The sequence below is a fragment of the Synechococcus elongatus PCC 11801 genome (assembly GCF_003846445.2).
GTDB lineage: Bacteria > Cyanobacteriota > Cyanobacteriia > Synechococcales > Synechococcaceae > Synechococcus > Synechococcus elongatus_A.
The window spans coordinates 1,477,295-1,532,563 of record NZ_CP030139.2 but is presented as its reverse complement, the minus strand read 5'-3'; the positions used below and the strand labels follow the sequence as shown (position 1 = coordinate 1,532,563).

Here is a 55,269-nt window from a genome sequence, read left to right as displayed (position 1 = left end):
CGCCTTCAAACAGGACAGCAACTTTGCCACGGCTGAGGCGTTGCACATAGCCTTGATAGCCGTAATAGATGTCGCTGGGGTTGGTAACGCGAACGACAGCACCGGGCAAAATCATGGCGCAAAGGGGAATGAGAGGACTCAGTTGCGATCGCAACCAAACTAACCCTGACCTGAGAAGCTCAGCAGTTTGGCGGCAGCTTCTATAGTAGGCTAACGGCGCCGGTTGTCTTTTGGTCACTACCGGCGATGCAGGTCTTGCGAATCGGTCAACTAGTGTTGCTCTTCTGTCGGGTGCTATGTCCCTAGAATCGCTCAGCCGCTACGGGCGGCAGATGTCTCAGCTCACGGGCGTGCGCGCCATCATGAAGGACATCATTGAGACCTTGCGATCGGGGCAAGGCCAAACTTTTATCAATCTCAGTGCTGGTAATCCAGTTGTTCTACCCGAGGTCGAGCAACTATGGCGCGACTGTACCGCCGATCTCCTCAGCAGTTCTGAATATGGTCAAGTAGTCGGTCGCTACGGCACCAGCCAAGGCTATGAGCCGCTGATCGCTGCCATCATTCAGGAGTTCCAGCAACGCTATGGCTGGTCAATCAGCGATCGCAACATCCTAATTACGCCCGGCAGTCAATCGCTCTACTTCTTGGCTGCCAATGCCTTTGGGGGCTGGGCCGAAGATGGAAGTCTCCGCAAAATCCTCTTGCCCCTCAGTCCCGACTACACCGGCTACGGCGGGGTTTGCCTAGAGCCTCAAGCGGTGGTTGCCGTGCGGCCTCAAATTGAGCGGCTTGGCGACCATCGCTTCAAATATCGTCCCGACTTCGAGAATTTGCAGATTGGCGCCGATACGGGCATGCTGCTGTTCTCGCGACCCTGTAATCCCACGGGCAATGTGATTAGCGATGCGGAATTGGAACGTCTGGCAACCCTTGCGGCTGCGCAGAATGTGCCGGTGTTTGTCGATTCAGCCTACGCACCGCCTTTCCCAGGGCTGAATTTTACAGAGATGACGCCCTATTTTGGCGACAATATCGTCCATTGCCTCAGCCTCTCAAAAGCTGGTTTGCCGGGGGAACGCCTGGGTATTGCGATCGGCCCTGAGTCCGTGATTCAGGTGCTCGAAGCCTTCCAGACTAACCTCTGTATTCACTCGTCTCGCTATGGTCAAGCGATCGCGGCACGGGCGATCGCCTCGGGACGGTTGACCGCGATCGCAGAAACTGTGATTCGACCCTACTACGCAGCTAAGTTTGCACGCGTTGAACGTCAGCTCGATGCCCTCTTGCCCGATTCTCTACCCTGGCGCTTGCATCAAGGTGAAGGCGGAATTTTTGCTTGGCTCTGGCTGGAAGAAGCACCGCTGGATGATTGGCAAATCTATCAACAACTCAAACAAGCGGGCGTGATTGTGGTGCCGGGCAGTTCCTTCTTCCCAGGGCTGCGTGAGGATTGGGCCCATACGCGCCAGTGTCTGCGGATCAGCTTAGCCGCCGAAGATCACGAATTGGATACGGGCATGGAGCGTCTTGCCACCACCGTGCAGCAAATTTACCGTCAAGCCCCTATTCCCGCCTAAACCATGCCTGAATCCACCACGTTAGAAACCGCTTGGCTCACAATCGGGCAAATCGTTGCCCCTCAAGGGTTGCGTGGGGAAATGCGCGTCAATCCCAGCAGTGATTTCCCAGAGCGCTTTTTGGTACCTGGTCCGCGCTGGCTGCGTCGACCCCGTCAAGCAGAGCCTGAGGTTGTGGAACTAGAACGCGGTCGGGCGATCGCGGGCAAAAATCTCTACATCGTGCAACTAGCCGGTGTAACCAGTCGTGAACAAGCGGAAGCCCTACGGGGGTGTGAACTGCTTGTCCCCGCTAGCGATCGCCCCCAGCTCGAAGAGGGTGAATTTCACGTCTTAGATCTTGTTGACCTCACGGTGATCGATCAAGTCAGTGGCACCCCTTTAGGAACCGTGCGAGATGTAATCAGCGCCGGCAATGATTTGCTCGTGGTTGAACTGGCTGATGGACGCGAGGTCTATATCCCGTTTGTTGAGGCGATTGTTCCCGTAGTTGATCTGGAGCAGCAGCAAATTGAAGTGACGCCACCCCCCGGACTACTTGACCTGTAGGATGCTCGGGATTGTTGGTCCGACGGCTTGCTCAGGCAGGATCTGCCAGCCTAGTGTGGGTTCTTGCCCAGCGACTCGCAGCTCCAAAGACAGCTTGATTAAACGGATCATCGGCTAGCGATCGCCACTCATGCAGGGGTTCACCGTCAGCGTCTAAATCCTGATAGTCGCCTTCTGCTAAGCGGTACAGACTGCGGTAGGTGACGGGCTCGCCCACTTCTGGGAAGAAAACGCTATCCGCACGCAACAGGCCAGCTTGTTCAACCACCGATTGAGGATCGAGCCACTGTTGAGCGTTCCCTTCTTGCCAAACCCGTAGCCAGCCGCGCTGTTCAACCTCTGCAGGACTCAGCGCCATGACCAACACCACTATCAGGACAGTTGCGATCGCTCGCATGGCAGTCAAGCTCAGCTGCGATGACGTTGCGGCCGAATCGGCAACAACCAAAGCGCAAGGAGGAACAACAGCAGGCCGTAAATCTGGCTTTCGCTGGGATGAGGGACCGCACTCGACAGCGGCATGGTACTGCTGCTGGAGGGGGAAACAGTAGCAAAAGTAACAGGTCTCATTCCTCTCACTGTAACAGAATCGATCGCCCGTTCAGGAGAGGCTAGAGCGGAGCCAATCACCGTAGGCAGCACTGCTCGCGATCGGTGTCAGCACCAGGCATTCCGGCAGATCATAGGGATGCTGCGCTTGGAGCCATTGCTGCAGGCTTTCGAGTCGATCTGCTGTGGTTTTGAAGCTAAGTTGCTGTTCCGTGTCTAGGGCGATCGCCCCTTGCCAGCGATAGCAGGATTGGATCGGTGTGATGCTGACGCAGGCAGCAAGTCCTGCTTCCACGGCAGCTTGCGCTAACTGCTGTGCCTCCGCTTCTGTGGCTACCGTCGTGAGGAGTAAGCGCAGATCAGGAGTCTCAACCAGTGGACTGGGTTCAGCCATGGCAATTCCTCAGGACAGCGTTGGCAGGCGTAGGGGCAATACCGCTTTGCAGCTCTCCTGTTGGCTCAGCAAGTCAAAGGCGATCGCTTCCAGTTGCAACAGGTTGCGGTTCAAGGGCAGGAGCACCTGTGTTATCGCCTGGAGTGCTTGGCGATCGCTCGACTGAAAATCAGTGACGAGACAGAGGGGACTGGCGCGCCGACGCGTTTGGCCATCGTAGAGCCACAATTTCACGGCCAGGCGCAGTGAGGAAGCGGGCAAACGAATCTGAACGTCTAAATGGGTTGCTGTCGCTTGTGGGAGTGCGATCAGTTGCAGCTCGGGCACAGGGATGGCGGTGCTGGGACGCAGTAGCGGCGGCGGGAGTTCAGCTTCTGCCAAGCGAGGATCAAGGCGTTCTTGCTGAGGGCTGGGTAGCGCAGGCGTTGGGGTCGTCACCAAGGACTGAGCTTGGCGCTCCTCCTGCACCGTTTCAATCAGCGATCGCAACCGGTTGATAAACGTGAGATTTAAGCGCGGTGGCAGAGATGTTGCGGGGCCTGGCTGGGCGGATTCTGGTGGGGGCACTGAGGGTTGTTTGCCCGCTGTGGGTTTGACGAATTGAGGGAGATCGGGACTACTGCGCTGTTTGGCCTCCGGCTGAGGGGGGTCCGGCAGCGAGATTGGCTCAGGTTCTGGCTCAGGGGCGGTGATGGCGGCGATTGGTTCTGGACAAAGCACTGTGAACTGGGCGATCGCCTGTTGCTGTTGCCAGGTCAGTTGCACCGTCCCTTGGCAATCGTGATCTGTCCAGTCGTGGGGTAGCTGAAGGGGCAGGCTAAAAGCCAGTGGGAACGTCGCGAGTTCTAAGACCTCGCGGGCCATGGGACGGACTTGATCGGGGCGATCGCCGGTTTGCAAGGTGATCAGTAGTTCCGCTTGGGTGGGCCAATGGCGCTGGGGAAGCGCTGGAATCACCTGCACCTCACCGCTCAGGGTCAGCAGTTCTCCCGGTTGCAGCAACAGGCGTTCTTGACGCAGCAAAATCCGGAGCTGGGGTGTTTCAGATTCGGGCTGTAGCCAGTCAGGGTCCGCTTCCAACGCACCTGATTCCCGCTGCAAGACACGCAAACTGACTGTGCAAGTACCGCAGTGAATCTCCCAGAGGCCCGGCTTGAGGTAGGTGTAGGGAAAAATCCAGACGCAACCTTGGTCGTCGGTGTCGCGTTCCTGACGATAGACCCGCCGTTGCGGCGGATCGGCTTCTAGATCAACATAGACGATGCGAATCGACACAATTTGATCGGATTCCAGTCCTTGCCGATCAAGCCGATAGCGCCCTTCGAGGATTTCTAACTCAGCAGAATCCAGCGTGAGTGGGTAATCATCCCCTTCTTGCTGCAATATCCATTGCTCTTCTGCCATGCCGATCGCTCAAAGCCTGCAGCCTGCTTGCCGTTCATCATAAGGGCGCGACCTCAACCGGCGATACTGCTCGAGCAGCTTGGAGGCACGATCGCCACGTTTCTGGATCGTTCCAGAGTTCTGCTTGGTTCACGACTTGTTGCTCGCCTGACTGCAACCATTTGAGGTTGACTTGACCCTGTTCCGCTTCCGCATCCCCCAAAACCAAGCAAGCGATCGCGCCACTGCGATCCGCCCGTTTGAACTGCTTGCCAAAGGCACTGCCGCTAAGGTCGAGTTCGACGCTAAAGCCTGCCAGCCGCAGTCGCTGTGCCAGAACTAATGCCTGAGCTTCCGCGATCGCTCCCCGCGACACGAGGTAGAAATCCAAGCTCGTCGGCGGTACTTTTTGATTTTGTTGCAGCAGCAGGATCAGGCGTTCCAGCCCCATCGCCCAGCCAACCGCAGGGGTTTCGGGGCCACCGAGTTGTGATACCAAGCCGTCGTAGCGACCACCGCCACAGACTGTCGCCTGTGCTCCCAGATCAGAGGAAATGATTTCAAAAGCTGTGTGGGTGTAGTAGTCCAAGCCCCGCACCAGCTTGGGTTCCAGCCGATAGTCAATCCCTAAATTCGTCAGGAGTTGCTGCACCTGCTCAAACAACTGCCGCGATCGCTCGCTGAGATATTGCTGCAGGCTGGGCGCATCCGCCACGATCGCCTGTGTCCGTTCGTCTTTGCTGTCGAGAATCCGCAGTGGGTTGCGCTCAAGGCGATCGCGGGAGTCCGGATCGAGATCTGCCGCGTAGGGCGTCAAGTAATCAACTAACGCTTGGCGATAAGTCGCGCGATCGCTGGCATCACCCACGGAGTTGAGATCAAGCCGCAGGTTTTTCAGTCCCAAGGCTTGCAGGATTTGTGTCGCCAAGGCTATCGCTTCGGCATCAGCCCGCGCATCAGCTGTACCCAGTAGTTCCAAGCCCAGTTGATGAAACTGGCGTTGACGACCAGCTTGCGGACGTTCGTAGCGGAACATCGGACCGCAATACCACAGCCGCTGCACGCCACCTTGGCTGGCCAGACCATGCTCGATGTAAGCCCGCACCGTGCCCGCCGTACCTTCCGGCCGCAGGGTCAAGGAGCGATCGCCGCGATCGCGGAAACTATACATTTCCTTGCCGACGACATCCGTGGCTTCGCCGATGCCGCGCTCAAACAAGGATGTCTGTTCAAAGATGGGCGTGCGAATTTCTTGCACTGCCGCTTGGCTCAAAATCTGGCGGGCGGTTTGCTCTAGCCACTGCCAAATCTGACTTTCGGAGGGCAAAATGTCGCGGGTGCCGCGCAGCGCTTGCAAGCTAGCCATCGTTCTTGGGAAATCGGGTGGGGGCGCGTTCCAAAGAGGAACCCTTTCCAGCATGGTCTGAAAAGGGAACGTCTCGGAAGTCAAAATCAGGATAAGGATGGAGCGATCGCAGCTTAGGAAGCCGCCGCATCGCGATTGGGCAGGACGCAGCAGTTGACTTGATCGAGGCAGACCTTGCCCCACTGCAAGGCCCAACGGACCAAGGCGACTCGGTTGTCCGTGCCAGTTTTGGTGAGGATGTTGCTGATGTGGTTGTCTACCGTTCGCTTGCTGATATCGAGCTGGGTGGCAATTTCCTGATTCGTCAGCCCAGCCGCCACGAGATCTACGATCTGGAGCTCACGCTCAGAAAGCGCACTGTTGACGGGAAATTCACCACTTGCCGTCATAGCGACTGCCGACCTCAGGTATTTGTACTTAGCCCCCTTATTCTAGGCTGATGATTTGCGATGTCAGCGCTTGTTGACGCGTCTTCTCTATGGAATTGGCGATTGCATCGCACCTTCAGTACTAGGAACTAGCGTCGATCAGGTGCGATCGATACTGGACTTGTCAAAACTCCTCGTCGGTGCGCGACCCATGAAACCGCTATTGTGGCTGGCGATCGCCAGCCTAAGTTTGCTGTCCTTACCTGCCCAAGCCAAGGAGGACTTCTACGGCATTATTCAGCAGCGCCCCAGTGGGACAGTCGGAACTTGGACGATTGGCGATCGCGCCGTGACCGTGACTGACCAGACGGAGTTGGAAGGAAATCTTGTTGTCGGCACTTGTGTGGAAGTCGACTTTGACAACGGTCGCGTCGAAGAAATCGAAGTGGAACCTCTGTCGAAGTGTCGCTAGATCCAGCGTTGGGGATAGCGATCGCGGTTTGAAGTCCGGCGAAGTTTCCAGATAGGCTGGAGCAAGGATCAGGCTGGGGTTAATTCCGATCACCTAAAAGCCCTCCTTCAGTTTTTTGTTGCCCGTCCCTAATTTGCTGTGGCTACTCTGTCTGCCGATCTTGAAGTTCAAGCCCAAGCCACTCGTGCCGCGGCGCGTCAGCTCGCGCAGTGGAGTGGCCCCGCACGGCAAGCTTTGCTGGAGGCGATCGCTTCCAAACTGATGGCGGAAGCAGAAACGATTCTGGCGGCCAATCAGGCGGACTGCGAAGCGGCGATCGCAGAGGGCATTGCACCGGCACTCTATGCCCGTTTGAAATTGGATGCCGACAAACTAGCGGCGGCGATCGCCGGTGTCCGCGATCTCGCTAAACTGCCAGACCCGCTGGGTCAGATCCAGATCGATCGCGAGTTGGATGAAGGTCTGATCCTGCAGCGGCTGACCTGTCCGGTGGGCGTGTTGGGCGTTATCTTCGAAGCCCGTCCCGATGCGGTGATCCAGATTGCTTCACTCGCGATCAAGTCGGGTAATGGCGCGATCCTCAAGGGCGGCCGCGAAGCGATTCGGTCTTGCCAAGCGATCGTGGCGGCGATCGCCCAGGCGCTGGCTGAACAACAAGCCCCGGTTGATGCAATTCGCTTGCTGACTAGCCGCGAAGAAACGCTGGCGCTGCTCAAGCTCGATCGCTATGTCGATTTGATCATTCCGCGTGGCTCCAATAGCTTTGTTCGCTTTGTGCAGGACAACACCCGAATTCCGGTGATTGGTCACGCTGACGGTATCTGCCATCTTTACGTCGATCAGGCGGCTGCGATTGATAAAACCGTGACGATTGCCGTTGATGCCAAGACCCAATATCCGGCGGCCTGCAACGCGATCGAGACGCTGTTGATTCACGAGGCGATCGCACCCAGTTTTCTGCCAGTAGTCGCGGAAGCACTACAAGCAAAAGGTGTCAGTTTGCGCGGGGATGCAGCGGCTCAGGCGATCGTGCCGATGGCAGCCGCGACGGAAGAAGATTGGCGCACTGAATACAGCGACCTGATTCTGGCCGTGCGGATTGTGCCGACCCTTGAAGCCGCGATCGCCCACATCAATGAATACGGCTCCGGTCATACCGATGCGATCGCTACGGAAGATCCCGCTGCTGCCACGCAGTTTCTTAGCCAAGTCGATAGTGCCGGCGTCTATCACAACTGCTCGACCCGCTTTGCCGATGGCTTCCGCTATGGCTTCGGTGCGGAAGTGGGGATCAGTACCCAAAAACTACCGCCCCGTGGTCCCGTTGGTCTGGAAGGACTGGTGACCTACAAGTACGTCCTCAGCGGCGATGGGCAAATTGCCGCCACCTACAGCGGTGCTCAGGCGAAACCATTCCTGCATCGCGATCGCTGATCAGGCTGCTTCAAGCTCGGCGAATCGTTTGCCAAAGTTCGAGATAGCGATCGCGCACTGTTTCCGGTAGGGGCAAGATCAGCTCACTTTTCTCCAAGATGGCCTTTGGCGGGATCTGGAGGGGGGCTGCCTTGGCTGGGGCAATGGCTGCAGCAGTCAACACAGCCGGTGAAGCTGCCAGCCCAAGGGCTGCAAATTGTGGGGCGATCGCGGGCGACCAACCAAAGTCAATCCAGCGATCGCTCAAGGCTTCACTCACCCGTTTCTGTGGTTGTACCCAGAGATCAAGCCAAATGGACGTCCCGGATCGTGGCACCACTGCAGACAGGCGAGAGTCACGGCGCAGTGCTGCCAAAATATCTGCCGACCAGCCCACGGCAGCTAAGGCATCACCCAGCAGCAGTGGCTGTAAATAATTCCGAGAACTGTAGAGCTTGACCTGTTGGTGGAGTGACTTCAACAGCGGCTCAAGGTCGGGAATCTCAGCCAAGTTGGGTTGGTTGTAGCTCCAGCCCAAGCGCTTCAAGGTGAGACCAATCACCTCTCGCGGATCGTCCGGCAGAATCAGTTGCCCTCGCAGCTCTGGACGCCAGAGATCGGTCCAGTCTTGGAGCGGACTGGTCAGGCGATCGCGGCGAAAGGCAATCATCGTTGTGCCCCAGCGGTAGGGCGCTGCCCAAATCTCACCTGCATCACTGAGAAAACCCTGGCGATCGCGGCGAAGTTGTTGTCGCCAGCGTTGGGGGAGAGCCGTCCAATGCCGCCAGTGATTGGGGTTGAAAGGTGCGAGTCGTCCTGAGGCGATCGCTTGTTGCAGCCAGCCATCCCCAATGCCGACCAGATTCGGCAGTTGCGTGGGGTCATCGTTCAGCAAGCGACGGCTACTCTCCGCCAAGCCAGACCAGCGATCGAGCTGCACTGTCAGACGAGTGCGATCTTGAAATCGCCGCAGAATCGGCGCGGGAATTGTGTTGCCTGGCAGTGCCAACTGCAAGTCAGCCGAGCGGCAGCCAGTCAGTGCCAGCGCTGGCAACCCCGCACTCGCTTGCAGAAAACGGCGACGACTCAAAAACATCCGATCGGCTCAGGCAAATCCCTCGGTCATGCTACAGCGCCCCCGAAAGTTAAGTCTTTGGGATCAACGCTGCCTGCCTTGATTCCGATTTTTAAGATGGCCGAAGTGCCATTGCCCCTGCCCATATGACCGACCTGGAATCTCAAATTCGCGAACTCCAAGCTCAACTCGATCGCCAGTGGTTGGTCTTGTGTGAGCTGCATCAATATGTGCTTCAGCAGCAGCCCGCCTTCTCAGTCGCAGTTGCAACGCCAGAGTCCACTGCAGAGGCCGATCTGCAAGTTCAACGGCTGCATGCCCAGCTCACAGCCGCCTATGGCCGGATTGCTGCCTTGGAAGAACAAGTCCTCAATCAGTCGCCGCACTTGCAATACCGCTAGCTGCGATCGCGCGATCGCCCAAATCATCCACCCATGCTCGTAGGGTTTCGACAGTGGCACCGCAGGTCAAACTGGCGGCGATCGCCATGCCTCCCGCAGCAACCCCTTCTTTAACAAAGCCCTGCTCGTAGACGCGCAATTGCGCATGGCGCGATTGGCTGAAATCCAGCTGTGTGGATAGCAGCAATGGTTCTGAGCCCAGTTGTGCAGCGATCGCGGGCCCTAATTGAGCCACCTGGGCACTGCGATCAGCCATTACCCAACGGGTCGTCCCGACGGCAATCCGATCCGGTTGCCATGCCACGCCAGTGCGAGCGATCGCGGCCATCAGTGCGTAGGCTGCCAGCATTTGAGTGCCACCCGCCAACAGAATCGGCATCGTTTGACTAGCCGCCATGGCCAATCCCGCTGCCGCAATCAACATCGGATCGGCGATCGCTGCTGCGAGTGCCAAGGGCGATCGCTGAGTGCGATCGGAAATTACCGCGAGTCCTTGTTGAACAATCGCTAACTTCTGGGTGTGGTTACAGGTGGGATGGCTGCTACTGACGCAGCCGGCTGCTTCCACGCCCAATGCCAATAGCAGGGCTAGGGCTGTGCTGGTGCCGCCAACCACACATTCACCCAGAACCAACCAGCGATCGGGATGTTGAGCCGCGATCGCCGCCCCTTGGGCCTGTCCTTGCTGGAAAAGTTGTTCTGCGACTGCGATCGGTAAGGCCTGGCCAGTACTGAGGCAGCGTGCCGGTTGACTAGCGAGGCGAATGGCTGGAACTGGCAATGGCTGCACCAGTCCTGCATCGATCAAGACGAGTGGCGTGGCCAACTGCTCCACGCAGGCTCGCGTGATCAGAACTGGCGATGCGCCTGCCTGTAATGGAGGCAATGGGTATTGCGGATGCGGAGTCGGACCGTTGTAGAGAAACTCAGCATCAGCGTGGGCAGTGTAGCGGCGATCGCGAGGCGTTTTGCCCGCTGCTGAAATGCCGGGGATCAGTGCCGTTTCAGTAAAGGCCAGCAGAACAGCCAACAAAGGCGATCGCCCCTGAACTTGAGTCAACCAAGGGTTCAGTTGGGCTTCACCCCCCCAGCAAGCGATCGCGTCAGGCAGCATCGAGATCAAGGACGGTCTGTAACCACTCTGGTGGGGCAGGAATCGGGGTTCCCAAGCGGCGGAAGAGCACCCAAGCCACCCCATGCACAACAAGGACGTAGAGCAGACTGCTGAGAGCGATCGTTACCAAGGCCACCGCTTGCACGGTTGAGAGTGGAATCTGGCCCAGCCAGCCCATCAGTCCCATCAACCACTCTAAGAAGCCCGTGACTTGAGCTGTGAGGTAGGTCCAAATGTCCTCGCCCAAGAGTACTGACAAAACTCCGAGGCGGAAGAAAAAGCCAATGGTCTCTAGGCCGCCTCCCAGCAGAATCGACCAGCCCCAGGAAAGGCGTCGCTGCCAGCAGCAGCCTAGTAAAACGCCGAGGCAACCCGGCGGCAGCAAAAAGAGGATGCCGCGAGTGGGACCGAGGAGGACGAACAACAACAGACTGGCGACGATCGCCCCTAGCCAAGCGCTACGCGGGCCCCAGCGTCGGTAGAGCAAGGCGATCGGCAAGGGGAATAGCACCCGTAGCACCGGCCCCAGGGGGAAGAAGAAGTTGACTAACCAAAGCAGCGCCGCAGCACTGGCCATGAAAGCCGTTTCCACCAGTGCCAGCGGTCCCTTAGGTTCTGTGCGGGCAGCGATCGCCATAGGCGTCACGGGTGTTGCCGCATTCGCGTCGGCATCGACCCAACTATCCCAATCCTCGTCGAGCGGCTCCTGGGCCGGTTCTATCGTCATGCACCGCGACCTTGACTCGCTCTCATCCTACTGGCTGAAGATACTGCTGCAGCCAATGACTGCACTGGGCGATCGCAGCAAGGTTCGCGATTTCGTAGCCGTGGGTGTTGTCCGTGGCAAAGCCTAAGCAAGCGGCTCGAGGCACATGACCAAACTTCATGGCGATCGAGCCATCACTGCCAAAGCCCTGCAAAACTGCTTCCTGTATCGGCAAGTCGATCGCGATCGCGGCTTGTCGCAAGTCTTGATTTAGATCCTCGTCATACAGGCCGTAAGCATCTTGGGACAGCAGGACGGGTGCTTCGCTGGCAGCGATCGGATATTCCGGCGCAACGGGAATAATCTCCAAGGCAATCAAGGCCGCTAATCGCTGACGTTGGCTATGGAAGAGCGCTCCGACCGCACCCACTTCTTCTTTGGCTGAGGCGACAAGATGAACGGTGTAGCGAGGCTGCTTCAGCTGCACTGCCAGATCGAGCAAAATTGCCAGCGAGGCTTTGTTGTCGAGGGCATAGCCAGCAATATGTTGCCCTAAGCGCTGCGGTCGCTTGCGATCGCGACTAACCACGACGCGAGTGCCGGGTCGGACACCTGCTGCTTGCAGTGCTTCTAAGGACTGTTTGGTTTCAATCCAAGTGTCTGGCCAAGTTAGAGCCTTTTCGGTCTGCAATGCCTTCTGAGGCGAAGCGTGGGAAACATGGCGTGCACCAAAACTGAGAATGCCAGGCACGATCGCGCGATCGCCCAGCAACTCCACCGGCCCTTCGCCATAAGTCCAGGGATAGGAGCCACCGAGCCGATTGACACGGACACGACCCTCTGGCGCGATTGCTTCGACAATCATGCCGATTTCGTCTTTGTGGGCCGTGATGGCAATCACCTCGGGGCGATCGCCCGCAATTCGCACAATCAGATTGCCTGCTTCATCCTGCTCAGGACTGCAACCCAACGCCTGAAAACGCTGCTGGAGATAAGTATCAATCTCGCCTTCCCAACCGCTCGGCGAATGGCAGGCTTGGAGCGCCGCAATTTCAGCAAACCAATCGTCCAAAATCATTAGCTTCAAAGTCTCTGCCAGCCAAGACTGATGTGTAAAACTATTGCAATTCCACTTCGGATTCTATACTTCTGATTCGCAGCCTGCTTTGAATTGCTCAATCAATTGTTCGATCTTGATATTAGCTTCATTTAGTTTAGCTTCTAGCTGAATTTGGGATGACCTAAGCTCCTTTAATCGGGCCTCTCGTTTTTCAATCCATTTTCTTTTCTTACTTTTTTTAGATACAAAATTATCATAGTAAATTCCAACAACAGGGCTAACAAATGCCAAAATCACGCCCATCAAAATCAAAATCGTTTCCCTTAGATAAGCTGAAATAAATGCCATTAGCACGACTAGTAAAAATGAGATTAAAATGCCAATGATAAGACCTTTGTTAGTTAATAGATGATAATTTTCTTGACTCCCAAGAGCTACAAGACTAGATTTAATTAATCCTTTTTCATGCTTAATTTTTACAAACTGAGGAACGAAATCTTCAAGAAATTTATTCATTAGATCTCTGTCTTTTTCGTGAGCAATATCGAGTTGACAACCTAATAGAATTTCTATTGATTTAAGAACGGCAAAGGCATCACTAGCTCGCCATGTGGTTCCACAGTCTAAGCAATAGTTAAATGCATCTGTTTCATTAGATACTATTTCAATAATGCCAAGAGCTGCATATCCCAATCCAGATATTCCCCAAGTGACTTGGCTATTTTGCTTCAAACTAATGTGGTCTGAACCACAGTTGGGGCAATTCGCCATCTCAGCATCTAAAATTCGATGCCTTGAGTCTAGCCATCCGAGTAGACAGTGCCAAGTGCGATAGGCTTTTTATCTGCCGCATAGATTTATAGCCATTCAGTGCAATCTGCGACCAAAGGAAGTCCCAGATCGATAGATGGCAACTGCTTGCTGATGATGGACTTGCCAGTCTCTTAGCTTTGCTTCAGCTGCTGATAGAGCCAGAAAGCCGTGATTGTTTTCGCGTCTACCGGCTCACCATTACGGATCGCTGCGCTCAACTCTTCAGGCGTCAAAGCCAGCACTTCAATGTCTTCATCTTCATCGCCTGCAGGCGGATGCTCCAGCTTTTCTAAGTCAGTGGCGAGGTAGGCGTAAATCACCTCATCGGAATAGCCTGGTGCGAGGAAAAAGTCCCCGAGGTGTTGCCATGTGCCAGCACGATAACCCGTTTCTTCTTCAATTTCGCGGGCGATCGTGGCTGCTGGATCTTCGTGATCTTCGACGGTGCCTGCCGGAAATTCCAGCAACCAGCCTTCTGCCGCAAACCGATATTGACGCACCAACACTAAACGACCATCCGGCAAAACAGGAACCGCTAGTGCTCCGCCTGGATGCCGAATACAGGCCCATTCGCCCTCGACTGTGTTGGGTAGGCGCAGTTGGTTGACTTCAAAGTCGAATTTGCGGCTGCGATAGGAGAGTGTCTGACGCAGAATTTCCGGCGGGGTGCGATTCATTAGGGGCTCTCGGCCAACGTTTCCATGCTACCGAGTCGCTCGATTCCGGTTGAGTCCACCCGTTGCGCCAAGGTGGCGATCGCCTCTCTAGTGACTGGTTCAATCCAATCGGGGGCGATCGCTGCTAGAGGAATCAAGACAAAGGCTCGCTGGGTCAGATAGGGATGCGGCACCGACAGGGTCGGGCTTTGAATCTGGCGATCGCCGTAGAGCAGCAGATCTAAGTCCAGGGTGCGCGGCCCCCAGTGCTCCAAACGTTCACGACCCGCAGCAGCCTCTAACGCCTGCAGTTGTCGGAGCAAATCGTGGGGCGCAAGGGAGGTTTCTGCGATCGCGCAGGCATTGTAGTAATCCGGCTGGGGTGGCCCTACAGGCGGTGTTTGATAGATGGCCGAAACTTGTAGCTGGCGAATGCTGGTCAGGTCTCTTAGTTGCGCGATCGCCTGCTGGAGGTGCAGAGCTCGGTTCCCTAGGTTACTGCCGAGAGAAATCGCAAAGGCAGTCCAAACATGACTTTCTAAAATAGCCACAGGAACGGCAACCACTGGAGAATCGCATCAGATGAGCCGCTATCCGGCCCTTTCTCAAGGTACGTTGCAGCGTCTGCAGGATTGCCCGCGCTTATTTCAAGTAGAGGCACTGGAGCTGTCAAGCCGTTGGTTTCAGCATGATCTGCGCCAGCGCTTGGACTGGGGTCGCCGCTTCCACCGCTTGATGCAGCAGCAAGCCTTGGGCATCGCGATCGAGCAGATGCAAACGGGCGATCGCAGTTTGGATCAATGCCTCGCAGATTTTGCTGAGGCTCAACCCCAGCTGTTTGTGCCGCCACCAGCGGGCTGGCACCGACAGACGGAATGCCGTTGGCAGTGGCCCTTTCAAGATTTTGTGCTGGTCGCCATTTTTGACCGACTGGAATTGAGCGATCGCGCCGCCCAGATCCACGACTGGAAAACTCACAACCGCCCGCAGACGCTGGAAACTCTTGCGGCGAGTTGGCAAACCCAGCTCTACTGCTGGCTGGTGACGGAGCGCAGTGGACTGCCGCCCGAATCTGTGGCCATGCACTACTGGTTTGTTCTCAGTCAGCCTCAGAAGCCTGTCACGATTCACTGGAACCGACAGCAACACCAGCAAACCCAGCAACGGCTAGAGCGGAGCTTGCAGGAACTAAAAGGCTGGCTGCAGGACTATCCGCAAACGCCGTTGCCGCAGCGACCCGATCGCAATGAACGCTGCCAGACCTGTGAGGAACGCGATCGCTGCTGGCCACCCACTCCTTCTGCGGCTGCGATCGCCAGTTGGGATGAGATTCCGGTAGTAGAGCTGTGAGCTGGCGTCTTATCCTGAAAAGCAGCCCCCCGAACTGATCTCATGATCGCTGCAGCCCCAAGTCCTACTGCATTCCCTTTACCGGCGGTGGTCGGCCAAGGTCCGATCAAGCTGGCGTTGATCTTGGCGGCAGTGGATCCGGGTTTGGGTGGGGTAGCGATCGCTGGCCGTCGGGGTACCGCCAAATCGGTGATGGCGCGGGCCTTGCATGCACTGCTGCCGCCGATTGAAATTCTCGAAAACTCGTTCAACGCCGATCCCAACCGTCCTGGCGACTGGGATGCCCTGACCCAGCAGCGACAGGCCAACGGCGAGGAACTACCGACTCGCGTCATCCCGGCTCCCTTCTGCCAAGTACCGCTGGGCATTACTGAAGACCGGCTCCTCGGTTCGGTGGATGTGGCGCAGTCGATTAAACGGGGCGAAACGGTTTTCCAGCCCGGACTGCTGGCCGAGGCTCATCGCGGCGTTCTCTACGTCGATGAGATCAACCTGCTGGACGACCAAATTGCCAACCTGCTGCTGACAGCAATTAGTGAAGGCCGTAACCGGATTGAGCGAGAAGGCATCAGCATTGAGCATGCCTGCCGGCCGCTGCTAATTGCCACCTACAACCCTGAAGAGGGGCCGCTACGCCTGCACCTGCTCGATCGCATTGCGATCGCGCTCTCTGCCGACGCGATTTTAGAAATCGAAGACCGCGTCCAAGCCGTAGAGCAGGCGTTGCGTTACGCCAATGATCCCGCCAAGGTGCTGGAAGCCTACGCCGAAGAGACCGAAAGCCTGCGCACCCAAATTCTGCTGGCGCGGGAATGGCTGCCGGATGTGACGATCACACCCGAGCAGATCGGCTATCTGGTGCGCGAAGCGATTCGCGGACAAGTTCAAGGCCATCGCGCCGAACTGTTTGCAGTACGAGTCGCCCGGGCTGCGGCTGCCTTGGAAGGCCGTACCGAAGTCAACGCTGATGACTTGCGCCTTGCGGTGCAGCTCGTGATCGTGCCTCGGGCGACCGTGCTGGATTCGCCACCACCGCCGGAAGAGCCCCCTGCTGCTCCGCCACCACCACCGCCATCACAGGAACAACAGGGCGAGGACGAGCAAAATGAGCAGGAGCCGGACGAGCCCGAAAACGAGTCGGATGATCAGCAACCCGATACGCCACCGCCGATTCCCGAAGAGTTTGTCTTCGATGCTGAGGGCGTGGTGCTCGACCCGAGCGTCTTAGTGTTTGCCCAGCAATTCAGTCGCCAAGGTAAGTCCGGCTCGCGATCGCTGATCTTTTCCGAAGATCGCGGCCGCTACATCAAGCCAATGTTGCCACGTGGGCCGGTGCGCCGGATTGCGGTTGATGCAACACTCCGAGCATCTGCGCCCTACCAAAAAGCCCGCCGACAACGGCAGCCCGATCGCAAAGTGATCGTCGAAGATGCGGATATCCGCAGCAAACAACTGGTGCGCAAAGCCGGTGCGCTGGTGATCTTCCTCGTCGATGCTTCGGGATCGATGGCCCTCAACCGGATGCAATCGGCCAAAGGTGCCGTGATTCGTCTACTGACCGAAGCCTATGAAAACCGCGATCAAGTGGCGCTAATTCCCTTCCGCGGCGAACAAGCGGAAGTCTTGCTACCCCCGACGCGATCGATCACGGCAGCGCGTAAGAGGCTCGAAAAAATGCCCTGCGGGGGCGGGTCGCCGCTGGCGCATGGTCTAACCCAAGCGGTGCGAGTGGGCACGAATGCGGCTCAATCGGGGGATATCGGTCAGGTGGTGATTGTGGCGATCACCGATGGTCGCGGCAACATTCCGCTGGCGCGATCGTTGGGGCAACCGATGGAGGAAGGCGAGAAACCGGATCTCAAGGAAGAACTGCTGGATATCGCCAAGCGGATTCGCGGTCTGTCGATGCAACTACTGGTCATCGATACCGAGCGTAAGTTTGTTGGCGCAGGCTTCGGCAAAGAACTCGCCAATGCCGCCGGTGGTCAGTACTATCACCTGCCGAAAGTCAGTGATCAGGCGATCGCAGCGATGGCACAAAGCGCATTGAGAGCGACCCTCAATTAAGAGCTAACAGATGGTCTCAACAAAGGAAATAGACTCACTAGGTAATGAGTCTATTTCCTTTGTTGACCAAGAGAGCAATGAAATTAGTTGCAAAGCCTAGGGATAAGAAGTGTGTTGAGCTAAGTAGGTTGGCATAAATCTTTCACGTACTATCTCTTCATAGATATTACCCAGAGTAACAAGGCGATGCCAAATGCCACTACCATTGCCACATTGATCTAAAATATCTTGATACTCTTCAATCTGAACACCTTTATCTAAGCGATACTTTAAATTATTAAGTTCGTCAAAACTATACTTAATTACCCCCCAAAACTCATGATTGCGCCATATGTCTTGACGTAATAATGTTTCAGTAAATTTGTGTATTGTTTCGATGTCAGCCTCTTTAGCTCCACCATACTGAGCTGAGTCCAGTAGATAATCAATTTCTTTTTTCTGAAAATAAAACTTATTAAAGGCACCGTACATTTTTGCACGTTTACCATATGCTCTCAGAGCCACAAGATTATTTTTTTGATTCAGGATTTCATTTTTTACAGGAATACGCAAAGTCTTATATTTTTTTCTGAAAAAATTGATGTCTTCTGGCACTAGAATCTTGTCAATATAGTCATTCAAACAGATAAAAAATGTTCGTTTTGTTATTAAATCTACAACGATCAATAGAACTGGAACTGCTGACCCCATAGACTGTACAGTAAGGATTTCAGAAGTCTCAATCTTAAACTTAATAATTTCAATGTCAAGATACTCAGATTTATCCTCTATCAATTTTCCTAGCTTGATATTGCTCCTAGGATAAACCCGTTGAGTTTTATACTCAATTGAACTAGATGCCTTAAGCTACACAAAAAAGCTTTCACCTAGGGTTTCAGCTACTGTTTTTTTGTTGTCGATATAGTCAAACAATTCGACTACATAATCAATTCCGTAGTCTGGCTTGTACTCATGCACAACCCATGCCTCAGGGATTTTTTCCCTAAAAATTTGGCAGGAAATATCCTCTTTTATTTGATTGATTGATCTGCGTTTTCTCTTCATTTTTTTGCAAATGCATTTGTGCTATAAAGTACCATTTGAATTTTAGATATAAACATTGTTTGCTCAGAAAAGAGCTGAAAATATAAGGAAAGACAACAGGAATGATACAAGAGAAGGATTCAAAATCTGCTAAAAGGTATTGCACCTATGGCACTTCTTATGATTAGTGCTCTTGAATCAAAGTCAACAACGGGCGAGAATGGACAAGCTGCCTCAGTAGCTCAGTGGATAGAGCACCCGCCTTCTAAGCGGTCGGTCGTTGGTTCGATCCCAACCTGGGGCGTTAGGCGCGATCGCCCAGTCAGGAGTGCAGCAGCTCCAAGCGATCGCCCATCCGATCAGTACTGAGTCACTGAGTCTAAGACACCCACTCCGCAGCATTGCGTGAGGGCTGGTGCTCCTGCCAATCGACGCCCAATAACCAGCCCCCCCAGCTTTGCGGACGATTTTGCCAGTCGAGTACTGCAGCTTGTGGTCGGGCTAAGAGGCGGTGATGGGCGAGTTCCGGTAAGGATTGCCAGTGTTCGTGAGCGCAGCCAGCTTGCTGTTGGTTGGCCTGGACAATTTCTTGCGCCAGACTCGTCGCAAGGAACAAAAATCGGGCTTGGTCAAAGCTGTAGATGAACTGAACATGGCTGCTCGATCGCAATGGGCATACCGCAGACAGGGCAACGTGGTGTGGCGTCGGCAGAATTGACCGTTGACATAGCAGGGTTAGGCGTCGATAGGAATGCTACTATTCCCACCTCTCTTTCAGAACCGGACATGAGACTTTCAGCTGTATCGCGGAGCACAAACTTAACGGTTTCAATAATATTCTTCAGTTGCTTCTCGACATCTGAACTCATTGCAGACTCGCTGCCTTGTAAACAGGTTCTTGCAAAACTTCTAATACCTTAGAAGCTCGATCTTGATCGCCTTTTTTGCCGCTACAGCTCTGGTCTATGCTTCGGTCAAAATTACACTTCTGCCCCAAGATAAGGACTGCCGTGACCTATCGAGGTCAGGCTATCAAAGCATTGTGATGACAACCAACTCCGAGCTTTTCAAGAATTTTTACCTCAGTTGTTTGGGTTTTGACTGGGAATTATTTCACTGCAGTACTTGAGTCAACCCGCGTGAGAAGTTTTCGTGAGTGCTTAGTTGGGTGGTGGCGGAGGTACTGTGGGTGGCGTTGATTCAGGCGGTGTGGCAAGAGCTGGAGGCGCGGCTGTTGTAGGTGCTGCTTTAGGAGCGAGCTGTTGGATCTGATCGCGATACTGAGCTGGGGCGATCGCGATCGCTTCTCGAAAAATTGGCGCTGCTTTTTGGCTGTCACCCTGTTGCTGCAAGAGCAAGGCTTTAGCGAGCAGTGGACGAAAGTCGCGGGAATTGCTCTGAATACTGCGGTCATACAGAGCGATCGCATCAGTGATTTGACCTTGATTGGCGTAGACCTGCGCCAACATTAGATCGATACTCACCTGATCTGCTGGTGAAATCTTGCTGGTCTGGCGCGCTTTTTGCAGGAGATCGACTGCTGCAGTGGGTTGTTTCTGATCGAGCAACAGACGGGTAAAACCGCGCAACGCCTCTAGATGCGTGGGCGCTTTCTCCAAGATCTGGCGGTAGGTTTGGGCAGCTGCTTCGCGATCGCCTAATTGCGCTTGCGTTTGTGCCAGCAAGACTCGATAGGCGGGCTGCTGCGGTTGGAGTTTAGCCAAACGCTGTAAGGGTGCGATCGCTTCCGATAGCTGTTGCTGTTGCAGATAGACCCCAATCAGCGATCGCAGGGCAGAGAGATTATCCGGATCGCGTTGCAACACCGTTTGGTAGGCATTGGCTTGAGCGGCTGCCAACTCGCGATCGCGCGGGGAATTGGCGCCTGTAGGTCGCAGTAGCGATAGTAATAAAGGCAATGCTGCTGCAATCATCAAAGCAATAAGAGATGCTCCCAGCAGGCTATCCACCCAGCGCTGGCGTCGAGACTGACGCGGCAGATTCACATTTGACACCACAGGCTGTCTCCCAGCAGACGGCGATCGTAAATACACAGTCAGGGGCTAGTTGGGCCCGAGCCTCTTAGCTGAGACTTGAGAAGCTATTTTGACATCCTCCTCGCCCGATCGCATGGGCATCTAAATCCGTCACCACCTTGCTTTGGGAGCTCACCTGAGACTCTTTCCTAGCCGGCGGCAGGGAATGCCAGCCCCAAGCGCTATCCTTAGTGCCAGTGCCAATCTTGGCCATTGCTCCTCCTCCTCCGTCACCCATGCGCCCCGCTCCGATCCCTCCGGCTAGTGAACCGCTGCAATACCGAGCTATTGGCTTGGTGCGCGGACGATATCAGCCCGATCCCGAGGTGTTCACCAAAGGTAGTCTGATTGCCAGTGACGGTGCCTGTCTGGATGCGGTGCTGTTGGGCCGGGTGCTCAGTCTGGTCAAAAAGCACATTGATCTCAGCCAAGAGCATCTCTGGGTGGTCTATCCACGCACCCGCGATCGCGAAGGCGGACTGCATGTGCAAATTGTCGGCCTCTGGGAACCGGAGATGCTGACCAAGCGATCGCAACTGACGCCTGGCATCCGGCCTCCCAGCCCGCCCAAGCTCCAAGTCTCGGAAAACTTTTTCTCGATTCGCGGCGAAGTGGTGTTTACCCGACCTGATTTGCAGCGAGTCGTCGTCCGCATTAGCCAACAGACCAAAACAGAACCGGGTGAACGACCGGCAGGCTTTAAGCTCGTGCTCCAAGGCACCCTTGATCTCCGGGCACTCCATCACTTCTGGGATTTCCAAGTCGAACGGCAAGGCGAAGCTTTAGTCGTCCGCCAAGCAGAAGCAGTGGCTGCTTTACCGGGGCGTCGGCCAAAACCCAAACCCCAACCTCGGGGTCAAGGGCAACCAGATCGGCGATCTGTTAGCCATGCTGGTCAGACGGGTGAGGCTCGTCCGCAGCGCAGTACGCTCCCTCGTCGTCACGACCCCAGCGATCGTCCCCGCCCGCAAGCTTCGGGTCAGAAAGCGCCTCGGCCAATCAAGTCAGTGCGTTTGCCGTCTGCGGATGCCGGGTCGCCAGAGGAAGAGTGAACTGAAAGCGGGTGCCACGATCGCGGCCTTCTGATTCTGCCCAGATATGCCCGCCCAGTCGCTCGACAATCTGGCGGCAAATCGCTAGCCCGAGGCCACTGCCGCCCTGACTGCGCCGTAGAGCGCCGTCTTCTTGGTAGAAGCGATCGAACACCGCTTCGAGGCGATCCGGTTCGATTCCTCGGCCATCGTCGGTAATGGCGACTCGCAAGGCGCGATCGCCTTCGACGACCGCCGTAATCGAAACGTGACCTTGGGCGCTGGTGAACTTGCAGGCGTTGTCCAGCAACTTGATCAGCACTTCCACCAGCCAGTCGCCATCGACCCGCACTAGGGGCAAGCTAGCGGGCAGCTTTTGCTCAATGCTGGGCAGGGAGTCGCGCTGATGCCGCGATCGCAAGCCACTCATGGCCATGGCAACGCATTCATCCAGCGCCAGCGACTCTGGATGCCAGTCAATCCGGCCACTTTCCAAGCGCGAGAGTGTCAGGAAGTCCTGAACCAACAGGCGCAACCGCTCCGCATCATCCAAAGCCGTCTGCAACATCACCTGCCGCAGGTCTGCACTCATATCCGGTTCACTGGCCAAACTTTCGAGACAGACCTGCACAGTCGACAGAGGCGTGCGTAGCTCGTGGCCAATAATCGCTGTGAGATTGCTGCGGGTGCGTTCCAGGTTTTCTAACTGCCGGAAAGTCTGGGCTTGAATCAGCGCTACGCCAATTTGAGTCGCGATCGCTTCCGCTAGTTCTTGATCGGCTAGTTCCCAAGGCTCGGCAGTCGCTTCGCGATGGAGTTCAATCATCCCGATCAGCTCTTGGCGATATTGCACGGGAATCAGGAGCCAATGGGCAATGTCCCATTGCTGTCGCATCGCTTTGATGTAAGGCAGGGTCGCCTCAGGATCATCGACGGTCAGACGAATCGCTTTGCGATCGGTGGCGACTTGCTGGAACAGTGGATTCTCTTGAAGGGGCCAGAGGCGATCGCCTAAAGAAGCTGTCTCTGCTTGGCGATATTCATGCTCGACCAAGATTTGTTCTGTCTCGGGCGTGCAGGCATAGATCAAACAGCGGTTGGCCGCTAGCGACAGCCCGAGTTCCCGCGCGGCGATTTCGAGGACCGCTTCAGGGTTGAGTGACTGTCGTACCGCACTACTGATCGTGTTAATCAGTTGTTCCTTACGGGTTTGTCGGGCCTGGGCGCGATAGGCCTTGAGTAGCTTGTATTGTCCGGCTTGCAAGTAGTTGAGCAGACGCTCGGCAAAAGGCGTTTCGACGCTAGGAGCACTCGCTTCGGCAGGAGGTAGCGCTGCGATCGCCGTTTCCGTTTGCGCTTGCAAATCGGGCCGCAATTCAGCGATCCGTTCCAGCAAGAGTTGCGCAGCTACCGTCACCACCCGGCGATCGGTGGTCCAAATGCCCTCGAAGCGGCGCGCTGTATCCATCGCCGGTTCCAAGGGGCCTTGGCGATCGAGCTTCTCCAGACAAATCAAGCAACCTGTGGTGCGCGGGCCAATCACCACCAAGTTCCATTCCAGAGCCAGCGGATCTGAGGGCGGAAAGGCAACTGCAGGGTAGGTATCCGCGTCAGCAAAGCGCGATTCTGCGGCAGCCAGCACAAACTGAGCGCTCGTCACATGGGCGAGTCGTTCGTAGCGATGGGCTTCTTGGCGATAGAAGCGCTCGCGCTGGAAACTGGCGATCAGTAACGGCTTCTCATCCGTGGCAAAAACGAGATCTTCCAAGGCATGGGACAGCGCCGTCAGCGAGGCCTTGAAGTAGATCTGCGGACGCGGCAAATCCACAAAAGATTGCTGCCGCAAAATTTCGAGCAACTGAGCAAGAGTGGAATCAGCCATCGCAGGGATAGAAATCTGTTGCCTTTGGCCGCGTGGTTCCCTCAGTCTACGATTGCATCCGCGTTAGGCTGCCTGCGGTTCCTTGGCAATTTTTCATGAGTTGGGAAATTTGGTCGCGTCTAAACGGAACGGTCTACAACGGCATGGCTGTGGCGATCGGGGGCTGTTTGGGCGTTTGGCTACGCGATCGCCTGGCTGATCGCTACCGACAGCGCCTCACCCAAGCAGTGGGGCTGATCACGGTGGTGGTGGGCTTGCAGATGACTCAGCAACTCCAAAACGCACGCGGTCCCCTCGACAGCATTGTTGTCGCGCTGCTGGCCCTGACGTTGGGCGGCCTCGTGGGCGAAGTCACTCAGCTGGAAAACCGTATTCAACGCTGGAGCGATCGCCTGCTTCGACAAGGGCAGGGTGGTGCTGAGGGCTTTGTGGCGGCCAGCCTCCTGTTTTGTGTGGGTCCGATGACGCTGATTGGCAGTCTGGAGAATGGCCTAAACGGCGACCCCCGCTTACTGCTGATCAAGGGCACGATGGATGGCCTCAGTGCGATCGCCTTAGCGGGTAGCTACGGTCGCAGTGTGTTGCTGTCGATCGGCACGATCGCGGTCAGTCAGGGTGGGGTTTCTCTGACAGCGGCCTTGTTGAGCCAGGGCATTCCCGACCCCAGTCAGTCGCCGGCCTTGTTGCTGTTCACCGGCACGGGGGGACTGTTGATTCTGGCGATCGCGGCCAACTTACTCGGCATTGCTCGACTACCCACGATCACCTTTTTGCCAGCACTAATCCTGGCACCTGCAATCGATTGGGTGGCTCGCTGGTTGGTCAGTCTGCTGGCTTGAAGTGCTTCACATCGGCAAGCTTGCCACGAAATTTGCGATCGCCTCTGCGGTTGCTAGGGGTTGTTCAAGGTGGGGCACATGGCCACAGTCTTCTATCCAAACCAGTTCGTTTTGGGGCAGTAACTGCTGAAAAACGGCAGCATCTTTGGTGCCCAGAATCTGATCTTGGCGACCCCAGATTAGTTGGGTCGGTTGCTGGAGTTGTGAGAGGCGCGATCGCATGGAACCGTAGCCACCACTACGGGTAAAGCGCCGTAGCCCCTCACGCCAGCCCGGTTGCTGGAGATGGAGCGCCGCACAAGTTTCGGCATCGGGTGTGACCCAGCGCTTTGGATCGTGGTAGGCCCGTTCACTAATGCGACGGCGCACATCAGGTCGTCCCAAGAAGTCCACCGCCCAACCATCCAAAGGTGAGGGCAAGAAGCGACCAATCCACGGCCCTGGTGCAATGCCAGCACTGTCGATCAGCACCAGCGCCGCTACTGCTTCGGGATGGTGCAAGGCAAAATCGATCGCGATCGCGCCGCCCATCGAAGCCCCGACCAGCACGATCGGTTTTTGATACCAAGCCTGCCAGCAACCCCAGAGATGCTGCCGGATTGTGGCTGGACTGATCTCTAGTCCTTCAGGCCGCTCCGTGAAGCCAAAGCCGAGACAGTCCACAGCCCGCACGGAATGCTGATTGGCAAGTTGCGGCAAAAGGCGGCGGAACTCAAACACCGAGCTATCAAAGCCATGGAGGCACAGCAGCGGGCGATCGCCTTGCCTCCACTGCACAAAGCTGGTTTCGATCGGTGCTTCCCGCAAATCGGTCGAGATTGCTTGCCACTGAATCGCAGCGGCCAAATTTTTCGAAGTCTCTTCCGTGAGGTCAGCAACCGCTGCACCGAGGCGCGTTGCAGGTGCGATCGCGGTCATTCAGCCACCACACTGCTGCTACGAGCGATCGGAGCCGTCGTCGAAACTATGGCTGCTAAGAGCTGATCGGGGTCAACTGCGAAGGGCAAATGGTGAATATCGGACTCGGGCGCACAGGCCAGAATGGCCGCTTGCTGTAAGTCCGCCAAGCTGACGGTTGCTAAGCCCATGTCTGACCATTGGCGTGGCAGTCCAAGATCCGCATAAAAGCTCAGGAGTTGTTGCCGAGCAGTTGCAGCCAGCGGATTGGTTCCTTGCAATTCCTCAAGCCGGAGCTGCACCAAGATGCCGAAGGCAACCTTTTCGCCATGCAGCCAATCATGACAAGCGGGCAGGTGAGTCAAGCCATTATGCACTGCATGAGCAGCAACCGTGCGGCACTGCGCCCCACCCAAACCACCGATGACGCCAGCGAGTAAAACAGTGGCTTCTACCACTTCGCACCATTGCTCACCACCGGGTTCGGCGATCGCGGCAGCCGATTTCTGGAAGAGCAGGTCGCGTAATACGCGGGCTTGCTGAACCGCTGCCACCACTAAAGTTTCTTGGCGATGACTGCTACTCACCGATGCTTCGTACCACTTGGCGATCGCATCACCAATTCCTGCCGCCAAAGTCCGTTGGGGCGCTTGGACAATCAATTCAAAGTCAAGGATTAGCAGTTCGGGGCAGCGATCGAGGCCGACATCGTAGAGCCAAGCGCCGGCATCGGTGTAGACATTCGCCAACGCAGTCCAAGCCGCGCAGGTGGCGGCACTGGTTGGCACCGTGATCACCGGCAGCGCCAGTTGATGCCCGAGTAGTTTTGCCGTGTCGAGGGCTTTGCCCCCGCCCACACCCAGAATACAATCCGCTTGATGTTCGCTGGCCGCAGACCGCAGGCGTTCCAACACTGCTTCACTGCAATCTGGCAGGCTACTACCCCACGCCAGCGTCAGCGATTGTTCGGTAGCGATCGCTGTCAGACTGTCTTTCACCAGTTCTCTAGCGCGATCGCCGCCCACTACTAAAGGGCGCTGACCAATTCGGGCGATCGCGGTTCCTGCCTCTCGGAGTGCGCCCCAGCCCCGCAGAACTTGAGCAGGGGCAAGCAAAATCGGCGATCGCTGAGCAGTGGCAGACAAGGCAGGAGTCTCGCGGTAGACCTAAGTTCTGATCCTAGCGAGGAAAGTTAGTGATCTGGCTTAGGCTCCAGAAGCTCTCAAATCTTGGGCTGGGTCTGTAGCTGGTTCACAATGACTGCCACACCGCGCTCTACTGATCGCCCGTCGAGACGATTGCTAAAAGCAGCAATGCAGCGATCGCGATCTTCATCCGTCAGTCGTTTAGGCGTTATCAAAGCAGTTCGAATCGCTTCCGTTAGAGGAGGGACTGCAGCCCCAGCGATCCACTGAAAGTTTGGAAAAGCTTGCAGGTGTCGGTAACGACTGGCAGGGCCATTTGGAAAGAGGTCAAAGGCGATCGCGGCTTTACTCAGCATGACTGCTTCCTCCAACACCGTCGAAGCGCGACTGATCACCAAATCGGCTTGCTGCAAAAGCGTATAGGTATCAGGCTGATCCTGCGGCCAGAGCAGGGTTGTCCTCTTTTGGAGGTCAGGAAACTCGGCCAGCATCTCTGCGTAGAAATCTGGGTGCTGCGGATCGCGGGGATGACGCTTGATCACCACCTGTCCTGCAACTCCTTCCAGTGCAGTGAATAGACAGCGCAGATAGTCGCGGTAGCACTGCTGTGGATTAGGGCGATCGTCGTATTCCCGTTGCAAAGTCGTAGCGACGAGAATCAACGGCTGATCAAAATTAAGCTCAGCCGATTGTGGACTCGTGAGTAGGCGATCGTGGAGCGGATTGCCAACAACCTTGAGTTGAGAGGACGACCAGTGATAGCGATCGCACAAAACCTGCTCGGCATAACGTCCCCAAATCAGCAGCGTTTCAGAAGCGGCGGAGGCTAAACTCGCCAAACTTTCCGCATCGGTGCCGCCGTGCTGGCTGCAGATCGTAGCGATACCTTGCTGGCGCAGCCAACGTGCCACGCGAATCCCCAAACGATGTGCCTCGGGGAAGAGTTGATGATCCAGACAAAAGAGCCCCACGCTCTGCTGAGGATTGGCGTGGAGATAGCGCAGCGGCCAGAGCGATCGCGATAGGCGGCAACCGGAACCGACCAGCGATCGCAATTCACGAGCTTTCACTTCCCGTTCCGTTGGCAGCAATAACCAGATGTCGAAAGGGCGATCGCCTTCGGTTCCTGCCTGAATCTGGCGCAGCGCTTGCAGATAGGGCACCAAGACTCGCAGACAAGCCCGCGAGTAAATCAGCGCCGCAATTTGCGGACGAGGACGAATTACTAACCGTCGCGGTAGCCGCTCAATTATGGAGAGAACGACGGTTTTTTCCCGAAAAAATCCTGGGCGATCGCCTTGCCCTGCTGTTTGAGTCGATGCAGGCGATCGCGGCTTTCGTCGCGCAATTCCTGACCAATGGCACTGCTACTGCGCCACGCCCGATTGAGCCAGCGACCGCGCCGTCCCGACCAGTCGGGCAGCAAGGCAATCCGCCGACAGACCCCGCCTTCCCGCAGGGCAGCTGTAATTGTGGCGCGATCGAGAGCACCACTGGCGATCGCCTCTAAATAAACCTTCTCCCACAGATCCGCCGCTGGATGGTGGGCAAAGCGCCAAGGCTGGGTTTCCAAATCAGTGAAGTGCAACAGCTTCGTATCTGGCTGCACCACATCCAGATGATTCCAGCCTGCTTCCAAATCCTGAACTTTGAGGCCAAAGCGATCGCAGAACTGCGGCCCCAAGAACATCAAATCGGTGTAGGAGTAGTCACCGACCGACAAACCCGCCAGAATCGCCTGTGGATCCCAGTGACGCAGTTGAGCGCAATCCAGCAGCATCACGCTGGTCAGGTAGCTGGCGTGGGCTTGTTGCCGCAATGGTGCCAAGTGGCGGCGATCGTAGCGGCGACGACTGACTGCAGCCGTGACGGGTACGGCAGCAACAGCAGCATCCCCCAAGTCGCGATTGAATAATTCCGCCAAATCCGTCAACAGAATTTGGTCAGAGTCGCAGTAAATGGCCCGCCCTTCGTAGCCACAGAAGTGGGGAATGGCATAACGCGCCGTGGAGAAGCGGGTGGCACCACCCATGCGATCGCGAATGGCTTCCGGTAGCGGTAGCTCTGAGCCATCGGGACGACGCACCGTACCGCGATCGCCCAGCAGACTCCAGACTTCCAGCGGCCGTTGAGTCAAGCGCTGAATCGAGTAAACCAGCACCCGTTCTTCCACTTGGTTGCGGGCACTGCTGCCGATGAAGAGGCGGATCGGAGACGGATGCATGGCGAAAAACCTCTCAGAACGCGATCGCGAATCGAAGCCGAGGCTAGGCCACGGGCGTATGGCGCAGACTTAGTCGCCCCTGACTGCGGAGAATTTGGTCACAGATTTCCCGCACCGCTCCGCGCCCACCCGAGCGAAATGTGACATAGCGGGCGACTTGGCGGGCACTGCGATGGGCATTGCGGACGCTGCAACCTAAACCGACTTGGCTCAACACCTTGCAGTCGTTGAGGTCGTCGCCCACGTAGGCGACCTGCTGCAGATCGATCTCCAGTTCTTGGCAGAGTTGCTGCAGCTTGCTGAGTTTGTCTTGGACATGGAAGTAAGCGTGGCGAATGCCCAGCTTTTCCGCACGTCGCTGCACGGTTGGCGAGGGACTGGCCGAAAGAATCGCCACCTCAATGCCGTTGTCGAGCAGTTGGCGCAAGCCCATACCGTCGTGGACATTGAAGCGCTTCAGCTCTTGGCCTTCCTCGGTGTAGTAGAGACCACCATCGGTCAATACGCCATCCACATCGGTGACCAGCAGACGCACCGCCGCAAACCGCGATCGCCAGCGCCAGCGTTGCAACCAGATCATGCCGAGGCTCCCACCGGTTCTGCCACGGCTTCCCGTACCCGCAGAATCTGACGCAGGGTGGCTTCCAGATCCGCCAAGCGAATCATGTTGGGGCCATCGCTTAGGGCTTGGTCGGGGTTTTCGTGGATTTCCATGAACAGGGCATCAATCCCGACAGCGGCTGCAGCTCGTGCCAAAACTGGCACAAATTCCCGTTGACCGGAAGAGCGATCGCCGGCTCCACCTGGGATTTGGACACTGTGGGTGGCATCAAAAACGACGGGACAGCCCAGCTCGCGCATGATTGACAGCGATCGGAAATCCACCACTAAGGCGTTGTAGCCGAAGCAGCTGCCACGCTCGGTCAGTAACAGGTTTTCAGCGCCGCCCTGCCGCATTTTATTGACGACATTTTTCATGTCCCAAGGAGCCAGGAACTGCGCTTTTTTGACGTTAACCGTGCGTCCCGTAGCCGCTGCTGCCAGCAACAGATCAGTCTGACGACAGAGAAAGGCCGGAATCTGGAGAATATCGACCACTTCCGCGACGGTCGCCGCTTGATGGCTTTCGTGAATATCGGTCAGGACAGGAAGCCCCAATTCAGTCTTGACCCGCTCCAGAATCCGCAAGCCTTCTTCGAGGCCGTAGCCACGGAAGGAACCGATCGAGGTGCGATTGGCTTTGTCAAAAGACGACTTGAAGACGAACTGCACACCAAGGCGATCGCAAATCTTGGCGATGCTCTCCGCCATCTTGAGGCTGAAGTCTTCGCCTTCAATGACACAAGGTCCACCGAAGAGGGTCAGCGGGCAGCCATCCCCAATGCTGAAGCGATCGCCGACCTTGGCTCGAATTAGCGTTGGCTCGCCCATGCGTTTGCCCTCTCCAGATCGTCTGCTGTGTTGACTTCAATGACCTTATCGGCACAGGGCACCACCCGGATCCGATAGCCCTGTTCTAGCACCCGCAACTGCTCCAAACTTTCGCAGCGTTCCAGTGGGGTCGGTGGGAGTTGGCGATATTGCGCCAGAAAATCGCGCCGGAATGCATAGAGGCCAAAGTGATGATAGACCGGCAGATCATGAACCACAGCCCGCGGATAGGGAATCGCCGATCGCGAGAAGTAAAGCGCATTACCCCGCTGATCGCAGACTACTTTGACCGTGTTGGGATCATCGGCATCGCGATCGGGATCGTAGGGGCCGCCCACCGTTGTCATCTCCGGCAGTTCCCCCGCTCGATAGGGCGAGACCAGCGCTTGCAGCAATCCCGGTGTCACAAAGGGTTGATCGCCTTGGACGTTAGCAATCACCTCACAGTCCGGAAACTGGAGACTCGCTTCCGCAACGCGATCGGTGCCTGAAGCCAGATCTGCACTGGTCAGAATCGCTTCCGCGCCAAAAGCCGCCGCTGCATCCACGACTCGCTGATCTTCTGTGGCGATCGCGACTTGATCGAAGACGTTGCTGGCGATCGTGGCTTCGTAGACCCACTGCAACATTGGCCGACCGGCGATCGGCAACAGCACCTTACCCGGTAGCCGCTCCGAGGCGTAGCGAGCGGGAATTACCGCCAAAATTCGAACCATGGACTGTGCTGCTCCTAGATCCCACTGCGGATCAAATCATGAATCCGCACCAGTCCGAGACAGCGGTGTGCCGCATCCACGACGGGAAGCACCGAAATCTGTGAGGGGCGATTTTCCATCAGGTGCAGGGCATCGTAGGCGAGCAGGTCACCATCAACCGCGATCGGTTGGGGTGTCATAAACTCCGCCGCTGTAATTTGGTCGAGCTTCGCGGGACTAGTCTGCTCCAATAGCCGTCGGAGATCGCCATCCGTCACTAATCCGGAAAGCCGACCATCTGCTTCCACAATCGGCACAGCTCCCAGCCCACCGCGGCTGATCGCCGTCACCACTTCCACAAAACTGGCTTCCGGCGGTAGCAGCGGCAATTCTTCGCCTTGGTGCATGACATCCGCCACTTTTAAGGTCAGGCGTTTCCCCAGTCGCCCTGCCGGATGATTGAAGGCAAACTGCTCCGACGTCACCGATCGATAGTCCATTACCTGAGCGGCCAAGGCATCCCCGATCGCCAGCGCCACCGTCGTGCTAGCCGTTGGTGCCAAGTTCAAAGGGCAGGCTTCGCGATCGACCGAAGCATCCAAAACTGCCGCCGCTGCCCTTGCCAAAGTGGACTGCATGTTGCCCACGATCGCAATAATCGGCACCGATCGCCGTTGTAAATGCGGCAGCATCGCCAGCAACTCGTCGGTTTCGCCACTGTTACTAAGCATGACGATCACATCCTGCTCGGTGACAATTCCCAGATCGCCATGCAACGCATCGCAGGGATGGAGAAAAGCTGAGAGTGTACCGATACTGAGCAGCGTGGCGGTAATCTTGCGGGCGATAATGCCGGACTTGCCGACTCCGCTGAGCACCACCTTGCCGGAACAATTAGCAATCAACTGCGTCGCAGTCGCGAAGGCTTCAGCATCCGCTCGCTCAGCGGCCCGCCGAATCGCCTCTGCTTCTAAATCCAGAATCTGTCGAAATAGGAGAGGAGCCATGGCTATACTTTGGCAGCCGCGATGTGGCTCTGCATTAAAGCATAGGCCTCGCTCCTGCGGGGGTGGGGATTGGGTCAGCCTCAGACAGTGGCCCACTGGCTTTCATCAACCGAGATCGCTGGCAGAGCCCCGATCGCAACAGCTACAGCACTGAGGAGCGTGAGTGCATGGCGCTATCCCAGCTTGGGCAAAGTCAGCGACGATTGGTCTCACTCCCCCTCTGGATTGCCAGTGGCTTGTTGCCGTTGTGGCCTGAAGTGAGTCTCGCCGGTCTTGGGGTTTGGCTAGCGTTGACCTGGCGTAACAGCCGCGATCGCGCCTTGTCTCGAATGTTGATCTACCCCTTAGCAATCGCGACGCTTCTTTGCTGCCCAGCCCTAATTCGGGGCTGGAGTGTTTGGCAGGCTGGCATGCTTTGGCTGACTGGCTTGGTTGTCAGCGGTGTGCTGCTGCTAACTAATCAGCGACGACAGGAGCTGATCGAAAGCTTGAGCTTGGTGCCGGTGCTCAGTTTACCGGCGGTGATCTGGACGGACTCGTTAAATGAGCCGACCCTCGCTTTGGGTTGGGGTGTCACTGGACTCTGGGCGATCGCGACTGTCCTCACCCCTAAGGCAGTACCTTCTGGGCGCTGGTTGACTGGACTCGCTGCTGCGATCGGCCTCGGTGGAAGCTGGTGGCTGGGATCCTTCGGTTTACGTCTTGGCTTGCTGGTGGGGTTGTTCCTTCTTGCCCTGCAGCAGTCTTGGGGACAACGACTTTGGCACGCCTGTACGCGATCGCCCTTGCGACGCCTCGGGCTGATCATCCTTGGTGTGGGGAGTGGGTTGATTTGGCCATTTCCGACCACCATCTTGGATCCTGCCCCCCAAGGGTTACTTTGGCGCTGCGCCCAAGACCAAATTCAGCACAATACGCTGCGTTGGTTGACAGGGCGAGGCACTCAGTATGTGGCTGAGACCTGTGCCAATCTCACGGGTGTGCCTGCTGAGAACATGAGTGGCTTGCTGCAGCTGTGGGCTGAACTAGGCCTGCTGGGTTTGGCCGCCGTTTTTACTCTGGGTATCGTGACAGGCGATCGCTATCGTCAACTGCTCACGGACAGCGCCCTACCGCGATCGCAGCTGAGTGGTGGTTCAGCGGGGCTAGCCGTTTTAGCGCTGCTCCTACCCTTCGACTCGCATTGGCTGACTGGTGGTCTTACCCCCGTTCTCCTCGGGGTGAGTCTGGCGATTCCTTGGACGCGATCGCGACCGCTTCGTTTGCCTGCCGCCGTAGATTGGCTCTTGCTGGCTGCTCTTACCCTTCAGGTCAATAGCGCCTTTTGGGCGGCACCGCTGGCTTGGAGTTGGTTGGTGATTCGCCTGATTGAGCAACTCCATCAGCGAGACTGGCGGGGCTTATTCTGTTGGGCCGCGATCGCCCTCTTATTTTTGCCGCCTTTATTTTGGGCGAAGCCGACGTTCGATCCCTCCGTGAGTTGGTCGGCCTATGTGCTTTTGGGACTAGGACTGATTGGTGCTACAGGACTCGGTCGCGATCGCAGTCTGCGGCTCTTGCGCTGGATAGGCCTACTGCCGCTGCTGTGGCTCTTGGCGAATCTCCAAGCGATCGACTGGACCATTCGCATTGGCATGGGAGACCTCTACATCAACCAAGTCGGCATTTTGACGGTGATTGCGACGGTGCCTGCCCTGCTGCTGACTTGGCATGACCGATCGTGGCGAGGTCTCTATCTGCTCTCGACTTTGGCTGGCACGATCCTCGTTTTGGGAACTGCCTCTCGCATCTGCTTGGGGGCTTTGGTGTTGGTGTTGGGTCTGACCGTGGCCTTAAATCTGCGGACCTGTCAGTGGCGATCGCTGCTCTGGTTATTGCCGAGCATTGGTCTCTTCGGCCTCGGTCTGGCAGGACTGCGGCCTGACCTCGTGGGACGCTATCTCGAGTTCTATGACCCTGCACGTCTGGCGATCGCTCGCTGCTATGCCACGCAAGCTTGGATCAACTGGCCTCTCAGTTTCTGGGTAGGGAATGGCTATAGCCAAGCCGCCGCGATTTGTCAGCCACCGCTCACTCTCAATCGGGTCTCCCACGCTCACAATTTTGTACTGCAACTCTTAGCCGATAACGGCGTGTTAGTCCTAGCAATCGTCCTGATCGGTCTGGCTTTAACGCTGGCACGACTCTGGCAGCAGACACGCTCTGCCCGCGAGGAGGCCGATCTGCTGCTGGGGCAGTGGCTGCTGATCAGCTTGGTGATTGGTGTTGTTCTGCACCTCTTTGAAGGCAGCTTCTTCAAGCTCCCCCTCTTGCAGCTCTTAATCGGTCTTGTGCTGGGCTTGCCGTGGTTGGGGAACTTAACCCCTGCTCCTCAACCTACGTTGCAGGGACGGCCCGTGTCTGACGTTCCCCTTGTCTGAATGAGGTTTTGACTGTGCAATTGCTCTCCCGTCGAATGGCATGGCGACGCTACCGAGAATCACTGGCGATTGCCGCGATCGCCTTGGGTTTCCTCGGCGGCGTGGCGCTGCGGATTCACTGGGACTTTGCCTCGCATCAAGCGCGTCTACAGGCGCTTCAAGCTCAGGGTGCACTCCCCCTTGCAACTCCTGACTCTCAGACTGCGCCCAATCAGACGGTTGAGGCCGCCATCCGCCATGCGATCGAACAAAACCTGATACCCCAAGGGGACAATGACTGCCTTACTGGAGCGTATCGCTATCAACTGGAGCGCTACGGCATTCGCATTGACTGCCGTGCCAAGACGGAAACTGAGTGGCAGGGCTATGGCATTGTGCCGCCACCACCCGAGTCTGTCTTGCTACAGCCTGCATCAGCGTCACAACCCGACTTGCTGTCTGCTCCTACAGCGCAGTAGCGTGGGCGATAACTCTCGCTGGGGAGACCTCGATGGCCGATCCCATTCGCATTTTCATTGGCTCCGGTGAAGCCAGTCGCATTGAGCGACAAGTGGCGATTGACTCGCTGCGGCGTACCAGCGATCGCCCGCTGGCAATTACGGTCTTTAACGGCACACATAATGCCCTGGAGGTCTTGGGTCAGCCTCCCTGCCTAGCCCCCATGTCACTGCGGGTCAAATACTGGAATGCGACGGAATTCAGCCTTTATCGTTTCCTGATCCCGGAACTGTGTGGCTACCAAGGGCGTGCCATCTACATTGACTCGGATGTGGTCTGTCTGCGGGATATTGGCGAGCTGTTCGATACCGATCTGCAGGGTGCGGATTTTCTCGCGAAAGCCGAAGCTTATCCCAATCGTGCTGAGGCTCTCTGGGGCTTGAGTGTTGTCCTCTTCGACTGCGATCGCTGTCGGTTTCCCCTCGAACAGTTCATTGATGACCTGGAAGCAGGCGAGTATTCCTATCGAGACTTGCTATGTATGAGTCCACGCTTTCTGGCAAAACATCCTTACCAGATTGGTGGACTCGATCCGCGCTGGAACAGCTTTGATTACGCCGATCGTGAGACCCGACTGATTCACTACACCGATCTCAAACGACAACCTTGGAAACGCCCAGGACACCCCTACGGTGATTTCTGGTTTAAGGCAATGCAACAGGCCTTAGAATCCGGCACTTTAACCGAATCAGAGATTAACCAGGCGATTAGGCGTTTCAATGTCCGTGACGACATCCGCGAAGGCAATCGACCGCGCTGGCTCAGTCGTCGTCGCCTGCGATCCTGGCTGCATCAGCTCAAGCAGCAATTGCGTCCGGTTAAAGTCTGATGCTGCGCTTAGTTGACTGCCCAGGCAGTGCGCAACTGGTGGCGGCGATCGCTGCTCTCCGGAGTCAAGGATTGCAGGCCGATCGCTACTGCTTTTCGGGTTGGGCACCCCACGATCGCTTCACAGCATTTGCTGCTGAAGTCGCAACAATGGCTAGCCAGCTCCAGCCGGGTTTAACTGGCTGTGCAATAGCTCTAGATCGGTTTACCAATTGGTTACGCTGCCCGTTATCAGCCTCAGATCAGCAACAACTCCGGCAGGAAATTGGCCTCGAGAGTGTCGACGAATTGTGGTTGGCCACTGGCTGGCGGCCCAAGGAACAACTTCTGCGCCAGCTGTATCCGACGGCGCGCTGTTTTTGCTACGGCGATGGGCTAGGGGTCTATGTTGCAGCAGACTCCATTCTTCAGCAGCGACGGGGTTGGCGATCGCGGCTGCGCTCTTGGTGGTCACCTGCTACCAAACTGCCTCAACCGGACGGTGGCTTCTTTCCCTTTCTGGGCGATTGCCCGCCACCATTCCCCAGCCAACGGGTACCGCTGACCTACCTCCAGGATTGCCTGCAAACTTTGGCAAACGCCTTGCCGACGGCCGCGATCGACAGATTGCGTCAGGTGACTGCTCAGCGAGACTGGGGCGTACTCTTGACGGCGAATCTCTCCGAACAAGCGGACGGTGCCTACATCACCCCCACTGCTGAAATTGAAGCCTATCGTCAGTTTCTGGCTGCTCACACGCCCCCGACATCCCTACTGTTGAAGCCGCATCCGCGGGATAGCGCAGCCAAGCTCCAGCAGTTGACGACCGCGATCGCCAGCCTAGGGATTGAGCCGCTACTGCTCCAAGATCCGCAGCTTGCGTTTTGGCCGATTGAAGCGATCCTGTTGCGCTTAAGACCCGACTTACAAGGCCTGCCGGTCTTCACAGTCAGCTCCGCTGCCGTACCGCTGCAAGCTCTCGGTGCTCAAGTCCAGCTTGGTTTTGGATCCGCGATCGTGCAGCGGCAGTTTACGCGCAAAGGACGACGGTTGCGCCGCTACGAAGAACGACAGATCCAACAGTGGTTGAAAAGTCAGCAGTGAGCAACTCCTAACAGTCCAGCGTCGTTGCCCGTTCCCAAGGAGTGATCTCGGCACAAAAGCTCCGCCATTCTTGGTGCTTGAGCTTGAGGTAAGCACTTATGAAGGCAGGTCCTAGACCTTTCGTGAGAATGGTGCTTTCTTGCAGCGATCGCAGAGCATCAAGCAAATGCTCCGGCAGTGTCGGCACCGTGCCGGCTGGCAAGGGCTGGGCGTAGTTGTCGTTGTCGTAGCGGGGACCGGGATCACGCTGGTTCTGAATGCCATCAAGACCTGCCGCGATCGCCGCTGCTGGCAACAGGTAGGGATTGGCCGCTCCATCGGCAAGCCGCAACTCAAATCGGCCCGCATCGGGGATGCGGATTAAGTGAGTGCGGTTGTTGCCGCTATAGCTAATGCCATTGGGAGACCAAGTCGCGCCCGAGGTCGTCGCTGGTGCGTTGATCCGCTTGTAGGAATTGATCGTCGGGTTGGTGAGAGCACAAAGCGCTGCTGCAGAATTAAGCAGCCCACCGATGAACTGATAGCCCAGAGTTGAGAGGAGAGCAGTCGACTCTGGCTCGACAAAAGCATTGACGGCACCCTCCCGATTCCAGAGCGAGAGGTGCATGTGGCAACCATTGCCGGTCAAATCTGCGAAGGGCTTGGGCATGAAAGTTGCCCGTAATCCCTGCCGTTCCGCGAGAGTTTTGACCATGTATTTAAAGAAGGCTTGGCGATCTGCGGTGACTAGCGCATCAGCGTAGGTCCAGTTCATTTCAAACTGACCATTGGCGTCTTCGTGATCGCTTTGGTACGGCCCCCAACCCAGCACTTCCATCGCTTCACTGATCTCGGTGATCAGGTCGTAGCGCCGCATTAGAGATTGCTGGTCATAGCAAGGCTTGGCCTGGCGATCGCGGGGATCGGCGATCGCATCCCCTGTCTCATCCAGCAGGAAAAACTCGCACTCGACCCCCGTTTTTGGGCGATAGCCCAGCGCTTCAGCGGCAGCGAGAACTCGCTTTAGAACCCAGCGCGGTGCTTGTTCCAGCGGTTGATCATTGAGATAGAGGTCTGCCGGCATCCAAGCAACTTCCGGTTGCCAAGGCAATTGGAAGAGACTGTCGCGATCGGGAATTGCCAACACATCAGCATCCGCCGGACTGAGATCGAGCCAAGCCGCAAAACCGGCAAAGCCCGCACCGTTGGCGGCCATGGTGTCAATGCTGCTGGCCGGTACCAGTTTGGCTCGCTGCACCCCAAACAGATCGGTGAAGGCAATCAGGAAGTAGCGAATGCCGCGATCGCGCGCCAAGGTTGCCAAAGAATCCATGATCTCGTCCCACGACTACCGCAAATTCCCGGCCATCCTAGGTAGTCCAGACCGAGAATTTTGTTCGAGACGGACGAGATCCCGCTAAGCATTGACCTCAACCCACCGGAGTCACGGCAAGTTGAGGTCATCGACAGGCAGAGAGTCAGCGAATCCTAGACGGTCGCAACCGATCGCCCCGCCATTTGCAGGGTTGCCCCCAGCCCCGCCAACAGGTCGTCTTCGTTGAGCTTGCCGTCCTTATTCAGGTCCAGCGCATCAAAGACGGCATCGCTGCCCAGCCATTCCTCGCGGGTGATAAAACCATCGCCATCGAGGTCGCAGACGCTGAAGACTTCGTGGGCGGCGTGATGGAAGACCGCTTTGCCCTCCAGCACGGCTAGTCGCTGCTTGAGCAAGCCTTCTAGGGTGTCGATCGCTTTGCAGAAGCCGCGAATGCCTTCGTCTAGCTTTTCATTGGCCATGCGATCGGCGTGGTGGAGCTGATCAAAGCGATCGCGATCGAGGTGTAGTGGCTCGAGTTCGAGCCCTTGGGCGATCGCCGGATCGAGCTTCCGCTCCAAGATTGCTTCGGTCTGGCGCAATTCTTCCAGTAGCCCTGGCGAAATCGTCAGCAGGTCACAGCCCGCTAGCTCAATAATTTCACTGACATTCCGGAAGCTAGCGCCCATCACTTCCGTCGAGTAGCCGAATTTCTTGTAGTAGTTGTAAATCTGCGTGACAGATTGGACGCCCGGATCTTCTGCCCCCGGGAAAGCGTCGCGCCCTGTTTCCTTCTTGTACCAATCGAGAATACGACCGACGAAGGGCGAGATCAGAGTGACACCAGCTTCAGCACAGGCTACAGCTTGGTGGAAGCCAAACAGCAGCGTCAGGTTGCAATGAATGCCTTCTTTTTCTAGGACTTCAGCAGCCCGAATCCCTTCCCAAGTCGAGGCAATTTTAATCAGCACGCGATCGCGGCGGATGCCTGCCCGCTCGTACAGCCCAATCAGCTTCCGGGCTTTGGCGATCGTGGCTTCGGTGTCGTAGGAAAGCCGAGCATCAACTTCGGTTGAGACACGCCCCGGCACAATCTCAAGGATCCGTAGGCCAAAAGCAACAAACAGTTCATCGACGGCTTCAGCGACGATCGCCTCTACCGCAACTTCTGCTCCCAGCTCAGTCCGGACCTGGCGTAGGGTGTCATCGATAATGCTTTGGTACTGCGGCATTTGGGCCGCGGCGGTGATCAGAGAAGGATTGGTGGTGGCATCGCGAGGAGTGAACGTCGCGATCGACTGAATGTCGCCGGTATCTGCGACAACCACTGTCATTCCGCGGAGTTGTTCGAGTAAATTCGCTGCCATAACTGCCTCAAAAAGCCTTGATTTGCGGCCCTTTCAGCTTAGCCAGCCCAATTCAATTCGTCGGGCGATCCCCTGGGAACTTCAGACTTCCTTTCGAATGTTTAGAGAGCCTTACAACCCTCTCAGGTTGTCTTAGTCCTCATCATTCATCGCAATCTAGCGGCTCAACCTACGGCTAGTCAGCGACTTTGCGATCGCTGCCTCGTAGGATGGAGCGATCGCAGGCTTAGACCCCGCAGACCGTCATGATTGGCTATCTCCAAGGATCCCTCGCCGGTGTCCGCAAGCAGAGCGGCAGGCTACTCCTGCTGCTCGATGTGCAAGGTGTTGGCTACGAAGTACAAACACCAGCGCGATCGCTGACTGAACTCCCTGCTGTGGGTAAGTCTCTACAGGTGTTTACGCATTTACAGGTGCGCGAAGATCAGTGGCTCTTGTTTGGCTTTTTGAAAGTCGCTGAGCGGGATTTGTTTCGACAGCTAATTAGTGTCAGTGGTATTGGCCCCCAGTTAGGACTGGCGCTACTCGATAGCCTGAGCCTCGCTGAGCTAGTGCAGGCGATCGTGGCTGGCAACACGCGACTGCTCAGTCGGACGCCCGGCGTCGGTGCAAAAACGGCTGAACGACTGGCCTTGGAACTTCGCAGTAAGTTAGCGGAGTGGCGCGAAGAAGCAGGTCTGCTCCCCAGCGCGACAGCAGCTCCGATCGCGGCGGTGCAAGAGGATGTGGAGATGACCCTGTTGGTATTGGGCTACAACAACCGCGAGATCCTGCAAGCCCTGACGGCGATCGCCCAAGAAAATCTCGTCCAGTCTGGTCAACCCGCCGAAGATTGGATTCGCGAGGCGATCGCGTGGCTCAGCCGTTGATCGACCGTGCTACTATCAGAGTTTGCTGAAACGCGACTGAGTTCCATGTCCCTGACCCAAGCCCGTAAGCAGGAAATTTTCGAGGCCTACCAAATTCACCCCACCGACACTGGTTCGGCGGATGTGCAAGTGGCCGTGTTGAGCGAGCGGATTAGCCGTCTGAGCCAACACCTGCAGCAAAACAAAAAAGACTTTGCCTCGCGCACGGGTTTGCTGCGCTTGATTGGTCAGCGCAAACGCTTGCTGGCCTACATCCTCAAGCAAGACCGTAACCGCTACAAAGCCCTGATCGAGCGCCTCGGTATCCGCGGCTAGAGCCGATGAGTAAGCCCGCGCCTGACGACCGGTTGCCGTTTGAACCCAAGCGGCGTAAAGCGAAGCCTGCTAAAGCGGCTCCTGCTCCTGTTGCTAGCAAAGCAGCAGAGGTTAAGCAGCCGGCAAAAGCCTCGCGAGCGCAGCCTCAACCGAAGCTATCTGAAACGCGCATTCCTGATGCTGTTAGCCAACGGATGCTGCGTCGAATTTTGGCTTTTTCGGGTGTGCCGACAGGGTTAGGCGTCGGTGTGTTCTTCCTTAGCTACTGGCTGGTGAGTCGCGAGATTATTCCTCTGCCAACCTCTGCGGTAGTTTTGGCCTCTATGGGCTGTTTTGGCCTCGGTGTCCTCGGGCTAACCTACGGGTTGCTCTCTGCTTCCTGGGATGAGCAGCAGGCTGGTAGTCTTTGGGGCTGGGATGAGTTCCGCCTCAATGGGGGTCGGATGATCAATGCTTGGCGCGAGGCACGGGCAGCCCGCCAGCAAGCAAAATCGGACTGACCAAGGTTGCTAGATCGTTTATCTCTGTCGATTGCAATTACAGTCCATCCATGAGGGTGGACTTTTTTATTGAGCCATCTGTGACTAGGCGCTCAGTGTCTTTAGCTATTTCGGGGAGCCTGCTTTGGTTGCGAGATAGAGAGGAGGCTGTACCGATCGCGACGATCGCAGGATGATTCGAGCCTGAGCCTGAGGTAGGGCAGCTTCCTTGGGGAATGCTAGGAGGGTCGTGGCTGGCAGACAGAAAACCATGAAGTCCTTCCTCTTGGCGATTGCCCTCACTGGTTTTTCCGCAACAGCGATCGCGGCTGATCCGCCGCAATCCAATCCAAATTCCGCCAACACCAATACCGACGCGGAAGTGGTCGAAGATGCCAATCGGCGCTTTGTTACCGGTAACGAGGACTTCTGTACTCTCAATAGCGTCGAACGATCCGAGATTCAACAAGCCTATGTAAATCAGGGGCAAACCGTACCGGCGATTCTGCAAAATAACTGTGGTGGCGGCGGGCGCTTCTAGCTGAGGTCAAGCTATTCCTCGTTCTCTGCGCAGGAACTCCTGTTTGGGGTGATTGTTGATGCGGTTGCCCAGCTTATTTGTGCTGCACTTGTGATTCGTAGAGCTGTCGCAGTTGTCGTAATTCCGCCAGAATTTCAGTCAATAGTTCTTGCGTTTGGGTGGGAGGAGCATTCAGCACTTCCACGGTCACTTGGCGAATTTTGAGAACGTCACGAGCGAAACGGGCAACTTCATTGGGGTGAAAGAGCAGCGGATCACGGTGATCGGTCCGTAGCTCTGGATTGAGCTTGCGGGGATCGTAAGGAGGGTTGAGTTGCTGGCGATCGCTGTTGACATAGCGATACACCGAAGCCCGCGATCGATTGATGGCTTTTTGAACCGCTTCAATGTCTAGAAGGCCGTCAGGTGTCGCGCCAAAGGAACTCTGCACAGTCTCGCGCTAGTCTCATCTGAGATAGATTACCACAGGAGTCAGACTGCGCTTTTCACGCTCCAACTTTAGCGTCAGCTGGACGCTCTGGTTTTCAAGGGAAGCGTCTGCAACGATCTCCAACAAGCTGATTCAGCCTACACTGCAGAGCGATTGCAAAGAGTAGATAACGAATGAGCGATCGCCGCAAGCTGTGTTGGGGTCAAAGAACTTATGTGATGGGGGTGATCAATGTCACCCCCGATAGCTTTAGCGATGGTGGCCAGTTTCTTGATCCCGCGATCGCTGTGGCCCAAGGTCAGGCTCTTTGGAAAGCCGGTGCAGACATTCTTGATATCGGTGGTCAGTCTACAAAGCCGGGCGCAGAGACGGTGCCGCTGGCTGTCGAGCTGGAGCGCGTGGTACCGGTTGTGCGATCGCTGCGGGCTGTGCTGGGATCAGAGCCGCTACTCTCGGTGGATACAACGCGGGTTGAAGTCGCGGCAGCTGCCTTAGAAGCTGGCGCAGACTGGATTAATGACATTTCTGGCGGCATCTATGAGCCTGAAATCCTGTCGCTTGCGGCTGAACGTCAGGCTCCAATTGTGTTGATGCATCTGCGCGGCACGCCCCAAACCATGCAGCAGCTGACGGACTATGACGATGTAGTTACAGCCGTACACACTGACTTGGCTGAACGTCGCGAAGCCGCGATCGCAGCTGGGGTTCAGCCCGACCAGATCATTCTTGATCCGGGCATTGGCTTTGCGAAAACCGCTGAGCAGAATCTTGAACTCCTGCGTCGGCAGCAAGAGCTGACCACACTGGGATGTCCGCTCTTAGTCGGTGTTTCGCGCAAAAGCTTTATCGGCAAGATTCTCAATCAACCGGATCCCCAGCAGCGGATTTGGGGTACGGCCGCGGCCTGTACGGCAGCGATCGCTCATGGCGCAGATATCCTGCGGGTGCATGATGTTGCTGCGATGGTCGATGTGGCTCGAGTAGCCGATGCCATTTGGCGATCGCCCTTAGCGACTCCTCTGCGCTGATCCCCACAGGGATAGCAGGGATCCCAAGCCCTGATAGAATCGGAACTGCAATTGGCCTTTAGCGTGCAGTACTCGCGTGCCAGATGTCGGCATTATCTACAACGACAGCAAACCGACAGCCTGCACGATCGCCGAAGAATTGCAGCAGCAGCTTAATGCTCGCGGCTGGGGTGTTCGTCTAGCGACGAGCCAGTCAGGTCTACTGGGCTATTCCAATCCCGACAGTGTTATTTGTCATACTCCCGTTGAAAGCTTAGTGCCGCGTGGCTTTGATCGCGATTTGCGTTGGGCGATCGTGTTGGGCGGTGACGGTACCGTTTTAGCTGCTGCTCGCCAACTGGCTCCAATTGGCGTTCCCATGCTGACGGTTAATACCGGTCACTTAGGGTTTTTGGCAGAAGCTTATCTCGATACCTTACCTGCAGCGGTTGAACAGCTTTGCGCATCCGAATATAGCCTCGAAGAGCGCACCATGATGGAAGTCAAAGTGTTGCGTCGAGAGCTAATTCGCTGGGCAGCCCTGTCTCTGAATGAGATGGCACTCCATCGCGAACCGCTGACGAGCATGTGTCACTTTGAAGTCGCGATCGGTAAGCATGTCCCCGTCGATATTGCAGCTGATGGTGTGATTGTTTCCACTCCTACCGGCTCCACAGCTTATTCCCTCAGTTCTGGTGGCCCCGTGGTCACGCCTGATGTTCCTGTTTTTCAGCTCGTTCCTATCTGTCCGCACTCCCTCGCATCACGGGCGCTGGTCTTTGCTAATCGCGAGCCAATGACCATTTTTCCAGCCACGCCCGAGCGCTTGATGATGGTGGTTGATGGTAATGCAGGCTGCTACGTTTGGCCTGAAGATCGCGTTTTAATCCAGCGATCGCGCTATTCTGCTAAGTTTATTCGCCTTCAACCCAATGAGTTCTTTCGGGTGTTGCGCGAGAAGCTGGGCTGGGGATTACCGCATGTTGCTAAGCCTAGTGCGCCAGATCCTAGCTAATGGGCACACTCGTTTGTTGAGACTGCTATCCCGTGAGGACAGACCATGATTGCGCCAGCCTCGCCGCACATTCTTTTGATTGAGTCCGATTCCAGTTTGGCTCAGCAAATGGCAGGTGATTTACTGCAAGCAGGCTATGGTACCTCATTGGCAAATGTTCAGCAGGATCTCTTTGCTCAAATCGATCTGCAAAAGCCTGATTTAGTGATTGTTGATCGCATGGCTGGAGGACAGTCAGGTCTACAGTTCTGTCGACAGTTGCGCGATCGCGGTTTGACCATTCCCATTCTGTTATTAATGGGACGTGACACAGTTGAAGACCGAGTTGCCTGCCTAGAAGCAGGGGCTGATGACTATCTCCTCAAGCCTTACCGTAGCGATGAATTTCTGCGGCGATTGCAGCTTTATTTACAACGAGAACCTGCGACTCAAGAGCAACTGCAATTTAGCAATCTAATGCTTGATCTCTCAACCCGACGTGCCTCTCGTAATGGCCGTCAGATTGACCTGACGATGAAAGAGTTTGATCTACTCCGTTTTTTGATGGAGCATCCACGGGAAGTGCTCACCCGTGAACAAATCCTCGAGAATGTGTGGGGCTACGACTTCATGGGCGAATCGAATGTGATTGAAGTCTACATTCGCTATCTGCGCCTCAAGATTGAAACGGAAGGTGAGAAACGCCTTGTTCAAACGGTGCGAGGGGTCGGCTATGTCCTCCGTGAAAGCTAGATTTTAGCGATCGCCCCTTCGTTCTCCTTGAATACCACCTCCAGTAGGGAAACTGTAAACTTCTTTTTCAGTTTGAATGGGATGCAGTGAGCCATCCGATAGGCTAAAGGGGCTTGTGGCTCTCTTTGGCCTTTGTCTGTATGGCTTCGAAATCGACTGCGCTGCCACAATTTGTGATTGATCGGGCCGCAGAGCTCGCCAAGCGCCATGGTATTGATCAACAGGTTTTCCTAGAATTTGCCCAGTTTGCCCGCAGAAAGAAGCCGCCAGAACCTTCTTTGCCTGAGTTGAAAGCTGCAGTCTGCAAGGCGTTTAACTGCTCCAATATTACTCAGCTGAAACAGCAAGAAGCATTTAAGGTTGCGATTGAAGGTCGGGACTATAACTTACGGACTAAGGCTCCATGGCTAGAGCTCTACCGAGAATGGGTGGGTGTCCCCACGAATGAACGAAATGAAACCGGGCCAACCTGTATCAATGGTATTGATGTTCTCAAAAATTTTAGGCCTTGGATTGTTTTTGGGTTAGATCCCAAGAAAGCCACTGCGAAAGATATTAAAGAGGCCTTCCGGAAATTAGCTAAGGAACATCACCCGGATACAGGAGGAAATCCAGAAGTTTTTTCAAAACTTCAGCAAATGCGCGACTCGATCTTATTAGGGAGATAAGCCGATGAATAACCCTAATCTACTCTCCGATGAAGATACAGCTCGTGCATTGAAGATTAGTAAGGAGAAGCTTTACAGGATTTGTCGAAAATTTGATGAGAACCCTGATGATGAGTGGGAACTCCTTGAAGGTGAACATTTTGAATGGATAGTTCGCCATAAGCAGCGCTATTTTTATGAGCAAGGTGCAGTTGCTATCGCTAAGTATTTAGAGACAACGGAAGGTAATAATTTCTTTGATAGGATTATTGAGTTTATTACGCACCGACGTCAAGGGATCCGTCGAGCATTGGTGCTTCGAAAAATTTCCCAAGCTGCTCGGTCAGAATTTTCTGTCGTTTCCTCGAACACTCTTTTTCTGCACCGTAAGAGCACCATCGAAATCCTAGAGACGAATGGTAAAGGGATGAATGGTGCCATCAGTCGTATCCAAAGTGATAATAGTTATGAAGGTGCAGAGATCATGGCTAAAGGCCGTGATTTTGATGAGTTTGAAAATGAGCAATATTTCAGTAAATATGGGATTCTCAAACTGGCTCAAGATATGCGGAGTTCTAACCGCAGTAAATCAAGGCAAGCTTGGCTAGAAGCAGTTATCGAAGAAATTGAACCTGGCCTTGATGCACAATACAAAAAATTGATCTCACGAGAACAGGCAATTAAAAAAGCGATCGAGACAGCTAAAAGAGCTTCCAAAAATCGCTGTCAAGTCACAGGAGAAGAATATAAAGAAGGCTGCGATTTCGATCTTCATGGCCACCATCTCTTCTGTAAGTCAAGTCGAGAGGAGTTAGCTACTCATTTAGATAACATCTTGGTTATTAAAGAAGAAGTCCATAATGCCTATCACCGCTGGCATGTTGTAAATTACTCGGGTCAGCCTTGCACTCCTGCCAGCTTTATTGAATTTCTGCAGTCTGTGCATGTAGGAATGTTGGATAAGACCAATTCTAGAAAACGCTTTTTAGCCTTAACTGAACGACTGGAAAATCTTCAGAACAATTTTGGGCGATAACTGACTTTTAGATAGTTAGCGCTAATTCTGATAATCCTGTCTTTCTAGCCCAGTTGTTAGAGGGTGATCGTACTAGAGCACAATAGATCCAGATGTAGCGATCGCGAGTGACAACGATTGTGAGTGCTCCTCTGCTGTCCTCCCCTTTGCGTGCGGTTTGCGTAGATGCGGGCGCTCGGTTGACAGGGTTTGCGGGTTGGGAATTGCCGCTGCAGTTTCAAGGGCTTGTGCAGGAACACCTCGCCGTTCGTCAGCAAGTCGGCATCTTTGATATTTCCCACATGGGGAAGTTTCAGCTAAGAGGATCGGGACTCCGAGAAGCCTTGCAACGACTGCTCCCTAGCGATTTAACGACGCTATTGCCGGGGCAGGCACAATACTCTGTGCTGCTGAATGACGCTGGCGGCTGCTTGGATGACCTCATTGTTTACTGGCAGGGTTGGGTAGACGGGGCTGAACAGGCCCTATTGATTGTGAATGCTGCAACGACAGAGTCTGATCGTCGCTGGCTGACGGAGCATCTTCCCCCTGCGATCGCGCTCCTCGACCTCAGCCAAGAGTTAGCTCTGGTTGCTATTCAAGGCCCGCAGGCGATCGCTGCCCTTCAACCCTTCGTCAGCTGCGAACTGGCAGAACTGCCGCGCTTTGGCCACACTGTGACCTCGATCGCGGGTCAACCCGCTTTTGTGGCGCGTACTGGCTACACCGGTGAGGATGGCTGCGAAGTAATGCTGCCCCCCGAAGCTGCGATCGCACTTTGGCAACAACTGACAGCAGCCGATGTGACTCCCTGTGGACTGGGAGCGCGCGATACCCTACGGCTCGAGGCCGCCATGCCTCTCTACGGCCATGAATTGGATAGCGAAACCACTCCGCTAGAAGCTGGACTGGGTTGGGTTGTTCACCTCGATCGCAACCTCGAGTTCATTGGCCGCGATCGCCTTGTGCAAGCAAAAACGGAAGGACTACGTCGCCGACTGGTGGGTCTAACACTACCCGGCCGCAATATCGCCCGTCATGGCTATCCCGTCGCGATCGCTGATACCACGATTGGTATCGTCACCAGTGGCAGTTGGTCTCCCACCCTTAGCCAAGCGATCGCCCTTGCCTACGTGCCTCCTGCCTTGGCCAATCTAGGGCAGGAACTCTGGGTGGAGATCCGCGGCAAACAGATTCCAGCCACTGTGGTCAAACGTCCCTTCTACCGTGGCAGTCAGTTTCAATAGAGCCACTCTCAGGACTCAGTCAAACCATGGCTGCGGCCAATCATCCACTGGCGGCGGAAGTAGCGCGCCAGACTGGTTTCCGGTAAGACGAGTGCGATCGGACGGCCATGGGGACAGGTGCGGGGTTGGCGACAACGCTGCCAGCGATCGAGCAAGGTCTGTTGCTCTATGGGATCCAGAATTGAGCCGTTACGGATGGCGGTGCGGCAGGCGATCGCGGCTTGAGCTGCGCTCAGATCCCAACCGCGACTGAGTTCTAGCAGTGCCTCCACCAAGTCCTCTCGCTTTTCTAAGGCTGCTGGAATCTGTCGAATTGCCCAGAGGTCATCGCCAAAGTCCTCCGCTGTCATGCCCAAACGCTCAAGCTGCAACCGCTGTTCTAGCGAGAGTTTGGGTAACAGGATTGGCTGCTTGCAATCCACGAGCTGCCAGTCGTCTTGGAGTTGTTCAAACAGAACCCGTTCGTGGGCAATGTGCTGCTCAATCAGCCAGAGACTATCGCCCTGCTCGGCTAGAACGTAGGTGTTGAGGACTTGAGCGATCGCCCGCAGATGACTGGGAGATTCGCCGTAGCTGCCTGTGGTTTCCGCGACTCGGAGCAGGGCTGCACTGGCCGGTAGCTCACTGTCTTGCGCCACGTCGATCGGTAGGGTTTGGGCGATCGCCTGTTGCAAGCGCTCACTCCAGATCGGTAAATCTTGGAGGAATAACTCGGCCTTGCCGGGGTGGCGATGCCAATCGACTTGGCTAGGTGGCACTTGCAGGTGGGCAAAAACTACGGGAAAGCGATCGCGCGGCAAACTGCGGTGCAAAGCGCCGATCATCGCCTGCTCAAGTTCCGGTACGCGCACCACGCGACCATTGACCGCGAGCTTGACCCAATCGGGACGGCGACGGTGACAGCGATCGGGCAAGCCAACGACAACCTGTAGTTGACCTTCGGGACCGAGATCAAGTTGCTGCGATCGCCAGTCGGCAGGACTGGTATTGGGCAGCAGTTGCAGCAGCCGCTCTTGGGGCTGTTGAGTCGGTGCAAAAGCCAACCACGGGCGATCGTTCTGCGTCACTTGCACCGTAAGGTTTGGATGCGCGAGAACAAGGTTTTGAATCTGCTGCTGCAATGCTCGCAGTTGTTGTGCAGAACTCGGCTGACTCTGACGACGCTCCTGCCAGTCTTGGAAAAGCTGCTGGACTTCGACAATGCAACCCGCTGCGATCGCGATCGGGGTCGGCGCTTGGGGCTGTCCTGAATGGTTGTAGCTGATCTGCCAGCCGGATTCTGCTTCGGCGGCTCGACTAGCGATTGTCAAGCGACCTAGCCGTGCCAAGCTATGCAGCGCTTCGCCGCGAAAGCCCAACTGTTCCGCCGTGAAGCGATCGGGACTGAGCTTGCTGCTGGTATGGGCGGCGGCAGCAATCTGTAGATCTGCCAGTGACATTCCCCCGCCATCGTCGGCAACGCGCACTCGCCATTGCTCGGGCCAGAGGTCGATGACCAGACGCTGCGCGCCGGCATCCAAGCTGTTTTCGCAGAGCTCCCGCACGACAGCAGCCAGCGAATCAATCACTTCCCCGGCGGCCATACGGGCGACCCATGGTGCTGGAAGCGGTTGAATGCGCGGAAGACTTGCCATATTCGCAGCTTGGCACAGCCGCAGCTCGCTACGGCGATCGCGGCTTCATGCTCAATTCTTAGGGTGCGATCTTGGATTTACGTTTTGGCGATCGCTTTGAGGCTGATTGGGTCGGGGTTTGTGCGGTGGTTGCGGCCTGCTGAAGGAGGGACTCTGCAAAGCTAAGGGCTTCATCCGCGGAGCTACCGCCAGCTAGTTCCGCTAGTTCTTGCCGCCGCTGATCGCGATCGCGCAATGCTTCTAGCTCCACATGAGTGCGATCGCCGCTGACCTGTTTGCGGACGCGATAGTGGTGATCCGCTAAAGCAGCAATCAGCGGTTGGTGGGTGACGCAGAGCACCTGATGGCGACGACCCAGTTGCTGCAGTTTTTCTGCGATCGCCTGGGAAACCCGTCCGGAAACACCCGCATCGATTTCATCAAAGACCAAGGTTCCTACGGGATCCGCTTCTGAGAAGCAGAGCTTTAGAGCCAGCAAAAAGCGGCTCATCTCACCGCCGGAAGCCGTTTCGCTTAAGGGTTGCAGCGGTTCGCCCGGATTGGGGCTAAAGCGAAAACAGACCTGATCTGCTCCTGTTGGCCCCGGCTCCGACAAGGGCTGCAACTCTACCTGAAACCGAACCCGTTCCATCGCTAGTGGCGCGAGTTCAGCGATTAGCTTCTGCTCAAGGGTTTGAGCGGTTGCCTGCCGCAAGGCAGTCAGACGGGCACATTCTTCAATCAGGGTTTGCTGCCGCTGTGCTAGCTCAGCCTCCCAATACTCCAGGCTTTGATTCTCATCGTTGTCGTCGGCAAGGCGCTGCTGCAGTTCCTGTTGATAGGCGATCGCGTCTTTCAGCTCCGGCCCGTATTTGCGACAGAGTTGCTTGAGTAATTGAATGCGATCGCCAACGGCGGCCAAGCGATCGGGATCGCTCTCCAAGCCTTCGCCGTAGCGGTAGAGTTGGCGGCTGACTTCTTGAACTTGGGCGATCGCTTCTTGCAGGAGTTGCAACCAAGGCTGCAGGCTCGGGTCAAAGACGACCATCTGCGTTAGCCCTTGCTCCGCTTCGCCAAGGCGATCGATAGCGGAACCGGCTTCTTCACCTTGATCAAGGGCTTGGTAAACGCGATAGCTCTGCTGCTGCAGTTCCGCGACATGGGCTAAGCGATCGCGTTCTTGTCCGAGTTGCGTCAGCTCTTCGGGGTCAGAGAGTTCTGCTTGGGTCAGTTCCTCAAGCTGGAAGCGATCGAGGTCTTGCTGACGGAGGCGATCGCGATCGCTTTGGCGACGGATTTCGAGGGTTTGAGCAGCCTCCCGATAGGCGGCATAGGCCAGAGCAACCCCTTGCCGCTGCTCCGCTAAGGGGGCTCCCCCAAAGCTGTCGAGCCAGTCCCGTTGCTGCGCGGTTTGTCCCAGCGCCACGGTCTGCCCCTGAGCGGTAATTTCAACGAGGTGTCGCCGCAGCTCTGCCAGTTGCTGGCGATTGACCAAGACCCCATTGACCCGCGATCGGCTGCGTAGCCCGTTACTGCTTTGCACCAGTTCACGACTACAAATCAGGCTGTCTTCGATCGCCTCGATCGCCTGTTCCTGTAGCCAAGCCGTCAGATCCGGCGAAAGGGCAAAGGTTGCTTCCAAGGACGCACGATCGCAACCACTGCGGATCGGTCGTCCGCCGGGCTTGCCGCCCAACACACAATCGATCGCATCCAGCAGAATCGATTTGCCCGCTCCGGTCTCGCCAGTCAAAACGTGCAAGCCTTGCCCAAGCTCGAGTTCTAGCTGGTCAATCAAGGCAAAATTTTCGATGCGTAGCGATTGCAACATGGCTTGCCCTCGCCCCGTCGTGGGACTGCCATCGTTACAATACTTCAAGTCTTCTGCGTCCGGTGATTGCCATGCATGGGGTTCCAATTGCCCGCCGTCTGATGACAGAAGACGGCAGTCTGGTCTACGACCCAGAAGCGATCGCGCGCTACTACCTCAACCGACCTTTTGTCGTCTGGAGCCGCTTCCTCGAAATCTTTTGGCCCTTGCTGGGCTTCATCTTTGGCCTGTGGTTTGATGGCCGCACAGGTGCAGCCCGCCGCAATCAAGTCCAACGTGCGGTGCAACTGCGCGATCTGCTGACGGAACTGGGTCCTGCCTTCATCAAAGTGGGTCAGGCTCTCTCAACCCGTCCGGATCTCGTGCCACCGGCCTATCTGGAAGAACTGACACGCCTGCAGGATCAACTGCCTGCATTTCCGAACGCGATCGCCTTTGAATTTATTGAGGCGGAACTGGGCGCGCCCCCCGAAGAAATTTTTGCGGAGCTGAGTGAGAATCCGGTTTCGGCGGCCAGCCTTGGGCAGGTTTATCGCGGTCGACTGCGATCGGGCGAAGAAGTCGCTGTCAAAGTCCAACGTCCCGGCTTAGCCGAGCGGATCGCCCTCGATCTCTATATCCTGCGCGGCCTTGCCGCTTGGGCGATGCGCAATGTGCGTCGTGTCAAAAGCAATCTGGTGGCGATCGCGGACGAATTTGGCCTGCGCATTTTCGAAGAGCTGGACTATCGCCAAGAAGCCGATAACGCCGAACGCTTCGCCCGCCTCTACGGTCAACTGCCTGACATCTACGTTCCCTGTATCTATCGCCAATACACCAGTCGTCGTGTGCTGACAATGGAGTGGATCCAAGGCACCAAGCTGACGGAGCTGCAAGCGATCCGCAACCAAGGGATTGATCCGGCTTATCTGATCGAGCGAGGCGTGCAGTGCTCGCTGCGGCAGTTGCTGGAATATGGCTTTTTCCACGCCGATCCCCATCCGGGCAACCTGCTAGCCACCCCAGATGGCCAGTTGGCCTATCTCGATTTCGGCATGATGAGCCAAGTCGAAAACTATCAGCGCTACGGCCTGATTGAAGCGGTCGTTCACCTCGTCAACCGAGACTTCCAAGGGCTGGCACGCGACTACGTCAATCTGGAGTTCTTAACGCCCGACACGGACTTGACACCGATCATTCCGGCCTTGGCTGGCGTCTTCAAAGATGCGATGGGCGCAAGCGTCGCTGACTTGAACTTCAAGAGCATCACCGATCAGCTCTCGCAGGTGATGTACGACTACCCGTTCCGCGTACCGGCTTATTACGCCCTGATCATTCGATCGCTCGTCACTTTGGAAGGAATTGCCATCAATGTCGATCCCAACTTCAAGGTGCTGAGCAAGGCCTATCCTTTCATTGCTCGCCAGATCCTGACGGATCCCTCGCCTCAGTTGCGGTCTTCACTGCGCGAATTGCTGTTCAATGGCGGCCAGCTGCGCTGGAATCGGCTGGAGAACTTGCTGCGCAATGCCAGCAATAGCACCGATTACGATAGCGAACAGCTGATCCAGCAGACTGTCGATTTTCTGCTGAGTGAATCCGGCCAGGATCTGCGCGATCGCCTGGTGGAAGAATTGGTGAACAGTCTCGATCGTCTCGGTCGAGGAGCATTGCCTCTGCTGCGCAATCAGATCCGCCAGCGCTTAGGCCTTGATCCTGAGCCAGACAGCACCTTGGCTGATTTACAGCCGTTGCTGCGCGTTCTCTCGCTCTTGCAACAAGGGCAACGGTTTGAACCGCAAAAGTTCATTCCCTTGATTCCCGTTCTCGGTCGTCCCGAAGTGCAGCAGATGGGCCAGCAAGTCGTGACCGGTCTTGCCCAGAAAGCCTTGGTTCGTTTCATCCGCGAAGTAGTCGTGGGCGATCGCCGTAACAATGCGATCGCGGCTTAGAGCGATCGCTGCGTTGATGTCAGGTGATTGCTTTCAATTCATTCGCTCTAGCCAATGTTTGAGTGCTTTATCCGTTAGCACTTCAAGAGATTGCTGAAGTCTAGGAGCTTTCGCTCGACTATATGAGCCACCTCCCCAGTTGACACTCAGTTTGAAGCCAGAGTTGCAAGGTCCCCAATAACCTGCTGTTAGCCAGTTTGTCCAATAACGGATTCGCCTGACTTGCCCACCATAGTAGGAGCGATCGGGTATCCAAAAGAAAATACAAAATTCTCGAGCTGGATCGGTCCGTAATTCTGCTAGATATTTTTTGCCTTTGCCATAATAAATGCCGCGATCCTGAATTGTTTCTTGAATGCGAGGATCAAATTTGAGAATCTTGGCGCGGAGCTGTAGGAGACTAGCTGCTTGTTCTGGGGTACAGCGTTTGATCCAGTTCTGCATCAGACGCGGCGGGTCAGGCAGATCGGCTGGATTACTCGGTAACTGTAAAACAGGAATTTCTTGATGCCGCTGTTCCTGAGTCTCGAGATTGAGCAGCGTTAGATAATGTTTTTGCCGATGTTGTCGAATTTGATATTGATACAGCTCAAAAGAAAGCTGACTATAGCGAATGTCAGTGAAGTTGTCGGCGTGATAGCTGGGTGCGATCGCAATCAATCGAATCGATCGCTGATAGTCAATTTGGTCGGTAAACGGCTGTTCTTCCCGCAACGCATCAAAGTAACGAGTCAGTTGTGGAATCAAATAGCGATCTTCCGCGACTTTTAGTTCAATGACCGTTAGCCGCTGTTGACTGACCGCCAAAATGTCGCAGCACTGATTGCTGACTCGAAATTGTCGCTGAAGCGGTTGGCAATCTAAAAAATGTGGCAGACAAGCCCAGACCAACCGCTCTAGCTCGCCCTCATTGGCAAACTTCCAGTCTGAGCCTGATGTTATGAGCTGAATACCCTGAGAAATTGGCGTAATAGTCTTGACCGTCGCGTTTTGAAATTTCTCTAACGATTCACGTAACTGAAAGTCCTGCACCAATGTTCAGGATTTCTGTGTAGAAGTCACTGAGACCAGACATGTGGATTTCGATGCGTCCTTATAGTGTCCGCGATCGCCCCCATTGGGGTTACATTTCGCAGAAAAAGCAGCTTTGAGCAGAAACTTAGCTTTCAGGTACCGCCGCTCTGGGCTTCAAAGCGCTCATAGGCTTCAACGATGCGCTGCACTAAGGGATGACGCACCACATCCTGCCGACCGAGCTTGCAAAAGGCGATGCCTTCAACATTGCCCAAGATTCGTTCGGCTAAGGCCAAGCCTGAGGGAACAGAGGGCGGCAAATCGGTCTGACTAGGGTCGCCTGTCACCACCAGCTTGGAGCCAAAACCAATCCGCGTCAGCATCATTTTCATCTGGGCGGGCGTCGTGTTTTGGGCTTCATCCAAAATCACAAAAGCGCGGTTGAGGGTGCGCCCCCGCATGTAGGCCAGCGGTGCAACTTCAATCACCCCACGCTCCATCAGCGCCGAAATCCGCTCCGGTTCTACCAATTCGTGGAGGGCGTCGTAGAGCGGCCGCAGATAGGGATCGATTTTCTGCTGCAGATCACCGGGGAGAAAGCCCAAGCGTTCGCCGGCTTCTACGGCAGGCCGCGTCAGAATCAGCCGCTCGCATTGGTTTTCTAGCAGCGATTGCACAGCGACGACAGCGGCCAGAAAGGTTTTGCCGGTTCCCGCTGGCCCTAGCCCAAAGGTCAGCGTTTGCTTGCGCATCGCTTGGATGTAGCGTTGCTGGCGAAAGGTGCGCGCCCGAATCACTTCGCCCCGGCGGGTTCGTGCCAGCACGTCTTCGCGCATGGCCAACAGTTCCGGCTGACGCTGGGTATCGATCGCCTGTCGCGCAGTCAAGATATCGACTTCCGCGATCGCGCGCCCCTCAGACCAGAGGGCTTCCAAAGCAGCAACTAATTGCCCGCAGAGTCGAACCTGGGTTTCGGTGCCGCGCAGCACCAATTCTTGACCCCGCAAAACGATATCTGCACCCGTTTGGCGAGCTAGCAATTTGAGATTGGCTTGCCCTTCGCCGCTCAGGGCGATCGCGCTTTCCAAGCTCGGTAAAAAAATCGAGGTCGACTCCATTCAGAGCCCACCTCTCAGTAAATGGGCGATCGCACGCACAGAGTGCATCTCAACCCTCAAGCTAAAACTCAAAATTCTGTCAGTGGATGCCGCTTCGGATCAGAAAGGCGGCACCCCAGCTAGCAATTAGCGACGACGACGACGAGAGGCCTCGAGCTTGCGCTTGCGACGTTGGCTCGGCTTTTCGTAGTGCTCGCGTCGACGGACTTCGGGAAGAATGCCAGCTTTCTGGATTTTCTTCTTGAAACGACGAAGTGCTGACTCGATCGTTTCGTTTTCGCCTAGACGGACTTCAGCCACGCTTGGTAATCACCTCCCGAATAAAAGCTAAATGTCGAACTTCGAGACTTGCAGAATCACTATTCTACCGGATCGCGGTCTCGGCGCTGCGGTCGTTCTGTGTGGCGAGCTTGCCCTAAAACTTCCAAGTGGATCTGCTGACCCGCTAA

General features: G+C 55.9%; 60 protein-coding genes and 1 tRNA gene (2 of these 61 only partly in view). 25 read left to right on the top strand and 36 right to left on the bottom strand.

All coding sequences use genetic code 11. From position 1 onward, the window contains the following. On the bottom strand, window positions 1-115 hold the 5' portion of the coding sequence (locus DOP62_RS07385) for an NAD(P)H dehydrogenase subunit NdhS (protein ID WP_208675983.1). Its footprint begins 53 nt before the window's first position; the window shows 115 of its 168 coding nt (coding positions 1-115); the start codon lies at window positions 113-115; the stop codon falls past the left edge of the window. Between the two features lie 181 nt (window positions 116-296). Between DOP62_RS07385 and DOP62_RS07380 the strand changes: the two genes are divergently transcribed. Then, the gene (locus DOP62_RS07380; RefSeq protein WP_208675985.1) at window positions 297-1,580 is read left to right on the top strand and encodes a valine--pyruvate transaminase; all 1,284 of its coding nucleotides are present in this window, start codon (window positions 297-299) and stop codon (window positions 1,578-1,580) included. 3 nt (window positions 1,581-1,583) lie between these two features. After that, window positions 1,584-2,129 (top strand): ribosome maturation factor RimM, encoded by a 546-nt coding sequence (gene rimM, locus DOP62_RS07375; protein ID WP_208675987.1) that lies wholly within the window; start codon window positions 1,584-1,586, stop codon window positions 2,127-2,129. A 31-nt stretch (window positions 2,130-2,160) separates the two neighbouring features. Here the strand turns inward: rimM and DOP62_RS07370 are convergent, their stop codons facing one another. The 5 genes from DOP62_RS07370 to DOP62_RS07350 form a co-directional block, all read right to left on the bottom strand. Next, window positions 2,161-2,526 (bottom strand): hypothetical protein, encoded by a 366-nt coding sequence (locus DOP62_RS07370; protein WP_261790075.1) that lies wholly within the window; start codon window positions 2,524-2,526, stop codon window positions 2,161-2,163. Between the two features lie 204 nt (window positions 2,527-2,730). Then, entirely contained in the window at window positions 2,731-3,072 is a 342-nt protein-coding gene (gene cutA / locus DOP62_RS07365; protein WP_208675990.1) for a divalent-cation tolerance protein CutA, read from the bottom strand. A gap of 9 nt (window positions 3,073-3,081) precedes the next feature. Then, window positions 3,082-4,476 (bottom strand): hypothetical protein, encoded by a 1,395-nt coding sequence (locus DOP62_RS07360; protein ID WP_208675992.1) that lies wholly within the window; start codon window positions 4,474-4,476, stop codon window positions 3,082-3,084. Between the two features lie 37 nt (window positions 4,477-4,513). Next, complete coding sequence (gene hisS, locus DOP62_RS07355) at window positions 4,514-5,821, bottom strand: histidine--tRNA ligase (RefSeq protein WP_208675993.1); 1,308 nt, start codon at window positions 5,819-5,821, stop codon at window positions 4,514-4,516. A gap of 113 nt (window positions 5,822-5,934) precedes the next feature. Further along, a complete protein-coding gene (locus DOP62_RS07350) occupies window positions 5,935-6,210 on the bottom strand; it encodes a helix-turn-helix domain-containing protein (protein ID WP_208675995.1) in 276 nt (91 codons plus the stop codon). Window positions 6,211-6,400: 190 nt separating this feature from the next. Here DOP62_RS07350 and DOP62_RS07345 point away from each other — a divergent pair, with 190 nt between their 5' ends. Continuing rightward, complete coding sequence (locus tag DOP62_RS07345) at window positions 6,401-6,661, top strand: DUF5666 domain-containing protein (protein ID WP_208675997.1); 261 nt, start codon at window positions 6,401-6,403, stop codon at window positions 6,659-6,661. A 138-nt stretch (window positions 6,662-6,799) separates the two neighbouring features. Beyond that, the gene (locus DOP62_RS07340; RefSeq protein WP_208675999.1) at window positions 6,800-8,095 is read left to right on the top strand and encodes a glutamate-5-semialdehyde dehydrogenase; all 1,296 of its coding nucleotides are present in this window, start codon (window positions 6,800-6,802) and stop codon (window positions 8,093-8,095) included. Window positions 8,096-8,105: 10 nt separating this feature from the next. Here the strand turns inward: DOP62_RS07340 and DOP62_RS07335 are convergent, their stop codons facing one another. Further along, window positions 8,106-9,170, bottom strand: a complete 1,065-nt coding sequence (locus DOP62_RS07335; protein WP_208676001.1) for an extracellular solute-binding protein — start codon at window positions 9,168-9,170, stop codon at window positions 8,106-8,108. Between the two features lie 125 nt (window positions 9,171-9,295). Between DOP62_RS07335 and DOP62_RS07330 the strand changes: the two genes are divergently transcribed. After that, on the top strand, window positions 9,296-9,550 hold the full coding sequence (locus DOP62_RS07330) for a hypothetical protein (protein WP_208677112.1): 255 nt from the start codon (window positions 9,296-9,298) through the stop codon (window positions 9,548-9,550). On the opposite strand, the gene cobT is transcribed toward DOP62_RS07330, so the two are convergent. The 6 genes from cobT to folK all read right to left on the bottom strand — a co-directional run bounded on the left by cobT (window position 9,519) and on the right by folK (window position 14,450). Beyond that, entirely contained in the window at window positions 9,519-10,664 is a 1,146-nt protein-coding gene (gene cobT, locus DOP62_RS07325) for a nicotinate mononucleotide-dependent phosphoribosyltransferase CobT (RefSeq protein WP_208676003.1), read from the bottom strand. The two genes, DOP62_RS07330 and cobT, sit on opposite strands and share 32 nt — an antisense overlap. Next, on the bottom strand, window positions 10,654-11,391 hold the full coding sequence (locus DOP62_RS07320; protein ID WP_208676005.1) for a DUF2232 domain-containing protein: 738 nt from the start codon (window positions 11,389-11,391) through the stop codon (window positions 10,654-10,656). Before DOP62_RS07320 ends, cobT begins: the two co-directional genes overlap by 11 nt. A 22-nt stretch (window positions 11,392-11,413) precedes the next feature. Continuing rightward, on the bottom strand, window positions 11,414-12,448 hold the full coding sequence (locus tag DOP62_RS07315; protein ID WP_208676008.1) for a M42 family metallopeptidase: 1,035 nt from the start codon (window positions 12,446-12,448) through the stop codon (window positions 11,414-11,416). A 63-nt stretch (window positions 12,449-12,511) separates the two neighbouring features. Further along, window positions 12,512-13,201 carry a YrzE family protein gene (locus DOP62_RS07310; protein ID WP_208676010.1) on the bottom strand — a complete coding sequence of 230 codons (690 nt, stop codon included), beginning with the start codon at window positions 13,199-13,201 and terminating at the stop codon, window positions 12,512-12,514. A gap of 173 nt (window positions 13,202-13,374) precedes the next feature. Continuing rightward, a complete protein-coding gene (locus DOP62_RS07305; protein ID WP_208676013.1) occupies window positions 13,375-13,920 on the bottom strand; it encodes an NUDIX hydrolase in 546 nt (181 codons plus the stop codon). Beyond that, complete coding sequence (folK, locus tag DOP62_RS07300) at window positions 13,920-14,450, bottom strand: 2-amino-4-hydroxy-6-hydroxymethyldihydropteridine diphosphokinase (protein ID WP_208676873.1); 531 nt, start codon at window positions 14,448-14,450, stop codon at window positions 13,920-13,922. Before folK ends, DOP62_RS07305 begins: the two co-directional genes overlap by 1 nt. Before the next feature lie 31 nt (window positions 14,451-14,481). On the opposite strand from folK, the gene DOP62_RS07295 reads away from it, so the two are divergent. Then, the gene (locus DOP62_RS07295) at window positions 14,482-15,249 is read left to right on the top strand and encodes a PD-(D/E)XK nuclease family protein (RefSeq protein WP_208676015.1); all 768 of its coding nucleotides are present in this window, start codon (window positions 14,482-14,484) and stop codon (window positions 15,247-15,249) included. A gap of 42 nt (window positions 15,250-15,291) precedes the next feature. After that, window positions 15,292-17,316: a magnesium chelatase ATPase subunit D gene (gene bchD, locus DOP62_RS07290; RefSeq protein ID WP_208676017.1), complete on the top strand. Its 2,025-nt coding sequence runs from the start codon at window positions 15,292-15,294 to the stop codon at window positions 17,314-17,316. Window positions 17,317-17,412: 96 nt separating this feature from the next. Here the strand turns inward: bchD and DOP62_RS07285 are convergent, their stop codons facing one another. Continuing rightward, window positions 17,413-18,090, bottom strand: a complete 678-nt coding sequence (locus DOP62_RS07285) for a hypothetical protein (protein WP_370538761.1) — start codon at window positions 18,088-18,090, stop codon at window positions 17,413-17,415. 72 nt (window positions 18,091-18,162) lie between these two features. Beyond that, complete coding sequence (locus DOP62_RS07280) at window positions 18,163-18,360, bottom strand: DUF4365 domain-containing protein (protein ID WP_222610269.1); 198 nt, start codon at window positions 18,358-18,360, stop codon at window positions 18,163-18,165. Window positions 18,361-18,570: 210 nt separating this feature from the next. Here DOP62_RS07280 and DOP62_RS07275 point away from each other — a divergent pair. Next, a tRNA-Arg gene (locus tag DOP62_RS07275) sits at window positions 18,571-18,643 on the top strand. Window positions 18,644-18,718: 75 nt separating this feature from the next. On the opposite strand, the gene DOP62_RS07270 is transcribed toward DOP62_RS07275, so the two are convergent. Both DOP62_RS07270 and DOP62_RS07265 read right to left on the bottom strand, forming a co-directional pair. Beyond that, on the bottom strand, window positions 18,719-19,009 hold the full coding sequence (locus tag DOP62_RS07270) for a hypothetical protein (protein WP_208676019.1): 291 nt from the start codon (window positions 19,007-19,009) through the stop codon (window positions 18,719-18,721). 490 nt (window positions 19,010-19,499) lie between these two features. Continuing rightward, the gene (locus DOP62_RS07265) at window positions 19,500-20,357 is read right to left on the bottom strand and encodes a tetratricopeptide repeat protein (protein ID WP_261790010.1); all 858 of its coding nucleotides are present in this window, start codon (window positions 20,355-20,357) and stop codon (window positions 19,500-19,502) included. A gap of 254 nt (window positions 20,358-20,611) precedes the next feature. Between DOP62_RS07265 and DOP62_RS07260 the strand changes: the two genes are divergently transcribed. Then, window positions 20,612-21,427, top strand: a complete 816-nt coding sequence (locus DOP62_RS07260) for a hypothetical protein (protein ID WP_261790011.1) — start codon at window positions 20,612-20,614, stop codon at window positions 21,425-21,427. On the opposite strand, the gene DOP62_RS07255 is transcribed toward DOP62_RS07260, so the two are convergent. Beyond that, the gene (locus DOP62_RS07255) at window positions 21,375-23,288 is read right to left on the bottom strand and encodes a DICT sensory domain-containing protein (RefSeq protein ID WP_208676021.1); all 1,914 of its coding nucleotides are present in this window, start codon (window positions 23,286-23,288) and stop codon (window positions 21,375-21,377) included. The two genes, DOP62_RS07260 and DOP62_RS07255, sit on opposite strands and share 53 nt — an antisense overlap. Before the next feature lie 95 nt (window positions 23,289-23,383). On the opposite strand from DOP62_RS07255, the gene DOP62_RS07250 reads away from it, so the two are divergent. Continuing rightward, the gene (locus tag DOP62_RS07250) at window positions 23,384-24,127 is read left to right on the top strand and encodes a DUF554 domain-containing protein (RefSeq protein WP_208676023.1); all 744 of its coding nucleotides are present in this window, start codon (window positions 23,384-23,386) and stop codon (window positions 24,125-24,127) included. Window positions 24,128-24,133: 6 nt separating this feature from the next. Here DOP62_RS07250 and DOP62_RS07245 read toward each other — a convergent pair whose 3' ends face one another. From DOP62_RS07245 to DOP62_RS07210, 8 genes are all read right to left on the bottom strand, one after another. After that, window positions 24,134-25,045: an alpha/beta fold hydrolase gene (locus tag DOP62_RS07245; protein WP_208676025.1), complete on the bottom strand. Its 912-nt coding sequence runs from the start codon at window positions 25,043-25,045 to the stop codon at window positions 24,134-24,136. Continuing rightward, a complete protein-coding gene (locus DOP62_RS07240; RefSeq protein WP_208676027.1) occupies window positions 25,042-26,169 on the bottom strand; it encodes an iron-containing alcohol dehydrogenase family protein in 1,128 nt (375 codons plus the stop codon). Before DOP62_RS07240 ends, DOP62_RS07245 begins: the two co-directional genes overlap by 4 nt. Before the next feature lie 77 nt (window positions 26,170-26,246). Further along, window positions 26,247-27,332: a hypothetical protein gene (locus DOP62_RS07235; protein WP_208676029.1), complete on the bottom strand. Its 1,086-nt coding sequence runs from the start codon at window positions 27,330-27,332 to the stop codon at window positions 26,247-26,249. A gap of 86 nt (window positions 27,333-27,418) precedes the next feature. Then, the gene (locus tag DOP62_RS07230) at window positions 27,419-28,393 is read right to left on the bottom strand and encodes a hypothetical protein (protein ID WP_370538760.1); all 975 of its coding nucleotides are present in this window, start codon (window positions 28,391-28,393) and stop codon (window positions 27,419-27,421) included. Window positions 28,394-28,436: 43 nt separating this feature from the next. Next, window positions 28,437-28,973, bottom strand: a complete 537-nt coding sequence (locus DOP62_RS07225; RefSeq protein ID WP_208676031.1) for a KdsC family phosphatase — start codon at window positions 28,971-28,973, stop codon at window positions 28,437-28,439. Beyond that, a complete protein-coding gene (kdsA, locus tag DOP62_RS07220; RefSeq protein WP_208676033.1) occupies window positions 28,970-29,824 on the bottom strand; it encodes a 3-deoxy-8-phosphooctulonate synthase in 855 nt (284 codons plus the stop codon). Before kdsA ends, DOP62_RS07225 begins: the two co-directional genes overlap by 4 nt. Beyond that, a complete protein-coding gene (gene kdsB, locus DOP62_RS07215) occupies window positions 29,806-30,540 on the bottom strand; it encodes a 3-deoxy-manno-octulosonate cytidylyltransferase (RefSeq protein ID WP_208676035.1) in 735 nt (244 codons plus the stop codon). Before kdsB ends, kdsA begins: the two co-directional genes overlap by 19 nt. Window positions 30,541-30,554: 14 nt before the next feature. After that, window positions 30,555-31,526: a KpsF/GutQ family sugar-phosphate isomerase gene (locus DOP62_RS07210; RefSeq protein ID WP_338429317.1), complete on the bottom strand. Its 972-nt coding sequence runs from the start codon at window positions 31,524-31,526 to the stop codon at window positions 30,555-30,557. Window positions 31,527-31,588: 62 nt separating this feature from the next. Between DOP62_RS07210 and DOP62_RS07205 the strand changes: the two genes are divergently transcribed. The 4 genes from DOP62_RS07205 to DOP62_RS07190 are packed head-to-tail and all read left to right on the top strand — an operon-like array spanning window position 31,589 to window position 36,355. Continuing rightward, window positions 31,589-33,946, top strand: a complete 2,358-nt coding sequence (locus DOP62_RS07205; RefSeq protein ID WP_261790013.1) for an O-antigen ligase family protein — start codon at window positions 31,589-31,591, stop codon at window positions 33,944-33,946. 35 nt (window positions 33,947-33,981) lie between these two features. Continuing rightward, complete coding sequence (locus DOP62_RS07200) at window positions 33,982-34,404, top strand: hypothetical protein (RefSeq protein ID WP_208676875.1); 423 nt, start codon at window positions 33,982-33,984, stop codon at window positions 34,402-34,404. Window positions 34,405-34,436: 32 nt separating this feature from the next. Next, entirely contained in the window at window positions 34,437-35,273 is an 837-nt protein-coding gene (locus DOP62_RS07195; protein ID WP_208676039.1) for a glycosyltransferase, read from the top strand. Next, window positions 35,273-36,355 carry a hypothetical protein gene (locus DOP62_RS07190; protein WP_208676041.1) on the top strand — a complete coding sequence of 361 codons (1,083 nt, stop codon included), beginning with the start codon at window positions 35,273-35,275 and terminating at the stop codon, window positions 36,353-36,355. Before DOP62_RS07195 ends, DOP62_RS07190 begins: the two co-directional genes overlap by 1 nt. 7 nt (window positions 36,356-36,362) lie before the next feature. Here the strand turns inward: DOP62_RS07190 and glnT are convergent, their stop codons facing one another. Continuing rightward, on the bottom strand, window positions 36,363-37,667 hold the full coding sequence (gene glnT / locus DOP62_RS07185; protein WP_208676043.1) for a type III glutamate--ammonia ligase: 1,305 nt from the start codon (window positions 37,665-37,667) through the stop codon (window positions 36,363-36,365). Window positions 37,668-37,822: 155 nt separating this feature from the next. Beyond that, window positions 37,823-39,016, bottom strand: coding sequence for a transaldolase (locus tag DOP62_RS07180; protein WP_208676046.1), 1,194 nt, complete (start codon window positions 39,014-39,016; stop codon window positions 37,823-37,825). A 245-nt stretch (window positions 39,017-39,261) separates the two neighbouring features. Here DOP62_RS07180 and ruvA point away from each other — a divergent pair, with 245 nt between their 5' ends. From ruvA to DOP62_RS07165, 3 genes are read left to right on the top strand one after another with little or no spacing between them, the layout of a single operon-like run. Then, window positions 39,262-39,885, top strand: a complete 624-nt coding sequence (gene ruvA / locus DOP62_RS07175) for a Holliday junction branch migration protein RuvA (RefSeq protein WP_208676048.1) — start codon at window positions 39,262-39,264, stop codon at window positions 39,883-39,885. Between the two features lie 45 nt (window positions 39,886-39,930). Further along, entirely contained in the window at window positions 39,931-40,200 is a 270-nt protein-coding gene (gene rpsO, locus DOP62_RS07170) for a 30S ribosomal protein S15 (protein WP_208676050.1), read from the top strand. Between the two features lie 5 nt (window positions 40,201-40,205). Further along, window positions 40,206-40,700, top strand: a complete 495-nt coding sequence (locus DOP62_RS07165; protein WP_208676052.1) for a PAM68 family protein — start codon at window positions 40,206-40,208, stop codon at window positions 40,698-40,700. A 105-nt stretch (window positions 40,701-40,805) separates the two neighbouring features. Here DOP62_RS07165 and DOP62_RS07160 read toward each other — a convergent pair whose 3' ends face one another. Beyond that, complete coding sequence (locus DOP62_RS07160; protein ID WP_208676054.1) at window positions 40,806-40,952, bottom strand: hypothetical protein; 147 nt, start codon at window positions 40,950-40,952, stop codon at window positions 40,806-40,808. Here DOP62_RS07160 and DOP62_RS07155 point away from each other — a divergent pair. Beyond that, window positions 40,951-41,220 carry a hypothetical protein gene (locus tag DOP62_RS07155; RefSeq protein WP_208676056.1) on the top strand — a complete coding sequence of 90 codons (270 nt, stop codon included), beginning with the start codon at window positions 40,951-40,953 and terminating at the stop codon, window positions 41,218-41,220. The genes DOP62_RS07160 and DOP62_RS07155 overlap by 2 nt on opposite strands. 73 nt (window positions 41,221-41,293) lie before the next feature. Here the strand turns inward: DOP62_RS07155 and DOP62_RS07150 are convergent, their stop codons facing one another. Further along, window positions 41,294-41,650, bottom strand: coding sequence for a resolvase (locus DOP62_RS07150; RefSeq protein ID WP_208676058.1), 357 nt, complete (start codon window positions 41,648-41,650; stop codon window positions 41,294-41,296). Between the two features lie 173 nt (window positions 41,651-41,823). On the opposite strand from DOP62_RS07150, the gene folP reads away from it, so the two are divergent. From folP to gcvT, 6 genes are all read left to right on the top strand, one after another. Then, entirely contained in the window at window positions 41,824-42,678 is an 855-nt protein-coding gene (gene folP, locus DOP62_RS07145) for a dihydropteroate synthase (RefSeq protein ID WP_208676060.1), read from the top strand. Between the two features lie 76 nt (window positions 42,679-42,754). Then, on the top strand, window positions 42,755-43,672 hold the full coding sequence (locus DOP62_RS07140) for an NAD(+) kinase (protein ID WP_208676062.1): 918 nt from the start codon (window positions 42,755-42,757) through the stop codon (window positions 43,670-43,672). Between the two features lie 45 nt (window positions 43,673-43,717). Then, window positions 43,718-44,404: a response regulator transcription factor NblR gene (gene nblR, locus DOP62_RS07135; RefSeq protein WP_208676064.1), complete on the top strand. Its 687-nt coding sequence runs from the start codon at window positions 43,718-43,720 to the stop codon at window positions 44,402-44,404. Window positions 44,405-44,544: 140 nt separating this feature from the next. Further along, window positions 44,545-45,072: a J domain-containing protein gene (locus DOP62_RS07130; RefSeq protein WP_208676066.1), complete on the top strand. Its 528-nt coding sequence runs from the start codon at window positions 44,545-44,547 to the stop codon at window positions 45,070-45,072. A 4-nt stretch (window positions 45,073-45,076) separates the two neighbouring features. Further along, entirely contained in the window at window positions 45,077-46,087 is a 1,011-nt protein-coding gene (locus DOP62_RS07125) for a hypothetical protein (protein ID WP_208676068.1), read from the top strand. 107 nt (window positions 46,088-46,194) lie between these two features. Next, window positions 46,195-47,313 carry a glycine cleavage system aminomethyltransferase GcvT gene (gcvT, locus tag DOP62_RS07120; RefSeq protein WP_208676070.1) on the top strand — a complete coding sequence of 373 codons (1,119 nt, stop codon included), beginning with the start codon at window positions 46,195-46,197 and terminating at the stop codon, window positions 47,311-47,313. Window positions 47,314-47,321: 8 nt separating this feature from the next. Here the strand turns inward: gcvT and mutL are convergent, their stop codons facing one another. Together mutL and recN are read right to left on the bottom strand one after the other, a co-directional pair. Next, window positions 47,322-48,947 (bottom strand): DNA mismatch repair endonuclease MutL, encoded by a 1,626-nt coding sequence (gene mutL, locus DOP62_RS07115; RefSeq protein WP_208676072.1) that lies wholly within the window; start codon window positions 48,945-48,947, stop codon window positions 47,322-47,324. Between the two features lie 58 nt (window positions 48,948-49,005). Continuing rightward, complete coding sequence (recN, locus tag DOP62_RS07110) at window positions 49,006-50,757, bottom strand: DNA repair protein RecN (RefSeq protein ID WP_222610281.1); 1,752 nt, start codon at window positions 50,755-50,757, stop codon at window positions 49,006-49,008. A gap of 71 nt (window positions 50,758-50,828) precedes the next feature. On the opposite strand from recN, the gene DOP62_RS07105 reads away from it, so the two are divergent. Next, the gene (locus DOP62_RS07105) at window positions 50,829-52,688 is read left to right on the top strand and encodes an ABC1 kinase family protein (RefSeq protein ID WP_208676074.1); all 1,860 of its coding nucleotides are present in this window, start codon (window positions 50,829-50,831) and stop codon (window positions 52,686-52,688) included. A gap of 33 nt (window positions 52,689-52,721) precedes the next feature. Here the strand turns inward: DOP62_RS07105 and DOP62_RS07100 are convergent, their stop codons facing one another. From DOP62_RS07100 to DOP62_RS07085, 4 genes are all read right to left on the bottom strand, one after another. Then, window positions 52,722-53,720, bottom strand: coding sequence for a hypothetical protein (locus DOP62_RS07100; RefSeq protein WP_261790076.1), 999 nt, complete (start codon window positions 53,718-53,720; stop codon window positions 52,722-52,724). 134 nt (window positions 53,721-53,854) lie between these two features. After that, window positions 53,855-54,820, bottom strand: a complete 966-nt coding sequence (locus DOP62_RS07095) for a PhoH family protein (protein ID WP_208676076.1) — start codon at window positions 54,818-54,820, stop codon at window positions 53,855-53,857. Window positions 54,821-54,946: 126 nt separating this feature from the next. Further along, a complete protein-coding gene (rpsU, locus tag DOP62_RS07090; protein WP_011244628.1) occupies window positions 54,947-55,120 on the bottom strand; it encodes a 30S ribosomal protein S21 in 174 nt (57 codons plus the stop codon). A gap of 59 nt (window positions 55,121-55,179) precedes the next feature. Beyond that, a protein-coding gene (locus tag DOP62_RS07085) for a KH domain-containing protein (RefSeq protein WP_370538759.1) crosses the window boundary here: on the bottom strand, window positions 55,180-55,269 show its end. It continues 228 nt past the right edge of the window; the window shows 90 of its 318 coding nt (coding positions 229-318); the start codon falls outside the window, past its right edge — the gene reads right to left on this strand; its stop codon occupies window positions 55,180-55,182.

Excerpts from the sequence above, each read along its gene's own strand:
- DOP62_RS07380 (WP_208675985.1), top strand. The coding sequence starts at position 297 with ATGTCCCTAGAATCGCTCAGCCGCTACGGGCGGCAGATGTCTCAGCTC.
- rimM (WP_208675987.1), top strand. The coding sequence starts at position 1,584 with ATGCCTGAATCCACCACGTTAGAAACCGCTTGGCTCACAATCGGGCAA.
- DOP62_RS07370 (WP_261790075.1), bottom strand. The coding sequence starts at position 2,526 with ATGCGAGCGATCGCAACTGTCCTGATAGTGGTGTTGGTCATGGCGCTG.
- cutA (WP_208675990.1), bottom strand. The coding sequence starts at position 3,072 with ATGGCTGAACCCAGTCCACTGGTTGAGACTCCTGATCTGCGCTTACTC.
- DOP62_RS07360 (WP_208675992.1), bottom strand. The coding sequence starts at position 4,476 with ATGGCAGAAGAGCAATGGATATTGCAGCAAGAAGGGGATGATTACCCA.
- hisS (WP_208675993.1), bottom strand. The coding sequence starts at position 5,821 with ATGGCTAGCTTGCAAGCGCTGCGCGGCACCCGCGACATTTTGCCCTCC.
- DOP62_RS07350 (WP_208675995.1), bottom strand. The coding sequence starts at position 6,210 with ATGACGGCAAGTGGTGAATTTCCCGTCAACAGTGCGCTTTCTGAGCGT.
- DOP62_RS07345 (WP_208675997.1), top strand. The coding sequence starts at position 6,401 with ATGAAACCGCTATTGTGGCTGGCGATCGCCAGCCTAAGTTTGCTGTCC.
- DOP62_RS07335 (WP_208676001.1), bottom strand. The coding sequence starts at position 9,170 with ATGTTTTTGAGTCGTCGCCGTTTTCTGCAAGCGAGTGCGGGGTTGCCA.
- DOP62_RS07330 (WP_208677112.1), top strand. The coding sequence starts at position 9,296 with ATGACCGACCTGGAATCTCAAATTCGCGAACTCCAAGCTCAACTCGAT.
- cobT (WP_208676003.1), bottom strand. The coding sequence starts at position 10,664 with ATGCTGCCTGACGCGATCGCTTGCTGGGGGGGTGAAGCCCAACTGAAC.
- DOP62_RS07320 (WP_208676005.1), bottom strand. The coding sequence starts at position 11,391 with ATGACGATAGAACCGGCCCAGGAGCCGCTCGACGAGGATTGGGATAGT.
- DOP62_RS07315 (WP_208676008.1), bottom strand. The coding sequence starts at position 12,448 with ATGATTTTGGACGATTGGTTTGCTGAAATTGCGGCGCTCCAAGCCTGC.
- DOP62_RS07310 (WP_208676010.1), bottom strand. The coding sequence starts at position 13,201 with ATGGCGAATTGCCCCAACTGTGGTTCAGACCACATTAGTTTGAAGCAA.
- DOP62_RS07305 (WP_208676013.1), bottom strand. The coding sequence starts at position 13,920 with ATGAATCGCACCCCGCCGGAAATTCTGCGTCAGACACTCTCCTATCGC.
- DOP62_RS07295 (WP_208676015.1), top strand. The coding sequence starts at position 14,482 with ATGAGCCGCTATCCGGCCCTTTCTCAAGGTACGTTGCAGCGTCTGCAG.
- bchD (WP_208676017.1), top strand. The coding sequence starts at position 15,292 with ATGATCGCTGCAGCCCCAAGTCCTACTGCATTCCCTTTACCGGCGGTG.
- DOP62_RS07280 (WP_222610269.1), bottom strand. The coding sequence starts at position 18,360 with ATGAAGAGAAAACGCAGATCAATCAATCAAATAAAAGAGGATATTTCC.
- DOP62_RS07260 (WP_261790011.1), top strand. The coding sequence starts at position 20,612 with ATGCGCCCCGCTCCGATCCCTCCGGCTAGTGAACCGCTGCAATACCGA.
- DOP62_RS07255 (WP_208676021.1), bottom strand. The coding sequence starts at position 23,288 with ATGGCTGATTCCACTCTTGCTCAGTTGCTCGAAATTTTGCGGCAGCAA.
- DOP62_RS07250 (WP_208676023.1), top strand. The coding sequence starts at position 23,384 with ATGAGTTGGGAAATTTGGTCGCGTCTAAACGGAACGGTCTACAACGGC.
- DOP62_RS07245 (WP_208676025.1), bottom strand. The coding sequence starts at position 25,045 with ATGACCGCGATCGCACCTGCAACGCGCCTCGGTGCAGCGGTTGCTGAC.
- DOP62_RS07230 (WP_370538760.1), bottom strand. The coding sequence starts at position 28,393 with ATGCATCCGTCTCCGATCCGCCTCTTCATCGGCAGCAGTGCCCGCAAC.
- DOP62_RS07225 (WP_208676031.1), bottom strand. The coding sequence starts at position 28,973 with ATGATCTGGTTGCAACGCTGGCGCTGGCGATCGCGGTTTGCGGCGGTG.
- kdsA (WP_208676033.1), bottom strand. The coding sequence starts at position 29,824 with ATGGGCGAGCCAACGCTAATTCGAGCCAAGGTCGGCGATCGCTTCAGC.
- kdsB (WP_208676035.1), bottom strand. The coding sequence starts at position 30,540 with ATGGTTCGAATTTTGGCGGTAATTCCCGCTCGCTACGCCTCGGAGCGG.
- DOP62_RS07210 (WP_338429317.1), bottom strand. The coding sequence starts at position 31,526 with ATGGCTCCTCTCCTATTTCGACAGATTCTGGATTTAGAAGCAGAGGCG.
- DOP62_RS07200 (WP_208676875.1), top strand. The coding sequence starts at position 33,982 with ATGGCATGGCGACGCTACCGAGAATCACTGGCGATTGCCGCGATCGCC.
- DOP62_RS07195 (WP_208676039.1), top strand. The coding sequence starts at position 34,437 with ATGGCCGATCCCATTCGCATTTTCATTGGCTCCGGTGAAGCCAGTCGC.
- DOP62_RS07190 (WP_208676041.1), top strand. The coding sequence starts at position 35,273 with ATGCTGCGCTTAGTTGACTGCCCAGGCAGTGCGCAACTGGTGGCGGCG.
- glnT (WP_208676043.1), bottom strand. The coding sequence starts at position 37,667 with ATGGATTCTTTGGCAACCTTGGCGCGCGATCGCGGCATTCGCTACTTC.
- DOP62_RS07180 (WP_208676046.1), bottom strand. The coding sequence starts at position 39,016 with ATGGCAGCGAATTTACTCGAACAACTCCGCGGAATGACAGTGGTTGTC.
- ruvA (WP_208676048.1), top strand. The coding sequence starts at position 39,262 with ATGATTGGCTATCTCCAAGGATCCCTCGCCGGTGTCCGCAAGCAGAGC.
- rpsO (WP_208676050.1), top strand. The coding sequence starts at position 39,931 with ATGTCCCTGACCCAAGCCCGTAAGCAGGAAATTTTCGAGGCCTACCAA.
- DOP62_RS07165 (WP_208676052.1), top strand. The coding sequence starts at position 40,206 with ATGAGTAAGCCCGCGCCTGACGACCGGTTGCCGTTTGAACCCAAGCGG.
- DOP62_RS07155 (WP_208676056.1), top strand. The coding sequence starts at position 40,951 with ATGAAGTCCTTCCTCTTGGCGATTGCCCTCACTGGTTTTTCCGCAACA.
- DOP62_RS07160 (WP_208676054.1), bottom strand. The coding sequence starts at position 40,952 with ATGGTTTTCTGTCTGCCAGCCACGACCCTCCTAGCATTCCCCAAGGAA.
- folP (WP_208676060.1), top strand. The coding sequence starts at position 41,824 with ATGAGCGATCGCCGCAAGCTGTGTTGGGGTCAAAGAACTTATGTGATG.
- nblR (WP_208676064.1), top strand. The coding sequence starts at position 43,718 with ATGATTGCGCCAGCCTCGCCGCACATTCTTTTGATTGAGTCCGATTCC.
- DOP62_RS07130 (WP_208676066.1), top strand. The coding sequence starts at position 44,545 with ATGGCTTCGAAATCGACTGCGCTGCCACAATTTGTGATTGATCGGGCC.
- DOP62_RS07125 (WP_208676068.1), top strand. The coding sequence starts at position 45,077 with ATGAATAACCCTAATCTACTCTCCGATGAAGATACAGCTCGTGCATTG.
- mutL (WP_208676072.1), bottom strand. The coding sequence starts at position 48,947 with ATGGCAAGTCTTCCGCGCATTCAACCGCTTCCAGCACCATGGGTCGCC.
- recN (WP_222610281.1), bottom strand. The coding sequence starts at position 50,757 with ATGTTGCAATCGCTACGCATCGAAAATTTTGCCTTGATTGACCAGCTA.
- DOP62_RS07105 (WP_208676074.1), top strand. The coding sequence starts at position 50,829 with ATGCATGGGGTTCCAATTGCCCGCCGTCTGATGACAGAAGACGGCAGT.
- DOP62_RS07095 (WP_208676076.1), bottom strand. The coding sequence starts at position 54,820 with ATGGAGTCGACCTCGATTTTTTTACCGAGCTTGGAAAGCGCGATCGCC.